This is a genomic window from Mesorhizobium sp. J8, from assembly GCF_016591715.1.
GTDB lineage: Bacteria > Pseudomonadota > Alphaproteobacteria > Rhizobiales > Rhizobiaceae > Mesorhizobium.
The window spans coordinates 2215491-2273161 of record NZ_AP024109.1 but is presented as its reverse complement, the minus strand read 5'-3'; the positions used below and the strand labels follow the sequence as shown (position 1 = coordinate 2273161).

Sequence of the window (57671 nt, the reverse complement as noted above, 5' to 3'; positions counted from 1 at the left end):
CCTCGTAGTCGTAGGGCAAAGCGGGCAACTCAAAAGCCATGGATGGTACTCCCTCGAGGAAAAAAGTCCGGTGATACTACCGAGCTAAGATAGGTCTGGAATGGATCGGGGCAACTCCGGAATGGAGCGCCGAGCGACTTTTTAGAGCAATTCCGGGAAAAGTGTGAAACGGTTTTCCGCCCGCAATTGCGCAAAACAAGGAGATGGAGCGGTTCGCCGTTCCTCCAAACGGAAAAACGCTCCGGCTGCTCAGGCGGCGGACGCCGAATGCGCCCATTCCCAATAGAGCTCGCGCGCCTTCTTGGCCACCGGACCGGGCTGCAGGTCGCGATTCTCGATGCGGGTGACCGGCACGACCTTGGAGTGGTTGCCGGTCGAGAAGATCTCGTCGGCTTCGAGGAAATCACGAACCGACAGCGTCTTCTCGATGGTCCTGAAGCCGTAGTCGCCGAGCAGGTTGATGGTGCGCGAGCGGGTGATGCCCGACAGGAACGTGCCGTTCGGCGCCGGCGTCATCACATGGCCGTCCTTGACCAGGAAGATGTTGGAGGTTCCGGTCTCGGCGACATTGCCCAGCATGTCGAGCACGAGCGCGTTGTCGAAGCCGCGGCTCTTGGCTTCCAGGATGGCGCGGCCATTGTTGGGGTAGAGGCAGCCCGCCTTGGCATTGGTGGGCATGGTCTCGATGGTCGGGCGGCGGAACGGCGAGACCGTGACCGAGAAGCCGGATGGCGGGATCATCGGCGCTTCGTAGAGGCACAGGCAGAAGCGCGTCGAGTCCGGGTCGGCCGGCACGCCCATATAGCCGCCATGCTCGGCCCAATACATCGGCCTGATATAGACCGCCGTCCTGCCGTCGAATTTCTTCAGACCATCCCAGGTCAGGCCGACGATCTCGTCCGTCGTCATCGAAGGCTTCAGGCCAAGCGCGGTCGCGGAAGCGTTGACGCGAGCGGCGTGAAGCTCGAGGTCGGGCGAGACGCCTTCGAACCAGCGGCCGCCGTCGAAGACGCTGGTGCCGAGCCACATGGCATGGCTGCGCGGCCCCAGTACCGCGACATTGCCTTCATACCAGTCGCCGTCCACATAGGTCCAAGTCGCGGTCTGCGCCGCCGCCGCCAGTGTCATGTTTGCCGTCCAAGTAAGTGATTTCGGGCCGGCATAGGACGATGCTTTGAGGGCCGGCGTCAACCGACATGGCCGAAAATCGTTGAGGCCAGCGGTACTTAACGGCAATCAGCACTTGCACGGCGCGGCTTGCCGCCGCAAAACTCCTTCCATGCATCATGCGGCCTATGTCTTCGACGCCTATGGAACGTTGTTCGACGTCCATGCCGCCGTGCGCCGCCATGCCGGCGAGATCGGCCCGGACGGCCAGCTGCTGTCGGAAATCTGGCGCGCCAAGCAGCTCGAATATTCCTGGGTCAGGACGCTGATGGGCTCATACGCCGACTTCTGGCAACTGACCGAGCAGGCGCTCGACTTTGCGTTGCGCAAGGTGCCCTCGGCCGATCCGGCGCTGCGGACGAAACTGCTCGAAGCCTATTGGCGGCTCGATTGCTACCCGGAAGTGCCGGCCGTGTTGAAGGCGCTCAAGACCTCGGGCGCGAAGCTCGCGATCCTGTCCAACGGCTCGCCGGAAATGCTCGACGCGGCGGTCAAATCCGCGGCGCTCGACCAGATCCTCGACGACGTGTTCTCGGTCGACCAGGTCAAGCGCTTCAAGACCGACCCGTCGGTCTACGACATGGTGGTCACCAACTGGCGGCTCTATCCGGGCGCGGTATCGTTCCAGTCGTCGAACCGCTGGGACGTCGCCGGCGCGGCGAAATTCGGTTTCCGCACGGTCTGGATCAACAGGACCAACCAGCCGGACGAATACCGCGACTTTCCGCCAGGTCTCATTCTGCCCTCGCTCGATGGCCTTCTGGCGGGTGTCTGATGCAATTCCGGGAAAAGTGTGAGACGGTTTCCGTCCCGAATTGCGTCGAAACAAAAGAAAGGGCGGTTCGGTGAAGCGGCGAATCGCCCTGACCTCGCTGTTGCTGCAGCGCAACAGCGGCAGCACGGTCACAGCTTCGCCTTTTTCTGTCCACCCTCAGGCCAGAATTGGAACCGCCTATCGCCGCCGACTGTTATGAATGGCCTCGGCGACCTGCCCACGGATTCATGCTTTCTTGCGAATTAAGACCTAGAAAAGGCAACCATGTCAGACGCTTCCTTCCGCATCAGCCGCCGCGGCTTCCTCAATTTCACGGCCCTTGGCGCTGCTTCGGCCGCAGTGTCCGCCTGCACCACCACCGGTCCAGCCCCTGCTCCCATCCAGCCGCCACCGCCCACCTATGTCGAGCCGCCGCTCGGGGATTACGAGACGATGTATGGCGCGATGTCGGACAATGGCTTCGAGCTGCCGGCCATCCCGGTGAACAAGATCGATCACAGATTCTTGCGCCAGATCGTTCCCGATCCGACCGGACAGCGCCCGGGCACCATCGTCGTCGATACCACCGGCCATTTCCTCTATCTGGTGCGCGAGGGCGGCCAGGCGATCCGCTACGGCGTCGGCCTCGGCCGCGCCGGCTTCGAATGGTCGGGCGACGCGGTCGTGCAGTGGAAGCAGAAATGGCCGAAATGGACGCCGCCGGACGAGATGGTCGCCCGCCAGCCGGAGCTGACGCAATACAGCGCCAAGAATGGCGGCATGCCGGGCGGCCTGAAGAACCCGCTCGGGGCGCGTGCGCTTTATCTCTTCCAGGGCAACCAGGACACACTCTACCGCCTGCACGGCTCGCCCGAATGGTGGTCGATCGGCAAGTCGGTATCGTCGGGCTGCGTGCGCCTGATCAATCAGGACATCATCGACCTTTACGACCGCGTGCCCACGAAGACCCCGGTCATAGTGACGGCCAATGTCGGGGCGCCGGAAGAGGACATGCCGGAGCGCAAGGCGATCCCGATCGACAACGGCGTGCCGACGGGCTCGATCCTGCTCGGTCCGGTGAAGCAACTCACCAACGAGATTTTCTAGCGCTCAAGACGCGATGCGCTTTGAGCCTTTGTCCTGTGCATGTCGTCCCCAGACCTCTGCAAACTTTTGGGCGACATGCATCAGCCGATCAGCGGTGCTCGGCCAAAAAATGGTGGCCAGCATCGCAGCCGGCACTGGGGCGAGAAGCGGTTATCCGGGGCGGGCCGGATTGGTTTCAACCCGCAGCCCAACTGGACCACACAAAACTTTCAGGAGCGGATGTTCCAAGCAGGCCGGACTTCAGGCATTTTATGCCGCAAGGAGTTTAGCCATGTATATACCGCCCGCCTTCCGCGACGACGACAAGGAGAGCCTGACGGCCACGATCCGCGCCGCGCGACTGGCAGTCCTGGTCACCGCCACGGCGGAAGGCCCGCTGGCGACGCCGTTGCCGCTTCTGCTGGATGAGAACGAAGGCGAGCATGGCGTGATCTACGGCCATGTGGCCAAGGCAAACCCGCACTGGCGCGTGCCGGCGGTGGGCGACGGCTTGGCGATGTTCATGGGACCGGACGCCTATGTGACGCCGGCCTGGTATCAGACCAAGCAGGAGACCGGGAAGGTCGTGCCGACCTGGAACTACGTTGCCGTCCACGCCCAGGGGCCGATCGAATTCTTCGAGGACGCCGACAGGCTGCTTGAGGTCGTGACTCGCCTGACCAACCTGCATGAGGGCGAACGCTCGGCACCCTGGGCCGTGTCGGACGCGCCAGCGGATTTCATCCAGTCGCAGCTGAAGGGCATCGTCGGCCTGCGCATGCCGATCACGCGGCTCGAAGGCAAGCGCAAGATGAGCCAGAACCGCAATGCCGCCGATCGCGCCGGCGTCTTTTCGGGGCTGTCATCGAGCGACCGTCCATCGGACCGCGAGGTCGCGCCGCTCATCCCGGTTTGAGACGCAACGCCTTACGAGCCCATCATGCCGGACCTGACCCCGTTCGTCTTGTATTTCGCCGCGGCGTTCCTGCTCGCGATAACGCCCGGCCCCGGCATTTTCTATGTTGCGGCGCGCACGCTGGCCGGAGGCCGCGCCGAGGCATCGCCTCCAGCGACGGCGGCCATGCCCCGATTGGATGATCGCCTGTTAGATCTGACGGCCTAGGACAGCGGACGGTTGCCGCCGCGGTCCTAGCGCCCGCGCGCCAAGCTCCCCAGGATGCCGCGCACGATGGCGCGGCCGACGGAGGAGCCGACCGAGCGCACCACGGATTTGATGGCGGCTTCGGCCACGGTCTGGCGATTGGAGGACCGGCGGCCCGATGTTCCCAAAACATCGTCGAACCCGGGGATGGTCCAGCGCGAGCCGCCGCTGTTCCGCTGCTGTGCCTGGGCCTCGGCGTCTTGCGCCTCCTTGGCCTTCTTCTGCAGCATCTCGAAGGCCGATTCGCGATCGACGGTCTCGTCGTATTGGCCGGCGACGGGGCTCTCGGCGATGATCTTGCGGCGCTCGTTGGGCGTGATCGGTCCGAGCCGCGAGGATGGCGGGCGGATCAGCGTGCGCTGGACCATGGCCGGCACGCCCTTGTCCTCCAGCATCGAGACCAGCGCCTCGCCGGTGGCGAGCTGGGTGATGGCGGTGGCGCAATCGAAATCGGGATTGGGCCGGAAGGTTTCGGCCGCGGTGCGCACCGCCTGCTGTTCGCGCGGCGTATAGGCGCGTAGCGCGTGCTGGACGCGGTTGCCGAGCTGGGCCAGCACCTTTTCCGGAATGTCGAGCGGGTTCTGTGTGACGAAATAGACGCCGACGCCCTTGGAGCGGATGAGACGCACCACCTGCTCGACGCGGTCGATCAGCACCTTCGGCGCGTCCTCGAACAGAAGATGCGCCTCGTCGAAGAAGAAGACCAGCTTCGGCCTGTCCAGATCGCCAACCTCGGGCAGCTCCTCGAAGAGCTCCGACATCAGCCACAGCAGAAAAGTGGCGTAGAGTCTCGGATTCATCATCAGCTTGTCGGCGGCAAGCACGCTGATCGCGCCGCGGCCGTCGCGCGTCGTGCGCATCAGATCGGCAATGCGCAGCGCCGGCTCGCCGAAGAAGTTCGCGGCGCCTTGGCTCTCGAGCACCAGGAGCGTGCGCTGGATGGCACCGACCGACGGCTTGGTGACGTTGCCGTAGCGCGCGCTGAGCTGGTCGGCGCGATCGGCCATGTTGGCGAGCAGCGCCTGCAGATCCTTGAGATCGAGCAGCAGAAGTCCCTCTTCGTCGGCGATGCGGAAGGCGATGTTCATGACGCCCTCCTGCGCTTCCGTGAGGTTCATCAGCCGCGACATCAGCAGCGGCCCCATTTCCGAGATGGTGGCGCGGATCGGGTGGCCCTGCTCGCCGAACAGGTCCCAGAAGATGACCGGGAACTCCTGAAACTGGTAGGGATCGAGCTTCACCTCGCCGGCGCGCTTGACCAGGAAATCCTTGGCCTCGCCCATCATGGATATGCCGGAAAGGTCACCCTTGATGTCGGCGCAGAAGACAGGCACGCCGGCGTTCGAAAAGCCTTCGGCCAGGATCTGCAGGCTGACCGTCTTGCCGGTGCCGGTGGCCCCGGTGACAAGGCCGTGGCGGTTGCCGTAGCGCAGCAAAAGCTCTTCGGCGCGCTGATAGGAATCGTCGGGCTTGCGGCTGGCGCCGATGAAGATGCTGGTCTCGTCAACCATTGTCAGGTCTCCGCAGTCTGTTCCGCTCAAGGGCCTCATCCGGAGGTATAGTAACGCCAGCCGCATGCGACAATGCCCAGCATCGATTTGCGGCGCGTCCGAATTTGGCCGTTGGCGCTTGCGGATTGCGCGCATGTTTGGCAATCGATTGGCTGGCCGGGAAAGAACCGGCTGGATGACGCATTGTGATATCCGGTTCCTGACCTTAGATTGGCTGGACCGGCTGATGCGGCCGAGAAGCGAGGAGAGCGATGGGCGCCGGCGCCTTGACCAAGGATGTCGACCTTCCGAACCCGGACGCCAAGCGTTGGCGGGCGCTGGCGGAAAAGGCGCTTGCCGGCGGCTCCTTCGAGGAAAAGCTCGTCTCCCATACCGATGACGGGATCCGCATCGAGCCGCTTAGCCAACGCTCGACGGCCGTTGACCCATTGCCGCGCACGAATCCGACCGCGCCCTGGATCGTCAGCCAGCGTGTCGACGACCCGGACATCGCCCGGGCCAGCGAGCAAGCCCTGGAAGACATCGCCCAAGGCGCCACCGGCCTGTCGCTTGTCTTCGAGGGCGCGCCGAACGCCTTCGGCTACGGCCTGCCGCGCACCGCGGAAGCGTTGGAAAGGGTGCTCGACGGCGTGCCCCTCAACCGCGTGCAGGTGCGCATCGACGCGCATCCCTGGAGCCGCGCCGTGGCCGATTGGCTGCTCGCTTTCCTGAGCAAACGCCGCTCCGATCCGACCAAGCTCAACCTCTCCTTCGGCATCGACCCGGCGGCGATCTTCGCCGGAACGGGGCGGCTGCGCACCTCGATCGAGGCGCTGCAGGAATCGATGCCGCAGTCGCTCGCGCATTTCTTCTCGATGGGTGTGCCGGGCGTGCTGCTGGAGGCCGACGGGCGGGTGTTCCACAATGCAGGCGCCACCGAGGCACAGGAGCTCGGCACGATGATGGCCTCGGTCGTGTCCTATCTCAAGATGTTTGAGAAGGCACGCCAGCCGCTGGTCTATGCGGCACCCCATATCGGCTTCGCGCTCAGCGTCGACCAGGACCAGTTCCTGTCGATGGCCAAGGTGCGGGCTTTGCGCAAGCTCTGGGCGCGCATCCAGGAAGCCTGCTCGATTCCGGCCTCGACCGCCAGCATCCATGCCGAGACCTCCTACCGCATGATGACTATGGCCGATCCGGAGACCAACATCCTGCGCACGGCGATCGGGGCCTTCGCGGCGGCGACCGGCGGCGCCGATTCGATCTCGATCCTGCCGCACACGATCGCGCATGGCCTGCCGGCCGGCTTTGCCCGCCGCATTGCCCGCAACGCCCAGCTCATCATGGCCGAGGAGAGCCATCTCGGCCATGTCACCGACCCCGCCTGCGGCTCCGGCGCGGTCGAAGCGCTGACCGACGATCTCTGCGCTGCTGCCTGGGAAGAATTCCAGCGCATCGAGGCGGAGGGCGGCGTGCTCGCCAGCCTGCAGCATGGCTATATCCAGAATCGCGTCCAGGCTGCCGCCGCCAAGCGCAACGGCGCCTACCGTTCGGGCGAACGCGGCATCGTCGGCACGACGCTGTATCGCGTCGGCAGCGAGCGCCCGGTCGAGACCCTGCCGCAGGAGCGGCGTCCGGCCCTGGCCGAAGGCGTTGCGACATGCGAGCCGCTTTTTCCGGTGCGCATCGATCAGTCGATCGGAGCCGGATCATGATCCCGGATTTCAGCCAAATCGGCTGGTCGGCGCCGCGTGGCGCGCCGGTCGAGATCAAGGGCCAGCGGATGACGCCGGAAGGCATCGCCGTAAAACATCTTTACACGCAAGGCGACCTCAAGGGGCTTGCCAATCTCGACACCTATCCAGGCCTGCCGCCCTTCCTGCGCGGCCCCTACCCCACCATGTATGTCCAGCAGCCCTGGACGATCCGGCAATATGCCGGCTTCTCGACAGCCGAGGAATCCAACGCCTTCTACCGTCGCAACCTCGCGGCCGGCCAGAAAGGCCTGTCGGTCGCCTTCGATCTCGCCACGCATCGCGGCTATGACAGCGACCATCCGCGCGTCGCCGGCGATGTCGGCATGGCCGGCGTGGCAATCGATTCCATCCTGGACATGCGTCAGCTCTTCGACGGCATTCCGCTGAACGAGATGACCGTGTCGATGACGATGAACGGCGCCGTGCTGCCGATCATGGCGCTCTACATCGTCGCGGCGGAGGAACAGGGCGTCGCGCAAAAGGATCTGGCCGGAACCATTCAGAACGACATTCTGAAGGAGTTCATGGTCCGCAACACCTACATCTATCCGCCGAAGCCTTCGATGCGGATCGTGTCGGACATTTTTGCCTACACCTCGCACAACATGCCGAAGTTCAACTCGATCTCGATCTCCGGCTACCACATGCAGGAGGCGGGCGCGACGGCCGACCTCGAGCTTGCCTACACGATCGCCGACGGCATCGAATATGCGCGCGCCGGCGTCGCTGCCGGCCTCGACATCGACCGCTTCGCGCCGCGTCTCTCCTTCTTCTGGGCGATCGGCATGAACTTCTTCATGGAGGTCGCCAAGCTCAGGGCCGCGCGGCTCTTGTGGTCAAGCCTGATGAAGAAGAATTTTGCGCCGAAGGACGAGCGCTCGCTGTCGCTGCGCACCCATTGCCAGACGTCCGGCTGGTCGCTGACGGCGCAGGACCCGTACAACAACATCACCCGCACGATGATCGAGGCGATGGCGGCAACGCAGGGGCACACGCAGTCGCTGCATACCAATTCCTTCGACGAGGCGATGGCGCTGCCGACCGACCATTCGGCGCGGATCGCCCGCAACACACAGCTCATCCTGCAGAAGGAATCCGGCACCACGCGCATGATCGATCCGTGGGGCGGCTCGGCCTATGTCGAGCGGCTGACGCATGATCTGGCGGCGCGCGCGCTCGCCCATATCGAGGAGGTCGAAGGCCTCGGCGGCATGGCGGCGGCGATCGAAAAGGGCATTCCGAAGCTGCGCATCGAGGAAGCGGCGGCCCGCACGCAGGCGCGCATCGATTCCGGCGAGCAAATTCTGGTCGGCGTCAACGCGCACCGGCCGCAGACCGATATCGAAGTCGATGTCTTGAAGATCGACAATGCCGAGGTGAAAGCCAGGCAATTGGCGAAGCTGCAGCGGCTCAAAGGCACGCGCGATGTCGCGGCGCTGGAGGACGCGCTGGCGGCGCTGACCCGCGCGGCCGAAGGCGACGAGAACCTGCTCGAATTCGCGATCCGCGCCGCGCGCGCCAACGCCACCGTAGGCGAGATTTCGCTGGCGCTGGAAAAAGTGTTCGGCCGCCACACGGCGGCGGTCCAGACGATCTCCGGCGTCTACCGCGACGCTCTGGGCGACAACCCGGCGCTCGACCCGCTGCAGGAGAAGATCGAGGCGTTCGAGAAGAAATCCGGCGCAAAGCCGCGCATCCTGGTCGCCAAGATGGGCCAGGACGGCCATGACCGCGGCCAGAAGGTGATCGCCAGCGCCTTCGCCGATCTCGGCTTCGACGTCACCGTCGGGCCGATGTTCCAGACCCCGGACGAGATCGCGAAGCTGGCGGTGCAGCACAAGGTCGACATCATCGGCGCGTCATCTTTGGCAGCCGGGCACCTGACGCTGATCCCCGAGCTCAAGGATGCGCTGAAGAAGCTCGGCCACGCCGACATGCTGATCGTCGCCGGCGGCGTCATCCCGCCGCAGGATTATGACGCGGTGCTGGCGGCGGGCGCTGCGGAAATCTTCCCGCCGGGAACCGTCATCCCGGAAGCGGCGAACCGGCTGATGGATCGGTTGCTGGCGCCTCAGTGAGGGCTTGCTGATTTGGCCAAAAGGTTGTTCTATGAAAATGCATGCAACCATGGCGCGATGATGTTCAAGACAACCACCCACAGGCTTGAGGACGGATCGGGCGTCTTGCTTCTGCCCCGAGAAATGCTTGACAGCTCGACCCTTCAAGTCGGCGATGAGTTCCAGATCGTCGAAACCGACGACGGCGTCATTCTAAAGCCGATCCGCCACGACAACCACCAACGGCAAATGAACGCCGCTCGCGATATCATGGACAAATACGAAGCTGAATTGCTGCAGCTGGCAAGCAGGCTTGGCTGCTAGTTCTCGGCCTTGTCCGAGAGCTTGACGATTTCCCATTCCTTGCCGTTGACGGTGACGACCTCGCCGACCTTCTTGCCGAACAGCGCCACGGCCATCGGCGAGACGTGGGAAATGCTGCCCTTGGACGGATCGGCCTCGTCCTCGCCGACGATGCGCCAATGCACCTTCTTGCCGTCGTCGCCCTCCAGCGTCACGCCCATGCCGAAGCGCACCACGTCGCTGCCCGGCTCGGGCACGGAAAGCTCCGCGCTCTCGCGTCGCGCGGTCCAATAGCGCAGGTCGCGGGACACAACCGCGATGCGTTCGCGGTCGCCCTTCCTTTCGGCCTTGGCCAATATGTCGCGCAGGTCGGCGAGATTGTCCTCGATCATCGCCAGGCCGCGCTCCGTCACCAGATTGCGGTGCGTGCTGATAGGCCGTTCGCCGACGCCGGCAATGGCGTTTTCGCTGTCTTCTTCGCGGGTAAAAGCTCTGCTCATAAAGTGAACTTAGGCTTGGCGGGGCGACGGCACAAGCGATTTGGCAAAGCGCCTGCCCTGGCACGATTCCTGCGACGTGCACGGCGAAACGCCAGGACCTGTGCCGATGTTGAACAGACGAACGCTGCTTGCCCGGACCGTTGGCCTTGCCGTCGCCGGCGTCTTCGCGGGCAAAGCATCGGCGAAGTCGCTGCCGGGCATTGAGATGGCAGCGATGCGCGGCTCGATCAATGCGACCGAGATCGGCGTGCAGCCGGGCGCAATCGACGACCAGAGCAAGGCTTTCGCCAGGATGCTGGCTGAGGCCAGCGACCGCGACCAGCCGGTGTTCCTGCCGCCCGGCACCTATCAGGTCTCCAACCTGAAGCTGCCTGGCCGCGTGCGTCTGTCGGGCGTGCCCGGCGCGACGCGCATCGTCTATGGCGGCAACGGCCATCTGATGATGGCCGAACAGGCCGAGCATATCGAGCTCAGCGGCCTGGTGTTCGACGGCGCCAACCGCTGGCTGGCAGACTACACGCAAGGGCTGCTCGACCTGCGCCGCGTCGGCCATCTGACAATCGACAATTGCCAGGTGACCGGCAGCGGCAAGAACGGGCTGGCGCTCGAGCATGCCGTCGGCCGGGTGGGCCGCTGCGATATTTCGGGCGCGGCGGACGCCGGCATCTATTCGGTCGAGGCCGGTGGGCTGGAGATTTCCGGCAACAGCGTATCCGACTGCGCCAATGGCGGCATCCTGGTGCATCGCTGGCAGGCGGCGGAGGACGGCACCATCGTCAGCGGCAACCGCGTCCAGCGGATCGGCGCGCGCAGCGGCGGTACCGGCCAGAACGGCAACGGCATCAACGCCTTCCGCGCCGGCAACGTCATCATCTCCGGCAATGTCGTCTCCGACTGCGCCTTCACCGCGATCCGCGCCAACAGCGCCAGCAATCTGCAGATCACCGGCAACACCTGCTCGCGCTCGGGCGAGACCGGGATCTATTCGGAATTCTCCTTCGAAGGCGCGGTCCTCAGCAACAATCTGGTCGACGGAGCCGCCAACGGCATCTCGATCGTCAATTTCAACGAAGGCGGCCGCATGGCGGTCTGCTCGAACAACATCGTGCGCAACCTCTCGACCACCGGTCCCTACACCGCCGATCCGCCGGGCTTCGGCGTCGGCATCAGCGCCGAGGCTGACACAACCGTCTCCGGCAACGTCGTCGAGAACGCGCCGCTCTACGGCATGCAGCTCGGCTGGGGCCCCTATCTGCGCAATGTCGTGGCGACCGGCAACATCATCCGTAAGGCAGGCACCGGCATCGTCGTTTCGGTCGTCGAAGGGTCCGGCAGCGCCGTCATCTCGGACAATGTCATCGAGGGAGCGAGCAATGGCGCCATCATCGGCCAGCGCTGGGCCGATCCGGTGACCGGGGACCTGTCCCAGTCAACCGACACCGGCTACGCGCATCTGACCGTCGAGCGGAACAAGGTGAGCTAGGCCGCAGCGACGATAATGTGGGCCTGGATCTTGGCGGCGACCTCACCGCGGCCGTGCCTGTCAGCGATCACGGATTCGGCGTAGTCGGTCGCGGATGCCAATCGTCCTGCCTCCCTGGCCTCGATCTCATTGCGGAGCACTGTTCCCTGGCAATAGGCGATGGCCGGAACCCGCGGCGAGGATGCGCGGCTCTGCTCGGCCCGGGTGTCGATCGTCACGTCGGAGAACCCAGCGGCAGCTAGATCGCTCCGGATCAGATCCTTGTCGTGATAGCCATGCGGCGTGCGCGCCAGGAAACGCGGCGGATCGTGCGGAAAGATCGTTGCCAGAGCATTCGTCACGTCGTTTGCGAATATGTTCTCCTCGATGCGATCCCATACGCTGAACAGGAAACGTCCGCCGGGCTTCAGAACCCGCTTCGCCTCGCGGTAGGCCGCCACGCGATCGGGAAAGAACATGGCGCCGAACTGACAGCAGACGAGGTCGAAGGACGCGTCGTCGAAGGGGAGGTTCAACGCATCCGCCTGGCGCCACGTGATGCGGCTGTCCGGTCCCTGCCGCGAAGCGGCATAGTCGAGCATCGGCTGGTTGAGGTCGGTTACGGCGTAGCTTGCGCCTGAAGGAAGCCGTGGCGCCAGCGCGCGGGTAACGGCTCCGGTGCCCGCGGCGGTTTCCAATACGGCTAAAGGTGAGAAGGACGCCGCCCGCCGTGCGGTCTCGGCGGCATAGGCCTCGAAGATCAACGGCACCATATGGCGGTCGTAATTTTCCGGGATCGACCCGGCAAACACCTTGTCCGCTTCCAGCATGGTCAGCACCCGGCGGCCGTTTGACAGTCACGGAAACTAGAACATTTTTTTGTCATGGGCTCACCCGCAAGGCCGATGCGGGTGAGCAAGTCCGTGCGCTAGTTGAGCGCCGCCGTCGGGCGCAGCGAGCCGACCTCGGCGCCGACGCGGCTTTCGACTGCAGGATGGGCGAGCTGGGTGAGCTTTGCCGCTACCGCTTCATCATCGCGCAGCAGCTTCGCCAGCACCGAGGCGATCATCACTTCGGCCGCTCTGGCGGCGCCGTCGTCGCATTTGAGCGCGATGCCAAGACCGAGCTCGGGCAAGGCCGCGCAATAGACACCTTCGGCGCCGGTCTTGACGAAGATGCGGCGGGGCGCGGCCTGCATCAGCGCGACGTCGGCCTTGCCGGTGCCGGCGACCAGAAACGGCTCCGCCATGCAGGCCGAAAGCAGCCGCTTCGCGGCCTTGGCGCGCTCGGGCGAAAAGCCTCTGCCCGTCGCCATGCGGGCAAAGCCCAGCGCAAAACTCTTCAACGGCACGGCATAGGTCGGGATCGAGCAACCGTCGATGCCGCTGTTGTCGACGCCGTGCGCCGCGCCAGTCACGGATTGCATGGCGTCGCGCACCATCTCCTGCTGCGCGTGGCCAGCCTTGACATAGCCAGCGTGCGCGATGCCGGCATGAACGCAGGTGCAGAGGAAGCCGGAATGCTTGCCGGAGCAGTTGTTGTGCAAAGCATTGGGCACACCGCCGGCGCGAGCCAGCGCGATTTCGGCGGCATGGCTCGATGGCCAATGCGCGCCGCATTCGAGCGCGGTCTTGTCCAGGCCGGCCCTGGCGAGCATCGCCGCAGCCAGTTCGACATGGGCCGGCTCGCCCGAATGCGAGGCGCAGGCCAGCGCCAGTTCGCGGTCGCCGAAACCATAAGCGTCGGCAGCACCCGATTCGACCAGCGGCAGCGCCTGGATCGCCTTCACCGCCGAGCGCGGAAAAACCGGACGGTCGGTGTCGCCGATCTCCCAGACGGGCTTGCCGTCGGCGTCGAAGACCGAAACCGCGCCGCGGTGCCTGCTTTCGACCACCGCGCCGCGCGTGACTTCGACCAGAACCGGATTGGACATGCTGCCTCCCGCACGCGCCCTGGGGCGCTTTTAATGCGGGCCGCTTCTACCTGATCCGGTCGAGGATGGAAACGTAGTTGGCGACCGCGGCACCACCCATGTTGAAGATGCCGCCGAGTTTGGCGCCCGGAACCTGGATGCCTCCGGCCTCACCGGTCAACTGCATGGCGGTCAGCACATGCATCGACACGCCGGTGGCGCCGATCGGGTGGCCCTTGGCCTTCAGGCCGCCGGACGGATTGACCGGCAGGCGGCCGTCCTTGGCCGTCGCGCCATCCAGCGCCAGCCTGGCGCCCTCGCCTGGCTTGGCAAGGCCCATCGCCTCGTATTCGATGAGTTCGGCGATGGTGAAGCAGTCATGCGTCTCGACGAAGGAAAGGTCGTCGAGCGTGACCCCGGCCTTCTTCAGCGCCTGCTCCCAAGCGCGCTCGCAGCCTTCGAAAGAAAGAATGTCGCGCTTCGACATCGGCAGGAAATCCTGCACATGCTCGTTGGCGCGGAAGGTCACGGCGCGGCGCATCTTCAGCGCCGTCGCCGTGTCGGTAAGCACAAGGGCCGCGGCGCCGTCCGAGACCAGCGAGCAATCGGTACGCTTCAACGGTCCGGCAACGAACGGGTTCTTCTCGCTCTCCTGGCGGCAGAATTCATAGCCGAAATCCTTGCGCATCTGCGCATAGGGGTTGTCGACGCCGTTTTTGTGGTTCTTGGCGGCGATCATGGCCAGCGCATCCGACTGATCGCCATAACGTTGGAAATAGGCCTGCGCGATCTTGCCGAAGACCCCAGCAAAGCCGGCCGGCGTGTCGCCATCTTCCGGCAGGTAGGAGGCCTTGAGCAGGTTCTTGCCGATCTCGGGACCAGGCGTCGTCGTCATCTGCTCGGCGCCGACTACCAGCACGATGCGGGCGGCGTTGGCGTCGATGGTGCGGATACCCTGCCGGACCGCGGCCGAGCCAGTGGCGCAGGCATTCTCGACGCGCGTCGCCGGCTTGAAGCGCAGCCGGTCGTCGGCCTGCAGCACGAGGCTCGCGGTGAAATCCTGCGGCGAGAAGCCGGCATTGAAATGACCAAGCACGATCTCGTCGACATCGTCGGGGCCGATGCCGGCATGGTCGAGCGCCTCGACGGCAACCTTGGTGATCAGGCCCTCCAGCGTCTCGCCTTCGAGCTTGCCGAAGCGCGAATGCGCCCAGCCGACGATGCATGCGGTCATGGCAGCCTCCATTTGCGCCGCAGCCTAGCACGATCCTTCGCGGCACGTGATTCAATATTGTTCAATGGTGAACTGTTTTCCAGCCCAAGGCATGGGCCAGAACGGCAGGATCGTTTGATCCCGGTGTCGATTTTTTATTGATTGATGAGTCAATAAAAAATAATCTCGACTCGAACCGGACCCCCAAAATGCCGAAAATCGGAATGGAGCCAGTGCGCCGCAAGGCGCTGATCGATGCGACGATTTCAGCGATCGGCGAGCGCGGATCGCTGGACGTGACAATGTCGGAGATCGCCGGCCGCGCCGGCGTGTCGTCGGCGCTGGCGCATCACTATTTCGGCGCCAAGGACGAGCTGCTGTTCGCGACGATGCGGCACATCCTCGCCGAGCTCAACACTGACACGAGGCGTGCGTTCAGCCTTGCGGCGACGCCGCGCCAGCGCGTCTCGGCGGTCGTGGCCGTCAGCTTTTCCGACGATCAATTCCAGTCTCAGATCATCGCCGCCTGGCTCGCCTTCTATGTCGAGGCGCAGAAATCGACCGAACTGCGGCGGCTGCTGCGCATTTACGCGCGCCGGCTGCATTCGAACCTGATGAGCGGGCTGACCGGCATTCTGCCGCGGAACGAGGCCGACCGCGTGGCGGAAGCGACCGCCGCGCTGATCGACGGGCTCTACATCCGTCGCGCGCTGAAGGACGGCACCCCCAACGCTCAGAGCGCCATCGCGCTTATCGAAGACTATCTCGAAACCAAGCTCAATGGACGGAGCCTGCCTTGACCACCCGGCGACCCAATTTCCTGATCGTCATGGTCGATCAGCTCAACGGCACGCTCTTCCCGGACGGCCCGGCCGAGTTCCTGCATGCGCCGCATCTGAAGGCGCTCGCTCGGCGCTCGGCGCGCTTCGCCAACACCTATACCGCCTCGCCGCTCTGCGCCCCGGGCCGCGCCTCGTTCATGAGCGGGCAACTGCCGTCGCGCACGCAGGTCTACGACAACGCCGCGGAATTCGCCTCCTCGATCCCGACCTATGCGCATCACCTGCGCAGCGCCGGCTATCACACGGTGCTCTCCGGCAAGATGCATTTCGTCGGTCCCGACCAGTTGCACGGTTTCGAGGAGCGTCTCACCACCGACATCTATCCCGCCGATTTCGGTTGGACGCCGGACTATCGCAAGCCCGGCGAGCGCATCGACTGGTGGTACCACAATCTGGGTTCGGTGACCGGCGCCGGGGTCGCCGAAATCACCAACCAGATGGAGTATGACGACGAGGTCGCCTTCCACGCGACGCAGAAGCTCTATGAATTCGCCCGCGTGTCGAATGATGCGGACCGGCGCCCCTGGTGCCTGACCGTTTCCTTCACGCATCCGCACGATCCCTATGTCGCCCGGCGCAAATACTGGGACCTTTACGAGGATTGCCCGGTGCTGGAGCCGGAGGTGGGCTTCATCCCCTATGATAGCCAGGACCCGCATTCGAAGCGGCTCTACAAGGCATCGGACTACGACAGTTTCGACATCACCCCGGAGCAGATCCGCCGCTCGCGGCGCGGCTATTTCGCCAACATCTCCTATCTCGACGACAAAGTCGGCGAGCTTCTGGACGTTCTCAAGCGCACGCGCATGCTCGACGACACGATCGTGCTGTTCTGCTCCGACCATGGCGACATGCTGGGCGAGCGCGGCCTGTGGTTCAAGATGTGCTTCTACGAGGGCGCGGCGCGGGTGCCTTTGATGATGGCCGGTAAGGGCATCGAGGCCGGGCTGATCACGGCCCCTGTCTCCAATCTCGACGTGGCGCCGACGCTCTGCGACCTCGCCGGCATCGACATGAGTGCGATTTCGCCATGGACGGACGGCCAGTCGCTGTTGCCGCTCGCCGGCGGTAAGGAGCGCTCGGCGCCGGTGCTGATGGAATATGCAGCCGAAGGCTCCTACGCGCCGATGGTGGCGATCCGTGAGGGCAAATACAAATTCGTCCATTGCGAGCTCGATCCGCCGCAGCTCTTCGACCTCGACGCCGATCCGCGCGAGCTCGACAATCTCGCCGCCAGCCCCGCTTACGCCGACCTGGTGTCAGCCTTCATGGAAAAAGTCCGCGCACGCTGGAACATGGCGAGCTTCGACGCCGCCGTGCGCGAAAGCCAGGCGCGCCGCTGGGTAATCTATCCGGCGCTGCGCAACGGCGCTTACTACCCATGGGAGTTCCAGCCGCTGCAGAAAGCGTCGGAGCGCTACATGCGCAATCACATGAACCTCGACAATCTCGAGGAGAGCAAACGGTATCCGAGAGGCGAATGATGGCAGACATTCTCGTCCCTACGCTTGATCATCTGAAGCGGGCCTATGCCGTCACCTCGGCGGCCACGCAGTTGACGCCGCTGCTGGAGTCTGCGGCTTTGGCCAGGGAAACCGGCGCCGCGCGCGTCTTCGTCAAGCCGGAGTCGCTGCAATGGGCCGGCTCCTTCAAGGTGCGCGGCGCCTATTGGCGGCTGAACCGGCTTACGCCGGATGAAGCTAAGAAGGGCGTGGTGGCCTATTCCTCCGGCAATTTCGCGCAAGGGCTGGCGGCCGCCGGCCAGGCGCTGGGCATCCCGGTCACCATCGTCATGCCGATCGACGCGCCAGCCGCCAAGCGCGACGCGACGGCCGGCTATGGCGCGCGGGTGGTGCTGACCGACCATGGCGAGCGCGCCCGCGAAGAAGTTGCGGCTGCAAAGGCGCGCGAGATCGCCGAGACCGAGCATCTCACCCTGCTGCATCCCTTCGACGATCCGGAGATCGTCGCCGGCCAGGCCGGCGCGGGGCTGGAAGCGCTCGAACAGTTGGCAGCGAAGAAGGCGCATGCCGACCTGGTGTTCTGCTCTGTCGGCGGCGGCGGGCTGATCGGCGGCGTCTCGCTCGCCTTCCATTATCTGTCGCCCAGGACCGAGATCATTGCCGTCGAGCCGGAGGGTTTCAACGGCATGGGCTCCTCGCTGGCGCATGGCGCGATCGAGACCATGCCGATCGGGCCGAAATCGATCTGCGACGGGCTGATGGCGCGCAAGCCCGGCGACGCGCCCTTCGCGGCGGTGAGTGCCGCCGGAGTGCGCGGCGTCACCGTCGACGACGCCTCGGTGCGGCGGGCGATGAAGATCGCCTTCGAGCGGATGAAGCTGGTGCTGGAACCTTCGGGTGCCGCATCGCTCGCCGCCCTTCTCGGCGGCAAGGTGGATGTGGCGGGAAAATCGGTCCTTGTGGTTGCAACCGGCGGCAATGTCTCGCTCGCCGATTTTATGGCGCATATGAACGATGCTTGAAGCGGATTTCGTCATCATCGGCTCCGGCTCCGCCGGCTCGGCCATGGCCTATCGCCTGTCGGAGGACGGCAAGCACTCGGTGATCGTCATCGAGTTCGGCGGCACCGATATGGGGCCGCTGATCCAGATGCCGTCGGCGCTGTCGATCCCGCTCAACATGAGCCTCTACGACTGGGGTTTCGCCAGCGAGCCGGAGCCGCATCTCGGCGGCCGCGTGCTTGCCACGCCGCGCGGCAAGGTGATCGGCGGCTCCTCCTCGATCAACGGCATGGTCTATGTGCGCGGACATGCGCATGACTTCGACCATTGGGCCGAACAGGGTGCGGCCGGCTGGGCCTTCGCCGACGTGCTCCCCTACTTCAAGCGCATGGAGGATTCCGAGGGCGGCGAGGATGGCTGGCGCGGCAAAGGCGGGCCACTGCATGTGCAGCGCGGGACGCGGAAAAATCCGCTCTACGGTGCCTTTGTCGAGGCCGGCCGCCAGGCCGGTTTCGAGCTCACCGACGACTACAACGGCTCGAAGCAGGAAGGCTTCGGGCCGATGGAGCAGACCATTCTGGGCGGCCGCCGCTGGTCCGCTGCGAACGCCTATCTGAAGCCGGCTCTCAAACGCAAGAATGTTAGCCTGCTCAAAGGTTTCGCGCGGCGCGTGGTGATCGAGAATCAACGCGCCGTCGGGGTCGAGATCGAAGCTAACAAAAAGATTCAGGTCGTTAAGGCGCGGCGTGAGGTGATCGTCGCGGCATCGTCGATCAACTCGCCGAAAATCCTGATGCTCTCCGGCATCGGCCCGGGCGCGCATCTCCAGGAAAACGGCATAAAGGTTATCGCCGACCGGCCGGGCGTCGGTGCCAATCTGCAGGACCATCTGGAGCTTTACATCCAACAGGAATCGACCAGGCCGATCACGCTGAACTCCGTGCTCAATCCCTTCTCCAAGGCATTGATCGGCGCGCAGTGGCTGTTCTTCAAGAGCGGGCTTGGCGCCACCAATCATTTCGAGGCCGCGGCCTTCGTGCGTTCGCAGGCCGGCGTCGACTACCCGGATATCCAGTACCACTTCATCCCCGCGGCGGTGCGCTATGACGGCAAGGCGGCGGCGAAGTCGCACGGCTTCCAGGCGCATGTCGGGCCGATGCGCTCGAAGTCGCGCGGCTCAGTGACGCTGCGCTCGCCGGATCCAAAGACGAAGCCGGTGATCCGCTTCAACTACATGTCGCATCCGGACGACTGGAGCGAGTTCCGCCACTGCATCCGGCTGACACGCGAGATTTTTGGCCAGAAGGCTTTCGACGGCTTTCGCGGCAAGGAGATTTCACCGGGCAGCCATGTGCAGACCGACGACGAGCTCGACGCCTTCATACGCGACCATGCCGAAAGCGCCTACCACCCCTGCGGCACCTGCCGGATGGGCCGCGCCGACGATCCGACCGCCGTCGTCGATCCGGAATGCCGGGTGATCGGCGTCGAGGGGCTGCGTGTCGCAGATTCCTCGATCTTCCCGCGGGTGACCAACGGCAATCTCAATGCGCCGTCGATCATGACCGGCGAGAAGGCGTCCGATCATATCCTCGGCCGCACGCCGCTGGCGCCATCCAACCAGGAACCCTGGATCAATCCGCGCTGGCAGGTGGCGGACCGATAGGGCATTGTCGAGGCGGGCGCCCTCCCCGCCCAGCGACCAATGAACGGAGATAAGCCATGCGCGCTCAGCCGACGGCATCGCATTATGTCAACGGCCGCTACATCGAGGACGAAGGCGGCGCGCCTTTGCCGGTGATTTATCCCGCGACCGGCGAAACCATCGCGACGCTGCATTCGGCGACGCCGAACGTTCTGGAGCTGGCAATCGAGGCGGCCCGCTCCGCCCAGCCGGCCTGGGCGCGGCTGAAGCCGGTCGAGCGCGGCCGCATCCTGCGCCGCGCCGCCGACATTCTGCGCGCGCGCAACGCCGATCTGGCGCGGATCGAAACGCTGGACACCGGCAAGGCGATCCAGGAAACGCTGGTGGCCGATGCGCCTTCGGCCGCCGACTGCCTGGAATATTTCGCCGGAGCGGTCGCCGCCTTCAATGGCGAGATGATCGATCTCGGCGGGCCTTTCGCCTACACGCGCCGCGAGCCGCTCGGCGTCTGTGTCGGCATTGGTGCCTGGAACTACCCGATCCAGATCGCCGGCTGGAAGTCGGCGCCGGCGCTGGCCATGGGCAATGCCATGGTATTCAAGCCTTCGGAGAACACACCGCTGTCGGCGCTGGCGCTGGCCGAGATCTACTCGGAGGCCGGCCTGCCCGACGGGTTGTTCAACGTCGTGCAAGGCTATGGCGATGTCGGCGCCGGCCTCGTCGGCCATGACGTCGTGGCAAAGGTTTCGGTGACCGGCTCGGTGCCCACGGGGCGCAAGGTGCTGTCGCTCGCCGGCTCCAAGATGAAGCACGCCACCATGGAGCTTGGCGGCAAGTCGCCGCTCATCGTCTTCGACGACGCCGATCTCGAGAACGCCATCGGTGGCGCCATGCTCGGCAATTTCTACTCCACCGGCCAGATCTGCTCCAACGGCACGCGTGTCTTCGTGCAGAAAGGCCTTCATGACCGTTTCGTCGAGCGGCTGGTCGAGCGGACGAAAAAAATACGCATCGGCGATCCGCTCGATCCCGAAACGCAGATGGGGCCGCTGGTCAACAAGGCGCAGCAGGAGAAGGTCGTCTCCTATATCGAAGCCGGCAAGCGGGAAGGTGCGAGCCTCGCCTGCGGCGGCAATGTGCCCTCGTTGCAAGGTTTCGAGGGCGGCTTCTTCATCGAGCCGACCGTGTTCACCAATGTCACCGATACGATGCGGATCGCGCGCGAAGAGATCTTCGGGCCGGTGATGAGCGTCTTGAAATTCGATAGCGAAGACGAGGTGATCGAGCGCGCCAACGACATCGAGTTCGGGCTGGCGGCCGGCGTGTTCACGCGCGACCTGCCGCGCGCCCACCGGGTGATTGCCGAACTGCAGGCCGGCACCTGCTGGATCAACGCCTATAATCTGACCCCGGTCGAAATGCCCTTCGGCGGCGTCAAGCAGTCCGGCATCGGCCGCGAGAACTCGCTGGCCGCGCTGGCGCATTATTCGCAGCTCAAGGCGGTTTATGTCGAGACGGGGGACGTGGCGGCGCCTTACTGAGAGCTGCCCGCCGTCCCGTCCAAATACTGTGTCAGCGCATAGACCAGATGGTAGAAGATGCTTGCGGGCACTTCGGTCGCCAGTGAGCGGCCGCGTTCGTCGATGCGGTCGATCCAGAGGCCGAGCGGCGCCGGGTCGATATGCCAGCGGAACAGGCGGCCGACGCGCGCCTCAATCTCGGGCTTGAGGTCCGGCCCGCCCGAGCCGTCGAGCGCGATCGCCGCCTTGATCGCCTCGGCCTGCGGCCAGCTTCGCGAGACCGTGTCGAGCGGCAGGCCCTGCCGCGAGACGGCGCCATAGGCAAGGCCGGTGGCGCGGTTGAGGCCATTGGCAACGGCCGAGGCATAGAGCTTGCGGGCGAAAGCGGTGAGTTCACCCTGACCGCTGCGGGCGGCGAAATCGACCAGCAGCGAGGCCCATTCGAAATGATGGCCAGGCTCGGTCCAGTTCCGCTTCTCGCCCGCGGCCGGTTTCCAGCCTTCGTCGAAATATTCGCCCAGCGTCCAGCTTTCGGCATCGAAGAAATGACTGCGGAAAAGGTCGATGATGCGCGCCGCGCGGCGCAGATAGGCGCGCTCGCCGGTCGCCCTGTGCCAGGCGAGGAAGGCCTCGAGCAGGTGCATATGCGGATTGGAACGCCGTTCTTCCGCACCGTCGGAGGTTTCCAGAAAGCCGGTCATGCGGGCGTCTTCCAGATGCGCATCGAGGAAGGCGAACGTCTCCTCGCCGAGCCGCAACGCGTCGGGATGGCCCGACATATGGGCATGCGCCAGCGCCAGAAGCACGCAGGAATGATCGTAAGCGTCCTCGACCGGATCGGCGACCGAGCCGTCGATGTTGAGCGTGCGCACCCAGCCGCCCCGCTTCGTGCGGCCCTGCCCCGCCATGAAGTCGATGCCATGCGCGATCAGCCGGTCGGCCGGGCCGTCCCAGCCGCGCTCCTTGGCGACCGCGAACGCGTAGACCTGGCGCGCCTGCGTGCGCATGCGCTTGAGCTTCATCAGCGGCGAAGCGTCGAAGCCCAGCGCCTCGTGGAAGCCGCCATGGCGCTCGTCGACGCCGACCGTCGACCACAGCGGCAGCGTCTCCTCGAACAGCCAGTGGCGCACGCGCCGCCGCCAGGCGCCGCTCTCGATGACGCGGTCATGCGCCGGCGTGAACCGCGTTTCCAGCCGGCCGGATTTCTCCAACTGCTCGACGATCTTCTTGACGTGCTGGCTATGACTGACAGGGGCGACGAAGGTGGCGTCGGCCGTGGAGACGATGGCGACGTCCTTCATACCGATGGCCGACAGCAGGCGACCTTCGCTGCGGATATAGGAGTTCTCGCAATCGATGGCGACGACATCTCCGACGATGACGTTGCCCTGCCCATCGGACGGGCCGACGTCCAGCAACGACTGCCAGGAGCCGAGATCGTTCCAGCGGAAGCCCGCCGGCACCATGGCGATGTCTTTCGCGCGTTCCATGATGGCGTAGTCGATCGAGGTCGACGGGATCGCGGAATAAAGCTCCAGCGGCATGTAGAGGCCGGACAGATCGCTGGTCGCAGCCTCGTAGGCGGCTTGCGTCGCCTGCCAGATTTTCGGTTCATAGGCCGCGAAGGCGTCGCGCATGGCGCCGGCGCGGAACAGGAAGATGCCGGTGTTCCAGTAGAAACTGCCGGCGTCGAGATAGGCCTGCGCGGTGGCGAGATCGGGCTTCTCGACGAAGCGCGAGACGTCGAAGACGCCGTCCCTGCCGGTCCCGACCTCGATATAGCCGTAGCCGGTCTCGGGCTGAGTCGGCTTGAGGCCGAACACCACGAGCCGCCCGGCATTTGCCGCGCCCGCGCCCGCCTCGATGCTCTGCCAGAACTGAGCGGCCGTCGAAATCTCATGATCGGACGGCACCACCAGAACCAGTTCGTCGCCATATTCGGAGAGCGTGCGCAGGCTGGCCAGCGCCACCGCGGCCGCCGTGTTGCGCCCCGTCGGCTCGAACAGCGGCCCGCCGCCGCCGAGGTCGATGCCCGCAAGGTCGGCATGGACGCGCTCGGCGTGACGCTCCGCGGCGATCAGGAAGATCGGCGTCTCGCCCTGCGGCCGCGCTGCCAAGCGCCGCAAGGTTTTCGCGAGCATCGAGCCGTCGCCGGAAAAATCGTGGAACTGCTTGGGATTGTCCTCGCGCGACAGCGGCCACAGCCGCGAGCCGACGCCGCCACTCATGACAAAACTGACGATGCGGTGGCTCATGAACGACCTTGTCAAACGTCCGGCTCCGATGCCCTGGACTTACGACAAAAGCCTTTAAGCCCACCTTTACCCGGCAGCCAAATCCTAAGCCATTCGGGCAAGCTTCGCGAAAGAAAGGAAATGCGACAGAAGTGCTGTCATTGACGCTTGCAGGATCGGAAAGCGGCAGCTATAAGCCCGCGGTCTGGTCACGGAGTGTAGCGCAGTCTGGTAGCGCACCTCGTTCGGGACGAGGGGGTCGCAGGTTCAAATCCTGCCACTCCGACCAGAAAAAACAAGCACTTGGACGCTTGCAATCCCGCGCCTCGTTGACTTTTCATCGTCGGGCCGTGAGCCGATTGGCTACTGCCGCTTATTGCGCTCGACAGCCGGCCCTTACTTTGACCTAATGGTGTATTGTCCTGGGTTTGTGGAGCGCGGAGTCCGCAGAGCGACTGAATGAGAGAATGACATTCAAGCGCATACCCATCTCGATCGCGACGCTGCTTCTGGCGGCAGGCTGCTCGTCGACCACCGCGTCGATCAATCCTACGAAATACGACAAGATGAACTGCCCCGAGCTCAACAATGCGGTCGGCGAGACCGCGACCGATATTTCACGCACCGCGATCGCCCGCGGCGAGGTCGCCAACACCAGTGTACCGAACTGGCTGCTCGGCGGCGAACGTGTGAAGACGGTGGTTGCCAATCGCGAAAGCGCTCGGATCGAACGCCTGCAGCAACAGCAGCAGGTGATTGTCGCGACGCGCAGCCAGAGGTGCCCATCCGCGCATTGAGGCGAGCGAGGCCAGGCTCGCCCCGGCTTCAGGCGCTCATTCTGAATCGTGTCGAATCGATCGCGGCGTTCATCAGCGTCTGCGTGTAGGCCTCGCGCGGATTGTCGAAGATCTCCTGGGTTGGGCCTTCCTCGACGATCTTCCCCTGCTTCATGACGATGATGTAGTCGGCCATGGCGCGCACCACCGCGAGGTCGTGGCTTATGAAGAGGTAGGACAGTTCGTGGTCGGCCTGCAGCTTGCGCAAGAGCTCGACGATCTGCTTCTGCACCGAGCGGTCGAGCGCCGAGGTCGGCTCGTCCAGCACCACCACTTTCGGCATGAGGATCATGGCGCGGGCAATGGCGATGCGTTGGCGCTGGCCGCCGGAAAATTCGTGCGGATAGCGGTTGCGGGCGTTGGGGTCGAGGCCGACCTCGCGCAGCGCCTCGACGGCGCGCTGGTCGCGCTGCTTGCCTGTCAGCGAGGGCTCATGCACCAGAAGCCCCTCGGTGATCACCTGGCCGACGGTCATGCGCGGCGACAGCGAACCGAACGGATCCTGGAAGACGAGCTGCAATTCGCGCCTGAGCGGCCGCATCGCCCGGCGGTCGGCTTCGGAAATATCGCGGTCGCCGAAGCGGATGACGCCCTCGCTGGGCAAGAGCCTCAGCAGCGCGCGGCCGAGCGTCGACTTGCCCGAACCGGATTCGCCGACGATGCCGATGGTCTGATTGCGCTTCAGCCGGATCGAGATCCTGTCGACCGCGCGCAGCATCAGGGGCTCGCCGCCGAGAAAGCCGCCGCCGATCTTGAACACGACCTCGACATTGCGTCCTTCGAGCAGCACCGGCGAATTGGCCGGCGGCGCCGCCTTGCTGCCGGTCGGCTCGGCCGCGAGCAGCATCTTGGTGTAGGCGTGCTGAGGATTGGCAAAGAGCGCTTCCGCCGCGCCCTCCTCTACTACCTCGCCCTGGCGCATGACATAGACGCGGTCGGCGAAACGGCGCACGATGCCGAGGTCGTGCGTGATGAAGACGATGGCCATGCCGAGCTTGCGCTGCAGTTCGGCCAGCAGCATCAGGATCTGCGCCTGGATGGTGACGTCGAGCGCGGTCGTCGGCTCGTCTGCGATCAGGATGTCGGGATCATTGGCCAAAGCCATGGCGATCATGACGCGCTGCCGCTGGCCGCCCGACATTTCGTGCGGATAGGATTTCATCCGCCGTTCGGGATCGGGGATGTGCACCAGCCTTAGCAGCTTCAGCGCCTCTTCGCGCGCGGCCTGGGCATTCAGGCCGCGATGCCGCCGGATCGGCTCCATCAACTGGTTGCCGATGGTGTAGAGCGGATCGAGCGAGGTCATCGGCTCCTGAAAGATCATGCTGATCTTGCGGCCGCGCACCTTGTTGAGCTCGCTCTTGGTCATCGTCAGAAGGTTCTGCCCGCGATAGTCGACCTGGCCCGTGGCCTCGCCGTTGGAGGAAAGCAGGCTCATCGCCGCCATCATCGTCTGGCTCTTGCCGGAGCCGGATTCGCCGACGACGGCGACCGTCTCGCCGGCATTGACCGTGATATTGATGCCCTTGACGGCCTCGACCGTGCCGTCGAGGGTCTGGAAGCGGACGCGCAAATCCTTGACGCTGAGGATCGTTTCGGCGGCCATGTCAGCGCTCCCCATCTTATCGATCCTTCGGGTCGAGCGCGTCGCGCAGGCCGTCGCCGACGAAATTCAGCGCGAACAACGTCGAGACGAGGAAGAAGGCCGGGAACAGGAGCAGCCAGTTGGCATAGCCGATGTTCTTGGCGCCGACCGAGATCAGCACGCCCCAGCTGGTCATCGGCTCCTGCACGCCGAGGCCAAGGAAGGAGAGGAAGCTCTCCAGGATGATCACCTGCGGCACCAAGAGCGTCATGTAGATGACGACCGGGCCGAGGAGGTTCGGAATGACATGGCGCAGCAGGATGCCGCGCTGGCCGACGCCCATGGCCTCCGCCGCCTGGACATATTCCTGCCTGCGGATCGACAGCGCCTGGCCGCGCACGATGCGCGCCATGTCGAGCCACAGCACCGCGCCCACCGCTAAAAACATCAGCACGAAGTTGCGGCCGAAGAACACCACAAGCATGATGACGAAGAAGATGAAGGGCAGCGAATAAAGTACGTCGACGATGCGCATCATCACCTCGTCGACGCGGCCGCCGGCAAAGCCTGCGGTCGCGCCGTAGATGACGCCGATGACGCCGGCCACGACGCCGGCAAGCAGACCGATAGCGAGCGAAATGCGTCCGGCCATCAGCGTGCGAGAGAGCAGGTCGCGACCGGTGTTGTCGGTGCCGAAGAAGAAATATTGCTGCTTCACGGCCGAGCTCATCGTCACTTCGAGGCCGTCGGGCGACTTGTTCTCGATCCTGGTGTCGTCGAAGGCGTCGGAGCGGTCGAGATAGCGGACGTTGCGGTCGTCGATCGGCTTGGTCGAGGTGACGGTGACGATGATGCGATTGCCGTCCTGGTGCCATTCCTTGATGTCGGCGCGCATGCGCTTGATGGCGTCGCTCAGCGCGCCCTGGATCATGTCGGGCTTCGGATAGGCCGAGAGGCTCGGCGGCATGCGCACATAGTCGCCATAGATGGTCGTGTATTCATGCGGTACGACCCAGGGACCGCAAATGCTGATGACGGCGATGAAAGCCAGGTAATAGAGGCTGAGCATGGCGGCGCGGTTGCGCTTGAGCCGCGCCCAGGCATTGCCCCAGAGCGAGCGGCCGACGATCGGCTCGGGTACGGCGACGGCGAGCTCAGTCATAGCGCACCCTCGGATCGACCACCGCGTAGAGGAGATCGACGATCAGGTTGAAGACGATGGTGAAGAGCGCGATCACCACCACGGTTCCCATGACCAACGTGTAGTCGCGGTTGAGCGCGGCATCGACGAAATAGCGACCGACGCCGGGGATGGAGAAGATCGTCTCGACGATGATCGAGCCGGTGAGCAGTGACGCGGCCGCCGGACCGGTGAAGGAGACGATCGGCAGGACAGCGCCGCGCAGCGCGTGCTTGACCACCACCGACCAGTCGGAAAGGCCGAGCGCCCGGGCGGTGCGGATGTGGTGCGAGCGCAGGCTCTCGATCATCGAGCCGCGCATCAGGCGCGCGACGATCGCGATCTGCGGCAAGGCCAGCGTCAACACCGGGCCGACCTTGTTGATGAGGGCGCCGTCGCCCCAACCGCCGATCGGCAGCAGCTTCCAGGAAAGTCCGAAGACGAGCTGGATCACCGGCGCGGTGACGAAGGTCGGGATGGTGCTGCCGGCCGTGGCTAGAGCGATCACCGAATAGTCGGCTATTTTATTCTGGTTGAGCGCCGCGATAGTGCCGAGAATCGAGCCCAACAGCAGCGCCAGCACCAGCGCCGAGGTGCCGATCTGCACCGAGATCGGCAGGCCCTTGGCGAAGAGTTCGGTGACGGTGAAATCCGGCAGATTGTAGCTCGGACCAAAACTGCCGCGCAAAAGATTGCCGAGATAGTGGAGATATTGCAGCCAGAGCGGATCGTTGAGGCCGAACTGGGCTTCGAGATTGGCCCTGATCTCAGGGCTCAGGCCCCGTTCCTGATTGAACGGGCCGCCTGGCGCGACGCGGATCAGGAAGAACGCCACCGTCACGATGACGAACAGCGTGGGAATGGCGGTCAACAACCGCCGGAAGACATAACGCAGCATCGGCGCCCCGCTTCAGCCAGGGCGACAGCTCTCCAGTCGAAGATCCGTGGCGCGCCGGCATTTCTGATCTTCGCACCGGGTAGCCTGAAAATCCAACTCGACTTTCGGCCCGGCACGACGACAGACCGCGACCGCCGCTCCCCAAAAGGGAGCGGCGGCACGGCCAAGGTTTCTTGTCAGTCCTTGGAGATGAAGCGGGACGGATGAATGTCCATGACGTTGTCGTCGAAGCCATGCAGCTTCGAGGAAACGATGTCGTGATAGCTGTAGTAGAGCAGCGGGATCTCGCCGACATCGTCGACGAGGATGCGCTCGGCCGCGGCGAGGTCCTTCATGCGCTCCTCGGGCTTGCCGCCGGCAGCGGCCGCCTTGTCCATGGCGGCTTCATAGGCAGGGCTGTTGTAGTTCGAGTAGTTGTTGCCGCTCGCCTTGCGCGAGATGCCAAGGAAGGTTTCCGGATCCTTGTAGTCGGCGATCCATGCGGCGCGGGCGACGTCGTAGTTACCCTTCTGCTCGAGGAAGCTATAGTGGGTCTTGGTGTCGGTGTTGAGAAGCGTCACCTCCACGCCGAGCGGCTTCAGCTGTTCCTGGATGGCGACCGCGGTGTTCTTATGGTTCTCCGAGGTGTTGTAGCGGATTTCCATCTTCAACGGGTGCTCGGGCGTGTAGCCGAGCTTTTCCAGGATTTTCTTGGCCTCGTCCTCGCGGTCGATCTGCGGCATGTCCGCATATTTGGCCAGTGCCGGCGTGTAGCCCTCGATGCCCGGAGGCACCATAGAATATCCGGGCAGCATGGAATTCTGCCAGACCTTCTCGGCCAGGAAGTCGCGGTCGATCGCCATCGAGATGGCGTTGCGCAGCTCGACATTGTCCCAAGGCGCCTTATCGGTCTTGATCGCATAATAATAGGTGCCGAGATATGGCCCGACACGGACCTGGTCGCCGAATTTGGTTTTGAGATCGGCGAGCTGTTCGGTCGGCAGGTCACCATAGCTGTCAAGTTCGCCAGCCTCGAAGCGCTTCATCGCCGACGAGCGATCCTCGGTCGGGATATAGTTGACCACGTCGAGCTTGACGCTGGCAGCGTCCCAGAACTTCGGGTTCTTGACCAGTTTCATGTGGTCGTTGGGAACCCACTCCGCCAGCGTGTAGGCGCCGTTGGAAACCAGCTTGCCCGGCTTGATCCAGTCGGCGCCGAGCTTGTCCATGGAAGCCTTGTTGACCGGATAGGTCGCCTGGTGGGTCAGCATCTCCAGGAAATAGGGCGTCGGAGCCTTCAGCGTGACTTCAAGCGTGTTGGCGTCGATCGCCTTCACGCCCATATCCTCGGCCTTGCCTTTCTTGGTGTTGAAGTCCTCGGCGCCCTTCACCGGATAGAGCATCGAGGCATATTCCGCAGCGGTGGCGGGATCTTCCAGCCGATGGAACGAATAGACAAAGTCGTCTGCCGTCACCGGGGTTCCGTCGGACCAGAGGCCGTCCTTGCGCAGCTTGAAGGTGTAGACGGTGCCGTCATCCGACACCGTCCAGCTCTCGGCGGCGCCCGGAATGAGGTTCGTCTTCTGATCATGCATGACGAGGCCCTGGAACAGGTCGCGTATAATATCGGCCTCGTAGACCGTCGACGTCTTGTGCGGATCGACCGTCTCCGCCTCGGCGGCGGCGCCACGGTTGTAGACCGTTTCGGCGAAGGCAGGCGTATAGAAGGCCCCGGTCGCGAGAGCCATGGTGGTGGCGAACACCGTCGCCTTCAGCATGTTTTTCAGCATGAAGTTCTCCCTGTCGGCGCAGCCCCTCAGCCGCGCCTTTTTTAAGTTTTGACACCCCGGAACCGTTGAAACGGCCCCGTTTCAGGCGTGCCGCCGGTCCCTTCCGGCGGCTGGTGGCAGGAGACTAGACAGAGGCAAATCTTATTTCAACCATTGCCTGCTTGACGCAAAGTGAGCGTCATCACGCTAAAACAGCGGAACCTAAAGCTTAGAGCTTGTCTTCAACTTGGCACACCTGCCGGTTGTTCGAGGCGTTTTCTGTTTTTGCAGGCAGGTTTTGGCATTCTCCGCATCATGCTGAAAAACCGAAAATTCCTTGTTTCGTGGTGTCGTTTCCGGGCTGACGCCACGGGCACGTCGGCAATCGAATTCGCCATGCTTGCGCCGATCTTCATCCTGCTTCTGCTCGGCATGGTTGCATACGGAATCTATTTCGGCGCCAGCCACTCCGTGCAACAGATCGCCGCCGACGCGGCGCGCACGGCGATTGCCGGCCTGAACCAGACCGAGCGGCAGGCGCTGGTCACCGATTTCATCGCGCACGACGTCTCGGGCTATCCCTTCGTCGATCCCAACAAGCTGACCGTCAACGCACAGGACAGTGTCTCCGACGGCAGCCAATTCGTGGTTTCGGTCACCTACGATGCGCGCAACCTGCCGATCTGGAACCTGTTCAAGACGCTGCCGCTGCCGGGCACGACGATCCAGCGCCAGTCGACGATCCGCGTCGGAGGGATATGATGCGGGCCAAGGGGGGATTGATTGCGGCGACGCGGAAGCTGCTCGCCGACCGTAGCGCGAATTTCGCCGTCATGACGGCGCTATGCACGCCGGTGGCGCTGGCGCTGACCGCCTTCGCGATCGACGAAGGCTCACTGTACAACGAGCGCCGGGCCGCGCAGTTGATCGTCGACCTTGCCGCCATCACCGCGGCCTCGAACATCACCAATGCCCAGCAGGCGGTGCTGGCGACGCTCGCCGACAACGGCATCACCTCGGTCGCCGTGCAGCAACAAGGCACCACCGTGGCGCCAACCGCCACCAAGGCGGTCGTCCAGATCGTGCCGGGGCGCTACACGGGCGTCAGCACCATTGCCGCCGGCAGCCGGTTCGAGGCGGGCAAGCTGCCCTACAATGCCGTGCAGGTGTCGCTGAAGAAGCAGGGCACGCTCTATTTCGCCGGCTCGATCATGGCGCCGCCCACTCTCGGCACGACGGCAATCGCCAGCGCGCAGCCGCAAGCGGCTTTTTCGGTCGGCTCGCGGCTTGCCAGCCTCAACGGCGGCATTCTCAACGCGCTTCTCGGCGGCCTTCTCGGCGGCAACGGCATCTCGCTCAGCGTGATGGATTACAATTCGCTGGTGTCGGCCGATGTCGACATTCTTTCCTTCACCGATGCGCTGGCGACGCAATTGCACCTGACGGGTGTGAGCTATTCCGACGTGCTCGCCTCCAAGGCAACGATCGGCCAGATCGCTACCGCGATGGCCAATGTGCCGGGGCTGGACCGCACCGCCAAGATCGCCCTGCAGACCATGGCCTCCAGCGCCACCAACACCGTCAAGATTCCGCTCAGCACCCTCATCGATCTCGGCTCCGTCGGCGATCTCGGCCTCGGGCAAAAGCCGGCCGGGCTCAACGTGACTTCCAGCGCGCTCAGCATGCTTACCGCGGCGGCCGCTCTGGCGAACGGCACGAACCAGGTGGCGGTCGATCTCGGCGCCACCATTCCGGGACTGGCATCGACGACGCTTGCGATCGCCATCGGCGAGCCGATGCAGAACTCGGCCTGGCTGGCTGTGGGAGAAGCCGGCACCGTCGTGCGCACGGCGCAGACCCGCATCAAGCTCAACGCCAACGTGACACTTGGCAATCCCAATCTCGGCGGCGGCACCAGTCTTGTCGCCGTCCACCTGCCGCTCAACGTCGAAGTGGCCTATGCCGAAGCGAAGCTGACCGATATCAGCTGCCCGACCGGCCCCTCCAGCATCAAGGTTTCGATCGTCGCGCAGCCGGGCGTGGTCTCAGCCCATCTGGCCAACAGCAGCGCAAGCGGCTTCGCGGATTTCACCAAGCCGCAATCATTCTCCGACGCCGATATTGCGGACCTGAAGCCGTTGCTCATCCCGGTGCTGCAGGTGACAGGCTCGTCGGCCTTCTCGGTCACCAACATGACGCCGACCAACCTGACCTACAACGCCACCGACATCGCCAACAAGGCGACCAAGACGGTGTCGACGAAGAACCTGACGCAGTCGCTGACGACATCGCTGGTCAACAACCTGACGCTTTCGATCAATGCGCTGGGCCTAGGCATCGATCTGACCGCCCTGCTCGGCACGGTGAAGCCAGCGGTGACGACGCTGCTCAACGGCGTGACCGCGCCAGTCGACAGCCTGGTCTACAATGTTCTTGGGGCGCTTGGCGTACGCGTCGGAGAGGCCGACGTCCGGGTGACCGGCGCGAGCTGCGGCCGCTCGGTGCTCGTCCAGTAAATCACCGTCAGCCAATCCTGCCGACGAAACTGCCCAGTGGCGGCAGCGCCACCGCGCTCTCCTCGACGACACCGGTTAGAACGCCGGCGACATCAACGGCAAAAGCCGTTATCTCTACATCCCCCATCTCGGCCGGCAACACCCAGTTTGCCGGCTCCGCGGCGAAGTTGAAGACGCACAGCAATCTCTCGTCCTCCTGCAGGCGGATGAAGGCCAGCACATCGCCCTCGGCCTCGAGAAAACGGATGGAGCCCGCGATCAGCGCCGGATGATGCTTGCGCAGGGCAAGGATCGATCGATAGGCCGCGAGCACGGAACCGCCCTCGCCATCCTGAATGTCGACCGCCCGGGCGCGATGCGCTTGCGGCACCGGCAGCCAGGGCTTGGCCGTCGAAAACCCGGCATTCTCGGCCTCCGCTTCCCAGACCATCGGCGTGCGGCAGCCGTCCCTGCCCTTCACGCCCGGCCAGAAGCGGATGCCGACGGGGTCGCGCAGGTCCTCATAGGCGAGATCGGCTTCCTCCAGCCCCAGTTCCTCGCCCTGGTAGAGACAGATCGACCCGCGCAGGCATGACAGCAACGCGATCGAGAATTTGGCCACTGCGTCCGGGTTCTCGCCGGGCCGCATCCAACGGCTGACATGGCGCATGACATCATGGTTGGAGAAGGCCCAGCAGACCCAGCCGTCCGGGGCGGTCGTCTCGAACGCCTCGACGCAGCCGCGCACATGGGCGGCGGAAAATTGCGGGCTGAGCAGGTCGAAGGTGTAGCACATCTGCAATTTGTCGCCGCCGGAGACATAGGCGGCGAGCGTCTGCAGCGAACGCTCCTCGTCACCCACCTCGCCGACCGCGGCGCGGCCCGGATATTCGTCGAGCAGCGCGCGGAAGCGTTTCAGGAAGTCGAGATTCTCCGGCCGTGTCTTGTCGAAGAGATGCTCCTGGAAGCCGTAGGTGCTGGTGGAACCGTTGGTGCCGGCGACGCTTGACGCCAAGGGCGGATTGTCGCGCAGCCACCGGTCGTGGACATAGTAGTTGACGGTATCCAGCCGGAAGCCGTCGACGCCGCGCTCCAGCCAGAAGCGAACGGTGTCGAGCAGCGCGTCCTGGACCTCCGGGTTGTGGAAGTTCAAATCCGGCTGCGCTGCCACGAAATTGTGCATGTAATACTGCCGGCGGGTGGCGTCCCATTCCCAGGCGGGGCCGCCGAACAGCGATTGCCAATTGTTGGGCGCGCTGCCGTCCGGCTTCGCATCGGCCCAGACATACCAGTCGGCCTTGGCGTTGTCGCGGCCGGCGCGACTTTCGATGAACCATTCGTGCCTGTCGGAGGAATGCGAGATCACCTGGTCGATGATGAGCTTCAGGCCGAGCCGATGCGCCTCGGCGATGAGCGCATCGAAATCCTCCAGCGTCCCGAACATTGGATCGACATCGCGATAGTCCGACACATCGTAGCCCATGTCGGCCATCGGCGACTTGAAGAAGGGTGACAGCCATATCGCGTCGACACCGAGTGACGCGATATGGGCGAGCCGCGCGGTGATGCCGTTGAGGTCGCCGCTGCCGTTGCCGGTCGTGTCCTGGAAGGAGCGCGGATAGACCTGGTAGATGACGCAGCCGCGCCACCATTCGGTCCCTTGCCCGGAATTGTCGCCAACCATCACGAGCCCTTCTTGTTGCGCGATCCAGCGGCACGCCGCTCGATCATGAAACCGACGCTCCGGCCGGGTAACGGCCGCGCAGGATCGACCGGGTGCGGATCGACCGCCGGGAGCCATTCGAAGCCTTCCCGCACCGGCAAGGTGAAGACGCATTGCCGGCGGTCGCCATTGATCATCACGGCAAGCCGGCGGCCCTCTTTGTCGCCGAGCAGCATGACGAGGCGATGGCGGCCGGGATCGTTCCAGTCGGCCTCGCCGAACGGCGCGCCGGTCTCGGTCAGCCAGGCCACGTCGGGGATTTCCGATCCATCGGCCGGCTCGCCGGTCAGCAAGTGCGTATCCGTCAGCGCAGGAAAGGCCCGGCGCAGCGTGGCGAGCGACGATGCGTATTGCTCGAGCGCCCGATCGCGGCCTTCCCAGTCCAGCCAGGTGATGGCGTTGTCCTGCGCATAGGCATTGTTGTTGCCTTTCTGCGTGCGGGCGAACTCGTCGCCGGCCGTCAGCATGATGGTGCCGCGCGAGGCAAAGAGCGTGGCGAGCAGCGCGCGCCGGTCGCTGGAACGGGCCACGCTGATCGTCCCGTCGCCCGTCTCGCCCTCGGCGCCGTTGTTCCAGGACAGATTGTCGTTGTGGCCGTCGCGGTTCTGCTCGCCATTGGCGTCGTTGTGCTTGCGCTCATAGGCGACGATGTCGGCCAGCGTCATGCCATCATGCGCGGCGATGAAGTTGACCGTGCGGCTGACTGGGTGGTCCTCCCTGCAGAAGATATCGGAGGACCCCGCAAGCCGAGTGGCCAAAGCGCCGATCGCGCCGGCATCGCCGCGCCAGAAGCGCCTGACATCGTCGCGGTAGCGGTCGTTCCATTCCAGATAAGGCGGGCGGAAATTGCCGAGCTGGTAGCCGTTCGGTCCGATATCCCACGGTTCGGCGATCAGCACGCGGCCGGCGAGCACAGGATCGCCGGCAATATCCCGGAGCAGCGGCGCTTCCGGATCGAAAGCGCCGTCGACACGTCCGAGCACCGGCGCCAGATCGAAGCGGAAGCCGTCGACGCCGGCGAAGCGGACGAAGTGGCGCAGCGTGTCGAGCACCATCTCGCGCACCACCGGATGGTCGCAGGCGACGGTGTTGCCGGTGCCGGTGTCGTTGACCAGCCTGCCGTCCGGCTGATGCCGGTAGTAAGACAGCGCGTCGAGGCCGCGCAGCGACAGCGTCGGCCCAAGCCGATCGCTCTCGCCGGTGTGGTTGAAGACGAGGTCGAGGATGGTGCCTATGCCGGCCTTGCGCAGCACGGCAATGGTGTCGCGCAACTCCTCGAGGCCGCCGGGCGCCAGGCGCGGGTCGAGCGCCATGAAGGTGACGGGATTGTAGCCCCAGGCGTTGCCGAGGCCCAGCGGCGGCAGATGCCGCTCGTCGATCCAAGCGGTGACCGGCATCAGTTCCACGGTCGAGACGCCGAGACGCTTCAGGTGCTCGACGATGGCCGGATGGGCGAGCGCCGCGACGGTGCCACGCTGCGCTTCCGGCACCTCCGGATGCAGCCTGGTGAAGGAGCGGACATTGAGTTCGTAGATCAGCCCGCCGGGCAGAAACAGCGGTGGCTCGGCCAGCACCGGCTTGGGCATCGAACGCGCAATCGCCTTCGGCATCAGCGGGGCCGTGTCGGCGCCTTCGTTGCGCTTGGCGGCAAGCCGCCAATGATATTGGTACGGACGGTCGATCTCGACGGCATAGGGGTCGGTAAGAAGCTTGTCCGGATCGAACCACAGGCCCCGATCCGGCGCATAATCGCCGTCGGCGCGAAAGCCGTAACGCGTGCCGCCACCAAGGCCGGGGACAAGGAGCGCATGCACGCCCTCGCCTTCCGGCTTGAGCTCCAGCCGATCGATCTCGCGCGCGCCGCTGTCGTCGAAAAGCGAAACCCAGAGGCGCCGCGCCGATGAGGACCGGGCGGCGAAGCGGATGCCTTCGGGCGTGACGGTGGCGCCGAGGGTCATGCGCGCGCCTTCCCCTCTCCCCTTGTGGGAGAAGGTGGATCGGCGCGCAGCGCCGAGACGGATGAGGGGCGTTGGAAGGAATGAGGCGCCGGTGCTTCAGGCGTCGGTTTTCGCCAAGCTGGAGCACCCCTCATCCGTCCGAGCTTCGCTCGGCCACCTTCTCCCACAAGGGGAGAAGGGGGAGCCTTCTCTTGCACCCTCAAGTAATCACGCTCGGCTTGTTGCGGCCGGTGTGGCTCTTGATGCCGGCGATGTCGTCGGCGGCGGCGATGAGGTCGGCGAGCGCTTCCTGCGTGTCGAGATCGTGCCTGGCCTTGTCCGGCTCGTAGCGCTCGATATAGACGCGCAGCGTCGCACCCGAAGTACCGGTGCCGGAGAGGCGGAGCACGACGCGCGAGCCGCCTTCGAACAGTATCCGGATGCCCTGATGCTCGCTCACCGAGCCATCGACCGGATCGTGATAGGCAAAATCGTCGGCCTTGGCGATCTTCAGGCCGCGCACGGTCGTGCCGGGCAGCGAGCCCAGCTTGGCGCGCAGCTCGTCCACCAGCGCGTTGGCGCGGTCGCTCTCGACCTCCTCATAGTCGTGGCGCGAGTAGTAGTTGCGGCCGTAAGTTTCCCAGTGCTTGGTGACGATGTCCTTGCAGCTCTCGCCGCGCGCGGCGAGGATGTTCAGCCACAGAAGCACGGCCCACAACCCGTCCTTCTCGCGCACATGATTGGACCCGGTGCCGGCGCTTTCCTCGCCGCAGATGGTCGCCATGCCGGCGTCGAGCAGGTTGCCGAAGAACTTCCAGCCGGTCGGCGTCTCATAGATGCCGATGCCGAGCTTTTCGGCGACGCGGTCGGCTGCGCCGCTGGTCGGCATCGAGCGGGCGATGCCTTTCAATCCGTCCTTGTAGCCCGGCGCGAGCTTGGCATTGGCGGCAAGCATCGCCACCGAATCCGACGGCGTGACGAAAATACCTCTACCGATGATCAAATTGCGGTCGCCGTCGCCATCCGAGGCCGCGCCGAAGTCCGGCGCGTTCGGCCCCATCATCTCGTCATAAAGATGCTTGGCGTGCACCAGATTCGGGTCCGGGTGATGGCCGCCGAAATCCGGGAGCGGCTTGAAGTTGCGGCAGGTGCCGTCCGGGGCGCCGAGCCGGCGTTCGAGAATCTCCTTGGCATAGGGTCCGGTCACCGCGTGCATGGCGTCGAAGCGCATGCGGAAGCCCGATTTGAACAGCTTACGCAGCGCCTCGAAATCGAACAGGCTTTCCATCAGCTCGGCGTAGTCCTTGACCGGGTCGAATATCTCCACGGTCATGTCGCCGGCCTTGACCGTGCCGATCGTATCGATGTCGATCTCGCCGATATCGGCGATCTTGAAGCTCGTGATCTCCTTCGACTTGGCGAAGATCGCGTCGGTGATCTTCTCCGGCGCCGGGCCGCCATTGCCGGCATTGTACTTGATGCCGAAATCCTCATGCGGGCCGCCGGGATTGTGGCTGGCCGACAGGATGATGCCGCCGAAGGTCTTGTATTTGCGGATGATGTTGGAGGCGGCGGGCGTCGACAGAATCCCACCCTGCCCGACCATCACCTTGCCGAAGCCGTTGCCGGCGGCAATCGCGATCGCCTTCTGGATGACCTCGCGGTTGTAGAAGCGGCCGTCGCCGCCGATTACCAGCGTCTTGCCCTGGAAACCGTCCAGCGCATCGAAGATCGACTGGATGAAGTTCTCGGCATAGTGCTCCTGCTGGAACACCGGCACCTTCTTGCGCAGGCCGGAGGTGCCCGGCTTCTGGTCGGTATAGGGTTTGGTGGAGACGGTTTTGATCATGCCTCAGGCAGCCCTTTTGGAAAGCAGCAAGCGATAGAGTTCGACGTATTTTTCGGCGCTCTTGTCCCAGGAGACATCGGCCTTCATGCCCTGGCGCTGGATCGAGGCCCAGGCCGCCGGCCGGGCATGCTGCTCGACCAGCCGCTGGATGGCATGCAGCATGGCGCCGCCATTGTTGGGCGCGAACTGGAAGCCGGTGGCGACACCGGCCGACAAGGCGGCCTCGTTGGCGTCGATGATGGTGTCGGCCAAGCCGCCGGTACGGGCGACGACCGGCACGCAGCCATAACGCAACCCGTAAAGCTGGGTCAGCCCGCAAGGCTCGAAGCGCGACGGGATGATGATGGCGTCGCAGCCGCCCTGCATGACGTGCGAAAGGCCTTCGTCATAGCCGACGACGACGCCGACGCGGCCGCGATGGCGCGCGGCGGCTGCAAGCAGCGTGCCTTCGAGGCCGGCGTCGCCCGAGCCCAGTATGGCGAGGCGCGCGCCAGCGGCGACGATACCGTCGACGACGGCGGCCAGGATGTCCATGCCCTTCTGCCAGGTCAGCCTGCTGACGACGCAGACGATCGGGCTGCCGTCCGCCTCCAGGCCGAACCGCTCTTCGACCGCCTTGCGGTTCTTGGCGCGCGCTGCAAGCGTTTCGGCCGAATAATTGGCGACCAGATGCTTGTCCGTCTGAGGGTTCCAGATGTCGACGTCGATGCCGTTGACGATGCCGTAGAGGTCGCTGGCGCGCATGTTGATGAGGCCGTCGAGGCCCATGCCGAATTCCGGCGATCGGATTTCCTGCGCATAGGTCGGGCTCACCGTGGTGATCGCCCAGGCAGCCTGAAGGCCGGCCTTCAGAAAGCCGACGCCGCCGTAATATTCGACACCGTCGAGCTGCATCGCCACGCCCGGCAGGCCGAGCTCGCCGAAGATGCCGGCGCCGAACTGGCCCTGGAAGGCGAGATTGTGGACGGTGATCAGCGACGGCACGCCGACCGCCTTGCCGTAGCGCATATAGGCAAGCGTCATCGCCGACTGCCAGTCATGCGCATGCACGATGTCGGGCTGGTAGCCGGAGATCGCGCCGCCCGCGATGTCGCCGCCGACCTGGCTCAAGGCCGCGAAGCGCCGCCAATTATCCGGCCAGTCGGCGCCGGAAGCGGTTCCGTAAGGGCCGCCCTGGCGATCGAAGAGATGCGGCGCGTCGAGCACGAAGAGATCGAGGTCGCCGACCTTGACGGCATGGATCGCAGCCTTGCCGCCCTGCAGCAGCGGGTACTGGTAGACGGGTTTCTTCTTGGCGAAGGCCGACATGACCACAGGATATCCGGGAACCAGCGTGCGCATCGCCACGCCCTTGCCGGCCAGCGCGATCGGCAGGGCACCGGTCACGTCGGCAAGCCCGCCGGTCTTGATCAGCGGGAAGATTTCGGGCGTGACCGACAGAACCTGCATGCGCTCCACATTCCGATCTCAACGTGACAGGTCAAAGTGACAATCTGTTGATCAAGTCGTCAGCTTGCCGGTCGACCCGATCAGGTCGACAGCTTGCTGATCGACCCAACTAGGTCGACAGCTTGTTGATCATGTCCTGCGTGATCAGGCAGATGCCCTTTTCCGATACACGAAAACGCTTGGCGTCGAGCGCCGGATCCTCGCCGACCACCAGCCCCTCGGGAATCTGCACGCCATGATCGATGACGACGCGCTTGAGGCGCGCGTTGCGGCCGACAGTCACGTCGGGCAGCATCACCACTTCCTCGAGCTTGGAGTAGGAATTGATGCGGGCGCCGGTGAAGATCAGGCTGCGGCGCAGCGAGGCGCCGGAGACGATGCAGTCGCCGGACACCAGCGAGGAGATCGCCTCGCCGCGGCGGCCGTCCTCGTCATGGACGAACTTTGCCGGCGGCTTCAATTCGGCATAGGTCCAGATCGGCCAATCGCGGTCGTAAAGGTCGAGCTCGGGCGTGACGTCGGTCAGGTCGATATTGGCTTCCCAATAGGCGTCAACGGTTCCGACATCGCGCCAGTAGGGTTCGGCCTCGTGCGAGGAGCGTACGCAGGACTTGGCGAAGCGGTGGGCGATCGCCTTGCCGTGCTGGACGATGTAGGGGATGATGTCCTTGCCGAAGTCGCGGCTGGAACCGGGCTCGGCGGCGTCGCGGCGCAGTTGTTCCATCAGGAACTTGGTCTTGAAGACATAGATGCCCATCGAGGCGAGCGCGAATTCCGGCTTATCCGGGATGCCAGGTGGGTCGGCCGGCTTTTCGACGAAGGCGATGATGTTGTCCTTGGCATCGACATGCATGACGCCAAAGCCCGTCGCCTCCATGCGCGGCACCTCCAGGCAGCCGACGGTGACGTCGGCGCCGGCGTCGACATGCTGGCGCAGCATCAGCTCGTAATCCATTTTGTAGATGTGGTCACCGGCAAGGATCACCATGTATTCCGGGCCATAGGCCTCGATGATGTCGATGTTCTGGTAGACGGCGTCGGCCGTGCCTTCGTACCACTGCGTTTCCGAGACGCGCTGCGATGCGGGCAGGATATCGAAGCTTTCGTTTCGCTCGGGCCGCAGGAAGTTCCAGCCGCGCTGCAGGTGACGGATCAGCGAGTGCGCCTTGTACTGGGTGGCCACGCCGAGGCGGCGGATGCCGGAGTTCAGCGCATTGGAGAGGGCAAAGTCGATGATGCGCGTCTTGCCGCCGAAATAGACGGCGGGCTTGGCGCGCCGGTCGGTCAGTTCCTTGAGGCGGCTGCCGCGGCCGCCGGCCAGCACATAGGCCATGGCATCGCGTGCCAGCGGCTGGGTTCGTTTGATCTCTGCCATTTGTTACCCTCCCAAACAAGCTGCCCGGACCGTTGCAAGGGCAGGATGAGACATCATCTGCTTCAGTCCGTGACGAGTTCCAGCATGATCGTCGACAGCGGCGGCAGAAGCATCGTTGCCGATATACCGCCCCCTTCCCCGCTCGCCTCGACCATGCCGCCATTGCCCATGCCGGAGCCGCCATAGTCGGCGGCATCCGTGTTGATGATTTCGCGCCATTTTCCCGCCCTCGGCAGCGGCACGCGATAGTTCTCGCGCGGCACCGGCGTGAAATTGGCGATGACGGCGATCGGGTTGCCGTCCGGCGCGCTGCGCAGCCAGGCGAAGACCGAATTGTCGCGGTCGTCGACGATCAGCCAGGAGAAGCCCTCCGGCTCGCAGTCGCGCGCATGCAGCGCCGGGCGCGAGCGGTAGAGATAGTTCAGGTCGCGCACCGTCTGCCAGACGCCGCGATGCGGCGCGCATTCGAGAAGGTTCCAGTCGAGCGCGCGCGCCTCGCTCCACTCGCGACGCTGGGCGAATTCCTGGCCCATGAACAAGAGCTTCTTACCTGGATAGCCCCACATGAAGCCGTAATAGGCGCGCAGCGTCGCGAACTTCTGCCAGTCGTCGCCGGCCATCTTGTGCAGCAGCGTGCCTTTGCCGTGCACGACCTCGTCATGCGAGAGCGGCAGCACGAAGTTCTCAGAGAAGGCGTAGACCAGGCCGAAGGTGATGTCGTTGTGGTGGTGCTTGCGGTAGATCGGCTCCTTGGACAGATACTCCAGCGTGTCATGCATGAAGCCCATGTTCCACTTGAAGCCGAAACCAAGCCCGCCCTCATGCACGGGACGCGACACTTTCGGCCATGAGGTCGATTCCTCGGCGATCGTCATCACGCCGGGGTGGTGGCCGTAAAGTTCCTTATTCATCTTCTGCAGGAAGCTGACGGCCTGCAGGTTTTCGCGCCCGCCCTTCTCGTTGGGAATCCATTCGCCCGCCTTGCGCGAGTAATCGAGGTAGAGCATCGAGGCGACCGCGTCGACGCGCAGACCGTCGACATGGTATTTCTCGGCCCAGAACAACGCGTTGTTGACGAGGAACGACACCACCTCGCGGCGGCCGAAATTGTAGATGGCGGTGTTCCAGTCCGGGTGGAAACCCTGGCGCGGGTCGGCATGCTCGTAAAGCGCGGTGCCGTCGAACTTCACCAGCCCGTGCTCGTCGACAGGGAAATGCGCCGGCACCCAGTCGAGGATGACGCCAATGCCGGCGCGATGCGCGCCGTCGACGAAACGGGCGAAGCCGTCGGGATCGCCGAAACGGGCCGTGGGCGCATAAAGACCGGTGGTCTGGTAACCCCAGGACGGATCGTAGGGATGCTCCGAGATCGGCAGGAACTCGATATGGGTGAAGCCGGTGTCGACGACATAGGGGATCAGCCGCGCTGCGAGCTCGTCCCAGGACAGGAAGGTACCGTCGTCGCGGCGCTGCCAGGAGCCGGCATGGACCTCGTATATCGAGATCGCCTCGCGCCTGGGATCGGCTTTCTGCCAGTAATTGCGATGCGCCTCGTCGCCCCATTGATGCGCCATCGGCGGCGCGGTCACCGAAGCCGTCGCCGGGCGCAGCTCCGATTCGAAGGCGAACGGGTCGGCCTTCAGCGGCAGGCGCACGCTGTCGGGCCCGATGATCTCGAACTTGTAGGGCTGGCCGGCGACGAGATCGGGGATGAACAGCTCCCAGATGCCGGTGTCCTTGCGGTCGCGCATGGTGTGGCGGCGGCCGTCCCAGTCATTGAAGGCGCCGACCACGGAGACCCGCCTGGCATTGGGCGCCCAGACGGCGAAATGCACGCCGGTCGCGCCCTCATGATCGATGATGTGGGCACCGAGCTTGTCGAAGAGCCGCAAATGCGAGCCCTCGGCCATATAGTAATCGTCCATCGGGCCAAGCACCGGGCCGAAGGAATAGGGATCGGTGAGCCACCAGTCGCCGCCGGCATTCCTGGCGTGATAGCGCAGCGGCTGGCGCTTGCGGATCGAGATCTTGCCCTCGAAGAAGCCGGCGTCGTCGCGTCGGGAGAGCTCGCCGATCTCCTTGCCGGTCAGCGTGTAGGCGGTGACGAACTCGGCATTGGGCACGAAGCAGCGGGCGACGAAACCCTTGCCGGCCTCCTGCACGCCCAGAACCGCGAATGGATCGCCATGCGTTCCGGCGACAATCGCCGCGACATCGCCGGCTGGCGCCAGTCCGTCCGGCCCGCTTGTCGCAGCGGTCGCGCGCGGCTTCCTCATCAGGCGGTGTTCCCTCCCCGGGCACTATGTTGTTTTCTGCGAGACCACATTGCTCGTGGCCTCATGCAATCATATCAGACGGGCACGTTCCAGATGTCTTTCGCATATTGGCGGATCGTGCGATCGGACGAGAACCAGCCGACGCGGGCGACGTTGCGGATGGCGCGCGCGTACCAGTCGGGGCTGTTGCGCCAGACGGCGTCGACCTCGCGCTGGCAGCTGGCGTAGGAATCGAAGTCGCCCGCCACCATGAACCAGTCGCTCTGGTAGAGGCCGTTCATCAGGTCGCGATAGCGGCCGGGATCGTCGGGCGAGAAGACCCCGGAGGAAATGGCCGACACCGCCTGCGACAGCTCGGGCGAGGCCTCGATCACACCGCGCGGATTGTAGCCGTTGTTGCGCCGCTCGGCGACTTCGGCCGTGGTGAGGCCGAAGATGAAGATGTTGTCGTCGCCGACATGTTCCTTGATCTCGACATTCGCGCCATCGAGCGTGCCGATGGTGAGCGCGCCGTTCAGCGCGAATTTCATGTTGCCGGTGCCCGATGCCTCCATGCCGGCGGTCGAGATCTGCTCGGAGAGGTCGGCGGCCGGCATCATCACCTCGGCCAGGCTGACATTGTAATTCGGCACGAACACGACCTTCAGCAGGCCGCGCACCGAGGGATCGCCGTTGATGACTTTCGCGACGTCGTTGGCCAGTTTGATGATCAGCTTGGCATTGTGATAGCTCGGCGCCGCCTTGCCGCCGAAGAATTTCACGCGCGGCATCCAATCCCGCTCGGGATGCGAGCGGATCTGATCGTAGAGCGCGATCGCCTCCAGGATGTTGAGCAACTGGCGCTTGTATTCGTGGATGCGCTTGACCTGGATGTCGAACAGCGCCGACGGGTCGAGCCTGATGCCTAGCCGATCGGCGACGAGGTTCGCGAGCCGCGCCTTATTCTGACGCTTCACGCCGGCGAACTTTTCGCGGAAGGCCGCGTCGTCGGCGAGCGGATCGAGATCCTTGATCTTCTCGATATCGTCCATGAAGCGGTCACCGATCGCCTCGCGCGCAAGCGCGGTCAGGCCGGGATTGCACTGGATCAGCCAGCGCCGCGGCGTGATGCCGTTGGTCTTGTTGTTGATGCGGTCGGGATAGAGCTTGTGGAGGTCGGCGAACACCGTCTCCTTCATCAGCTCGGTGTGGAGCGCCGAGACGCCATTGATCGAATGCGAGCCGACGAAGGCCAGATTGCCCATGCGCACGCGCCGGTCGCCATTTTCCTGGATCAGCGATATGCGGGCGATCTGATCGCCGGAGAACTGGTTGGTGGCGCGGGCCTCGAGCAGCACCTGCGCGTTGATGGCGTAGACGATCTGCATGTGGCGCGGCAACAGCCGTTCGAAGAGCGGCACCGGCCAGCTTTCCAGTGCCTCGGGCAATAGCGTGTGGTTGGTGTAGCCGAAGGTGCGCTTGGTGATGTCCCAGGCAAGGTCGAAATCCATGCCATGGACGTCCATCAGGAGGCGCATCAGCTCCGGCACGGCGACCGCGGGGTGGGTGTCGTTGAGATGGATCGCGGCCTTGTCGGGCAGCGACTTCAGGTCGCCATACTGGCTCAAATGCCGCTGGACGATGTCCTGCAGCGAGGCCGTGGAGAAGAAATATTCCTGCCTGAGCCTCAGTTCCTGCCCGGCCATGTGGGAATCGGCGGGATAGAGCACGCGCGACAGCGCGTCGGCCTTGTTGCTCTCAGCCAGCGCGCCGATGTGGTCGCCGGCATTGAACTTGTCGAGCAGGATCGGGTCGATCGGCATGCCCGACCAAAGCCGCAGCGTATTGACGCGCCTGGCGCGCCAGCCGGCCACCGGCGTGTCGTAGGCGACGGCCAGCACATGCTCGGTGGGTTTCCAGACATGGCGTTCGAGCCGGCCGTCCTTGGAGGTAATGGACTCCACCGAACCGCCGAAGCCGACCTCGAAGGAGCGCTCGCGCCGCTCGAACTCCCAGGGATTGCCGTGGTCGAGCCAGGTCTCGGGCAGCTCGACCTGCCAGCCGCCCTGGATTTCCTGGCGGAACATGCCGTTGGCGTAGCGGATGCCATAGCCGTGCGCGGGGATGTCGACGGTCGCCATGCTTTCCATGAAGCAGGCGGCGAGGCGACCGAGGCCGCCATTGCCAAGTGCCGCATCCGGTTCGAGGCCGGCGATGAGATCGAGGTCGACGCCGAGCGAGGACAGGGCCTCGCGCATGTTCTCCATCAGGCCGAGATTGGAGAAGGCGTCCCGCATCAGGCGGCCGATGAGGAATTCGAGCGAAAGGTAATAGACGCGCTTTTCCTGCTGGTCGTAGGCTTCCTTGGTCGCCTGGATCCAATGGTCGACGATGCGGTCGCGCACCACCTTGATCGAGGCCGTCAGCCAGTCATAGGGTGTGGCGACGGTGGTGTCCTTGCCGACCCGGTATTTGAGCGACATCAAGACCTCTTCGGCGAGGGTCTTGGGATCGGGATTGTCGAGGACAGGGACTTCGATCGTCATGGCGGATGTCATTTCGCCTCTCGTTCAGTTGGCCTGATCATACCGGCTTTCGCCGTTTCTCCCAGTCCATCCTATCGCATTGCAGCATGGGTTCAATCGATTTAGCGTCGGGTCGCCGGCCCGCCTGCTGCAATTGATCCATCCTGGAGATCAGGCCGCCAGCGCATCCTCCGGCGGCTTCTTGGCGCCGGTCATGAGCGCGACGGCGTCCGACATCGAAACCTGCTTGGGGTCGACGACGCAGAGCCGGCGCCCAAGCCGATGGATGTGGATACGATCGGCCACCTCAAAGACATGCGGCATGTTGTGCGAGATGAGCACGATCGGCAGGCCGCGTTTCTTGACGTCGAGGATCAGCTCCAGCACGCGGCGGCTCTCCTTGACCCCGAGCGCCGCCGTCGGCTCGTCCATGATCACCACCTTCGAGCCGAAGGCGGCCGCGCGCGCCACCGCCACGCCCTGGCGCTGGCCGCCGGACAGCGTCTCCACCGCCTGGCTGATGTTCTGGATGGTCATCAGGCCGAGTTCGGTGAGCTTGTCGCGGGCGCGCTTCTCCATCGCCGGACGGTCGAGCATCCGGAACCAGCTGCCGAGCGGGCCCGGCTTGCGGATCTCGCGGCCAAGAAACATGTTGTCGGCGATCGACAGCGCCGGCGACAAAGCGAGGTTCTGATAGACCGTCTCGATGCCGGCCTCGCGCGCCTCGATGGGCGAGCGGAACAGCACCTGCTTGCCGTCGAGCTCGATCGTCCCCTCGTCGGGGATCACCGCGCCGGAGATCGCCTTGATCAGCGTCGACTTGCCGGCGCCGTTGTCGCCGATCACCGCCAGGATCTCGCCCGGATAGAGATCGAAGTCACAGTTGTTGAGCGCCGTCACGCGGCCGTAGCGCTTGGTGAGACCGCGCGCGGTAAGAACGGGCACTTGGCTCATGATTACACCGAAACCTTTCTGATCCACTGGTCGACCGCCACGGCGCCGATGATCAGCACACCGGTGAGCAGGACTTTCCATTGCGGATCGGCGCCCAGCATGTTGAGACCCATCGAGACGACGCCGACGATCATGGCGCCAAACAGCGTGCCGAGGATCGAGCCGCGGCCGCCAAAGAGCGAGATGCCCCCGATCACCGTCGCGGTGATCGCCTGCAGATTGTAGTCGGTGACGGCGGCGGACGGCGAGATCGAGCCGTTGCGGCCGATCGAGACCCAGGCCGCGAAGGCGGCGATCAGGCCGGCAAGCGTGTAGACCGCCATCAGCACCGACTTGGTCTGGATGCCGGAAAGCTTGGCCGCCTCGGGATCGTCTCCGACGGCATAGACATGGCGCCCCCAGGCGGTGTGGTTGAGCACATACCAGAGCAGCATCACCAGCAGGACCATGGCGATGACGCCGGCCGTCAGCACCGCCGAACCGACCCTGAAGCTCAGCGCGAACAGATGCAGCAACGGCGCCTGGGCGTCGACATCGGCGTCGCGGATCGTCTCATTGGCCGAATAGATGAAATTCGTCGCCATGACGATGTTCCAGGTGCCGAGCGTGACGATGAAAGGCGGCAGCTTCATGTAGGCGACGAGCAGGCCGTTGAGCAGACCGCAGGCCGCGCCGGCGGCAAGCCCGAGCAGCACGGCCAGGATGGTCGGCATGCCGTAGGTGATGGCGCAATTGCCCATGATCACGGCCGAGATCACCATGATCACGCCGATCGAAAGGTCGATGCCGGCGGTCAGGATGACCAACGTCTGGGCGGCGCCCAGGATACCGACGATGGCGATCTGCTGCAGGATCAGCGTCAGCGTGTAGGACGAAAAGAAGCGTCCGCCGATGGCGATGCCGAAGATGATGATCGACAGCACCAGCACGATCAGCGGCACCGCCGCCGGCGTGGAGTGCAGGAAATGCTGGGCCCGCTTGACAAACGATTTGCCATGCTCCTCGAAGGCGGCGACGCTGGTGTCGCTGCCCGAGAGAACCTTCTCGAATTCCTGGATTTGAGACATATCTCCTCCCGTCTCACGGAACTTGTCATGGCTCCGTGCCGCGTTTGCGCACTCCGGTCTGTCGCCGAGCTTATCAGCGCTCACGAAAATGCATCGTCCACCCGATGCGGCCGGGGATCAAGCCCCCGGCCGCAAGGTTTGTGCGCTCAGGCGGGCATCAGCCCCAGCACTTGGCGAGGCCTTCCTTGGTGTCGATGGACTTCACGCCGTTGGCCGGCTTGTCGGTCACCAGATTGACGCCGGTGTCGAAGAAGTTCTTGCCTTCGGTCGGCTTCGGCTTGGTGCCGTCCTTGGCGTATTTGGCGATGGCCTCGATGCCGAGCGCCGCCATCTGCAGCGGATATTGCTGCGAGGTGGCGCCGATCACGCCTTCAGCGACCGACTTCACGCCCGGGCAGCCGCCGTCGACCGAGACGATCAGCACCTGCTTTTCGAGGCCGACGGCCTTGAGCGCCTGATAGGCGCCGACGGCGGCGGGCTCGTTGATGGTGTGGATGACGTTGATGGTGTTGTCCTTCTGAAGAAGGTTCTCCATCGCCTTGCGGCCGCCCTCCTCGTTGCCGTTGGTCACATCGTGGCCAACGATGCGCGGATCGACCTCGTCGCCGATCTTGTTGGGATCCTTCACGTCGATGCCGTAGCCCATCATGAAACCCTGGTCTCGGAGCACGTCGACCGTCGGCTGCGAGGGGGTGAGATCGAGGAAGCCGATCTTGGCGTCCTTGGCCTTGTCGCCGAGCGTGGCGGCGGCCCAGGCGCCGATCAGCTTGCCGGCTTCGAGATTGTCGGTGGCGAAGGTGGCGTCGGCGGCATCGATGGGATCGAGGGGCGTATCGAGCGCGATCACCAGCAGGCCGGCGTCACGCGCCTTCTTCACCGTCGGCACGATGCCCTTGGTGTCGGACGCGGTGATCAGGATACCCTTGGCGCCGTCGGCGATGCAGCTTTCGATCGCCGCGACCTGGCTTTCGCTGTCGCCGTCGATCTTGCCGGCATAGGTCTTGAGATCGACGCCAAGCTCCTTGGCCTTGGCCGTCGCGCCCTCCTTCATCTTGACGAAGAAGGGATTGGTGTCGGTCTTGGTGATCAGGCAGGCGCCGACGCCGGCGGCCGATGCCGACGAAGCGTACGCCATCAGCCCCAAGCCCGCGGCCGCAAACACGGTAGACTTCAGCAGTGATTTCTTGGTCACGATTTCCTCCCAATGGAACTGTTGCGGACGCCGGCCACCCGGCGTCTCGAGCGCATCCACCTTTTTCTCCCAGCGTGGACACACCTCAAAAAACACCAGGAGAGAACGGCTGTCAATAATTAAATCACTCTTATTTATTATTGACACTCTTGCGCTGTTCACTCATTCTGAACGAAAAGCATCGCGGGGAAACAGACGGGAGGAACAGGGTGGAGACCGGCATTGCGAGGCACGGTTCGCCCGAGGCTTTTGAAAGCCGGCTGCATCGGGGCACGAACCAGAGCGGCATGCGCGACCACAATGAGCGGCTCGTGCTGTCCCTGGTGCGCCAGCATGGCAGCCTGGCCAAATCCGACATCGCGCGCGTGACCGGCCTGTCGGCCCAGACGGTGTCGGTGATCATGCGCGAGCTCGAGGAAGACAAGCTGCTCGTGCGCCAGGCGCCGCTGCGCGGCAAGATCGGCCAGCCTTCGATCCCGATGGCGCTCAACCCGGAAGGCGCCTTCTTCATCGGCCTCAAGATCGGCCGCCGCTCGGCCGAGCTCGTGCTGATCGACTTCCTCGGCAATGTGCGCGGCATGCTGCAGCATTCCTACCGCTACCCGGCGCCGCGCGAGACCGTCGAATTCGTCACTGCCGGCATCAAGGCGATGCGAAGCGAGCTGACGCCGGCGCAGGACAAGCGCATTGCCGGGCTCGGCATCGCCATGCCGTTCGAGCTGTGGAACTGGGCCGATACGGCCGGCGCGCCGCGCGAAATCATGGACGAATGGCGCCATCGCGACATCCGAGCCGACATCCAGGCGCAGTGCGAGTTTCCGGTCTACCTGCAGAACGACGCAACGTCGGCCTGCGGCGCGGAACTCGTCTTCGGGCGGGCAGGCGGAGCGCGCGATTTCGTCTATTTCTACATCGGCGCCTTTGCCGGCGGCGGCATCGTGCTCAATGGCCGCCTCTATAGCGGGCCCAACGGCAATGCCGGGGCGCTGGGCTCGATGCCGGTGCCAGGGCCGGACGGCAAGCCGACGCAACTCATCGACGTCGCGTCGATCGCGATGCTGGAACGGGCGCTTTCCGCCAAGGGCATCGACGGCTCGTACCTTTGGACCTCGCCGCAGGAATGGGGAGAGATCGGCGCCGAACTCGACGAGTGGATCGCCAGCGCCTCGCGCGCGCTCGCCTATGCCATCGTCGCGGCCTCGTCCGTCATCGATTTCGAGGCGGCGGTGATCGACGGCTGGATGCCGCTGGATGTGCGGCGCCGTCTTGTCGATGCCGTGACGGAAGCGATTGCCACCATCGACGCCGAAGGGCTGAAGCTGCCTGTCGTTCGCGAGGGGACGGTCGGCATACACGCACGCGCCATGGGTGGCGCCAGCTTGCCGCTCTCCGAGCGCTTCCTCATCGGACCGAACACGTCCGGGGGCGCCTGACATGCTGATCGGCATCCCCTCGCTGCTCGGGCCCCAGTTCCTGGCGACGCTCAGGGCCATGGGTCATGGCGACGAGATCGCGATCGTCGACGGCAACTATCCGGCCGAGGAACAGGCGCGGCGGCTGATCCGCGCGGACGGCCACCAGTTGATTCCCGTCCTCGACGCCGTGCTCAGCGTGCTGCCGGTAGACGAGGCGGTACCGGAGGCGCTGTTCCGTGCTTCGGTGAAGGGCGATCCGGCGCTGGCCGACCCCGTGCATCGCGAGATGGAAGCGGTTTGCGCCAGGCGCGCGCCTGGGCACAAGGTGGTTGCGCTGGCCGGGCCTGACTTCTATGCACGCGTCAAGGCCGCGCACGCGATCGTGGCGACCAGCGAACCCAGGCTCTTTGCCAACATCATCATCCGCAAGGGCGTTATCCATCCGCCGGAGACCGAGACGACATGATCCTCTGCTGTGGCGAAGCCCTGATCGACATGCTGCCGCGCACGACCACGGAAGGCGAAGCGGCCTTCGCGCCTTATGTCGGCGGGGCGGTGTTCAACACGGCGATCGCGCTCGGCCGGCTCGGCGCTCCGGCCGGCTTCTTCTCCGGCCTCTCCTCCGATCTGTTCGGCGGCCAGCTCCGCGAGGCGCTCGGCGCGAGCAAGGTTAGCTCCACCTATGCGCACACGTCGCCAAAGCCCACGACTCTCGCCTTCGTGCGGCTCACCGACGGCCAGGCGACCTACACATTCTATGACGAGAACACCGCCGGGCGCATGCTGACCATCGAGGACCTGCCGAAGCTCGGCGCCGAGATCGAGGCGATGCTGTTCGGCGCGATCAGCCTGATCTCCGAGCCTGCCGGATCGGCCTATGAGGAGTTCATGCGGCGCGAGCACGAAAGCCGCGTGATGATGCTCGATCCCAACATCCGGCCGAATTTCATCCCGGACAAGGCCAAGCATCTCAGGCGCATTCGCGAGATGATGGCAATGGCCGAGATCGTGAAACTCTCGGACGAGGACCTGAAATGGTTCGACGAGGCGGGCTCGCATGAGGACGTGGTGCGCAACTGGCTGGATCGCGGACCGAAACTGATCGTCGTCACCCATGGCGGCGAAGGCGCCGTCGGCTACAGCAAGGCGCACAAGGTCACGGTTATGCCGCAGAAGGTGAAGGTGGTCGATACGGTCGGTGCCGGCGACACCTTCAACGCCGGCATCCTTGCCTCGCTGCATGAACAGGGCTTGCTGACCAAGGCAGCGATCGGCAGCCTCTCCGAGGACGCTATCCGCAAGGCGCTGGAGCTCGGCGCCAAGGCGGCGGCGGTGACGGTGTCGCGGGCCGGCGCCAACCCGCCATGGCGGCACGAAATCGCCTGAACGTTGTCCGGATTGGCCGAAAGGGCTCTTCCAAGCGATCACTTTATGTTTCCAAAAAAGGGAACGGCGCGATAAAAGGCGTTGAAAACGCTCGTCTTAGCCCGATTTTCCGGCTTCTTCGGGCAGTGCGCCGGCAAAAGGCGGTAACAGGCTGCGACACTTGCGCAATTGGCCTTGCCACTGGCCGGCTTTCTCGTGCCGGCCAAGTCTGATACCAGCGGGCCGGATTATTGGCATTTTGAGGCCGACATGCAGTTCATCGATCTTGGCGCGCAGCGCGAACGCATCCGCGACCGGCTGAAGGCCGCGATCGACAAGGTGGTCGAGGATGGCCGCTATATCCTCGGCCCCCAGGTCACCGAATTCGAGAACAAGCTCGCCGCCTATATCGGCGTCAAGCATGTGGTCGCCTGCGCCAACGGTACCGATGCGCTGCTCCTGCCGCTGTTCGCCGCCGGCATCGGCCCGGGCGACGCTGTGTTCGTGCCGAGCTTCACCTTCGCCGCGACGGCCGAAGTGGTGGCGCTGGCCAAGGCCGAGCCGGTCTTCGTCGACGTCGACCGCGATACCTACAACATCGACATCGCCAGCCTCGAGGCGGCGATCGCGATGATCAAGAAGGAAGGAAGGCTGAAGCCGAAGGCGATCATCCCGGTGGACCTGTTCGGCCTTGCCGCCGACTACGACGCGATCATGACGATCGCCAAGCGCGAGAACCTCCTGGTGATCGAGGATGCCGCGCAGTCGATGGGCGGTTCCGCCGACGGCACCATGTGCGGTGCTTTCGGCCATGTCGGCTCGACCAGTTTCTACCCCGCCAAGCCGCTTGGCTGCTATGGCGACGGCGGCGCCATGTTCACCAATGACGGCGCGCTGGCCGACAAGCTCCGTTCCTTCGCCTTCCACGGCAAGGGCGAAACGCAATACGACAATGTCCGCGTCGGCATCAATTCGCGCCTCGACACGCTGCAGGCGGCGATCCTGATCGAGAAGCTCGCGATCCTCGAAGACGAGATGGTGGCGCGCCAGGTGGTCGCCGACCGCTATGCCAAGGGCCTCGGCGACGTCGTCAAGGCGTCGCGCAATCTGGGTCACGGCCGCTCAGCCTGGGCGCAGTACGCGATCGAGACCCCGAAGCGCGACGGGCTCAAGGCCCATCTCGGCGAAAAGGGCATTCCATCGGTGATCTATTACGTGAAGCCGCTGCACGAGCAGGTCGCCTACAAGCATTTTCCACGCACGCCGACCGGACTTGCCGTCTCGGAAGAACTGCCGAAGCAGATCCTCTGCCTGCCGATGCACGCCTATCTTAGCGAAGCCGACCAGGACCGCATCATCGAGACCATCCGCAATTACATCGGATCGAACTCGGCGCATGTCGCGGCGGCTTAAATAATATCTTCGTGATCCTCGGACTTGACCCGAGGATTCATGCCGTGACCTGCATCCGAAAGCGCTGCGGAGTAGAATTCTGTAACCGTTGCAATGCGTTAGCGTAACGGCATGGACCTAAACTAGGGTCTGCGCGCGTCGCTTCGCTCCTAGCTCCGCCTAGGATGACGAAGCATGGTTAGCGGCCAATCACCAAACCCTAAGGCGCGCTCTTCCCCGTGGCGATGAAATGCGGGTTGGCGAAATCGCTGTCACTTACCTGGTTGCGCTTGCCGTAGGTAAGCGGTTCGCCGTCCAGCGTGCGGGTCATGCCGCCGGCGGCGCGCAGCACCGCGTCGCCTGCCGCCGTGTCCCATTCCATGGTGCGGCCGAAGCGCGGATAGACGTCCGCCTCCGCCGCGGCGAGCAGGCAGAATTTCAGCGATGAGCCGATCGAGACGATCTCGGCAGCGCCGAGATCGCGGATGAACTCCTCGGTTTGCGGCGTGTTGTGCGAGCGGCTGGCCACGACCGCGAGCGGTGTGCCGCCTTCGCGCGCGTTGATCGGCCGGCGTTCGGTGATGCGATAATCGGCATCGACCTCCAGCGCCTCAGCCTTGCCCGGCCGCCCACTGAAGAAGCGCCCGGTGCACGGCGCGAACACGACGCCGACTTCCGGCACGCCGTGGCGGACCAGCGCGATGTTGACGGTGAAATCGGTGCGGCGGTTGACGAATTCCTTGGTGCCGTCGAGCGGATCGACCAGAAAGAAGGCGCCGTCAAGGTCGGGCGTGGCGATGCCCGCCGCCACCTCTTCCTCGGCCACGCATGGGATGTCCGGATAGGCGGCGCGCAAGCCGGCCAGGATGATCTTCTCGCTTTCGCGGTCGGCTTCCGTGACGGGCGAAGAGTCCGCCTTGCTGTCGACGGCGCCGCCTTCGTGGAAGACGCGCATCACCTCGCGCCCCGCCTCCAATGCCAGACGCTCGAAGACGCCCAGCATCGCCTCGTCGTCAGATGCCGCCGCCATTGTCATACTGCTCCTCGGCAATGTCGCGCTCGGTCAGCCAGTGTTCCAGCGCTTCCGCCATCTCCTGCGGGCTCCTGCCGAGAGTCTTCAGATGGATTTCCGGGTTCTCCGGTGCCTCATAGGGCGAATCGACGCCGGTGAAATTCTTGATCTCGCCGCTCAGGGCGCGCGCATAAAGACCCTTCGGATCGCGGCGAGCGCATTCCTCGAACGGCGTATCGACGAACACCTCGACGAACTCGCCCTCGGCCATCAGCTCGCGCGCCATGCGCCGTTCGGCGCTGAATGGCGAGATGAAGGAGACGATGACGATCAGCCCGGCATCGGCCATAAGCTTCGCCACCTCGGCGACCCGGCGGATGTTTTCCACGCGGTCGGCGTCCGTGAAGCCAAGATCGCGGTTCAGGCCGTGACGGACATTGTCGCCGTCGAGGATATAAGTGTGGCGCCCGGAGGCGAACAGCTTCTTCTCGAAAAGGTTGGCGATGGTCGACTTGCCGGAGCCGGACAGCCCAGTGAACCAGAACACCGCCGGGCGCTGATTCTTCAGGTCGGAGCGGCCGCGCTTGCCGACATCGAGCGACTGCCAATGGATGTTTTCGGCGCGGCGCAGCGAATGCAGGATCATGCCGGCGCCGACGGTGGCGTTGGTGATGCGGTCGATCAGGATGAAGGCGCCGGTCGTACGGTTCTCGGCGAAAGGATCGAAAGCGATCGGCGCGCGGGTCGAGAGGTTGCAGACGCCGACCTCGTTGAGGTCGAGCGACTTCGCCGCCTCATGGGCGAAATCATTGACGTTGACCCGGTATTTGAGCTCGGTGACGGTGGCGCTCACCTGATCGGTTTCGGTTCGCAGGATATAGGAACGGCCGGGCAGCAGCGCCTGCTCGTCGAACCAGACGATGTTGGCGGCGAACTGGTCGGCGACCTGCGGTCTGGCTGCCGGCGACACCAGCATGTTGCCGCGCGACACCTCCACCTCGTCCTCGAGGACGAGCGTGATCGCCTGGCCGGCCACCGCCTGCTCAAGGTCGCCGCCCTGCGCGACGATGCGCTTGACCCGCGACGCCTTGCCGGACTTCGCGACGACGACCTCGTCGCCTTGCGAAACGATGCCCGAGGCGATGGTGCCGGCGAAGCCGCGGAAATCGAGATTCGGCCGGTTCACGTATTGGACAGGGAAGCGGAACGGCAACTCGACGGCCGCTTCGTCGACCGACACGGTTTCCAGATGCTCGATCAGCGACGGTCCGGAATACCACGGCGTGCGCTCCGAGCCGCTGGTGACATTATCGCCGAAACGCGCCGACATCGGGATCGGCACGACGCTCACGAAGCCCAGTTCCCGCGCGAACTCGTCATAGTCCGCGACGATCCGGTCGAACACTTCCTTGTCGAAGCCGACGAGGTCGATCTTGTTGACCGCAAGCACGATGTGGCGGATGCCGAGCAGCGAAGCGATGATCGAATGGCGCCTGGTCTGACGCAGCACGCCCTGACGCGCGTCGATCAACACGATGGCCAGATCGGCGGTCGAGGCGCCCGTCGCCATGTTGCGCGTGTACTGCTCATGGCCGGGCGTGTCGGCGACGATGAACTTGCGCTTGGGCGTGGCGAAGAAACGATAGGCAACGTCGATGGTGATGCCCTGCTCGCGCTCAGCTTCCAGCCCGTCGACCAAGAGCGCGAAGTCGATGTCGTCGCCGGTGGTGCCGTGCTTGCGCGAATCCTTTTCGAGCGCGGCAAGCTGGTCCTCGAATATCTGTTTGGTGTCGGAGAGCAGCCGGCCGATCAGCGTCGACTTGCCGTCGTCGACCGAGCCGCAGGTCAGGAAACGCAGCAGCGACTTCTTTTCCTGCGCGGCCATGTAGTCGCGGATCTGATCGGTCGGGGCGAGGCTCTTGGCCATGATGTGGCGCATTATCAGAAATAACCCTCGCGCTTCTTCTTTTCCATCGAGCCGGCCTCGTCGCGGTCGATGAGGCGGCCCTGGCGCTCGGAGGTGCGGGCGGTCAGCATCTCGCCGACGATCGCCTCCAGCGTATCGGCTTCCGATTCGATGGCGCCGGTCAGCGGGTAGCAGCCCAACGTGCGGAAGCGCACGAGGCGGTTCTCGATGGTCTCGCCAGGCCGCAACTGCATGCGGTCGTCATCCTTCAGGATCAGCATGCCGTCGCGCTCCACCACCGGCCGCTCCTTGGCGAAGTAGAGCGGGACGATCGGGATGTTCTCCTGCAGGATGTACTGCCAGATGTCGAGCTCGGTCCAATTGGACAGCGGAAAGACCCGGATCGACTCGCCCGGCGCGATGCGGGTGTTGAAGATCTTCCACATTTCCGGCCGCTGGTTCTTCGGGTCCCAGGCATGCTGGGCGTTGCGGAAGGAAAAGATGCGCTCCTTGGCGCGTGACTTCTCCTCGTCGCGACGGGCGCCGCCGAAAGCTGCGTCGAAGCCGTATTTGTCGAGCGCCTGGCGTAGCGCCACGGTCTTCATCACATGGGTGTGGGTGTTGGAGCCGTGGTCGAAGGGATTGATGCCCTCGCGCACGCCATCCTCGTTGACATGGACCAAAAGGTCGAAGCCGAGCTTCTGCGCCATCTGATCGCGAAAGGCGATCATCTCGCGGAACTTCCAGGTGGTGTCGACATGCAGGAAGGGAAAAGGCGGCTTGGCAGGATAAAAAGCCTTCATCGCCAGATGCATCAGCACGGAAGAATCCTTGCCGACCGAATAGAGCATCACCGGCTTGGAGAAAGACGCAGCGACCTCGCGAAAGATATGGATGGATTCGGCCTCGAGCCGCTGCAGATGCGTGAGCGCGATATTCATGGAGCGTCGAGCGTTCTCTCGTGCCGTCGAGCGGAAACCTTGCATTGCAGGCGCAATTCCATGCCGCCCGGGCGCAAATTTCACTTCGGACAAACTGTTTCGTGCGGGCGTTCTAACAGATCGGCGCCGCCGATAACAATGCAAGACCCGCGCGGCACGAGGCCATTATAGAACGAATTTTCCAAGCATTGCCGGCAAAGCGGAAAAATCCTGCCAGAGTCGTCGAAATGCGGAAGCGGGGAAAGGCCGTGGCCTTCGGAAAATTCCAAGCTCCCGATCTTCGCCAGATCGACGGTTTTTCTGCCGGACAGCGTCGACCGCACTATCGCAGGACGGCGCCAGCCGCTATACGGGCTCGGGGAACGGGCAAGGCGCGGCAAACGGAGATCGGCGAAGCGGCCTTTGGCTGGCTCGATGGAGATCCGGACGCAACCTGGAAATTGCGAAGCAAGCATTTGAACCCGTTTACAAAGCTCCGGCGCCACCTCACGCCCGCCCAGATCAATTTCTATTTCTCGATCGTCTGCTTTTTTTCGCCGCCGGTGCTCGGATCGCTGGTCAGCATCGCCTTCAATGCCGGCGGCGTGTGGTCCGTGCTGCTGCTCGCCATAAAGCGGCGGCGCTTCAACATCGACGGGCCGATGCTCGCCTTGACCGCGGCGATCTACGCCTATTGCGCGGCCATGGTTCTCGCTTCGATCGTCAACGGCACGCTGGCCGCCGATCTGCGGTTTTTCCTGCCGCTGATCACCTTCCTGCTTTTCCCGATCTCCTATTCGACCTGGAGCATTACCGAGAAGGTCGCGCTGGCACGCATCGCCATCCTGGCAAGCGCCGCAGCCTGCTTTGGCGCGCTGGCGATCGCCGTATTCCAGTATCACTGGCTCGGCATGAGGGCCGAGGGCGGCGCCGGAAACGCGATCGTCTTTGCAACCACGACCTGCCTTGCCGTCATGTTATGCCTTGCCGGCGCGCTGTCGGGCATCGAGAAACATTGGAAGCTG

46 protein-coding genes, 1 tRNA gene and 1 pseudogene (2 of these 48 cut by a window edge) are annotated in these 57671 nt (G+C 64.4%); 22 read left to right on the top strand and 26 right to left on the bottom strand.

The window, feature by feature from the left end:
* Nucleotides 1-40 carry the 5' portion of a superoxide dismutase gene (locus MJ8_RS10410; RefSeq protein ID WP_040991319.1) on the bottom strand. Its footprint begins 563 nt before the window's first position, so 40 of the gene's 603 nt are visible here — the first part of the coding sequence; its start codon is at nt 38-40; its stop codon lies off the left edge, out of view.
* A gap of 209 nt (nt 41-249) precedes the next feature.
* On the bottom strand, nt 250-1128 hold the full coding sequence (locus MJ8_RS10405) for a branched-chain amino acid aminotransferase (protein ID WP_201414291.1): 879 nt from the start codon (nt 1126-1128) through the stop codon (nt 250-252).
* A 151-nt stretch (nt 1129-1279) separates the two neighbouring features.
* Between MJ8_RS10405 and MJ8_RS10400 the strand changes: the two genes are divergently transcribed.
* The 4 genes and pseudogenes from MJ8_RS10400 to MJ8_RS10385 all read left to right on the top strand — a co-directional run.
* Nucleotides 1280-1942, top strand: a complete 663-nt coding sequence (locus MJ8_RS10400) for a haloacid dehalogenase type II (protein WP_201414290.1) — start codon at nt 1280-1282, stop codon at nt 1940-1942.
* A gap of 264 nt (nt 1943-2206) precedes the next feature.
* Entirely contained in the window at nt 2207-3028 is an 822-nt protein-coding gene (locus tag MJ8_RS10395) for a L,D-transpeptidase (protein ID WP_201414289.1), read from the top strand.
* 271 nt (nt 3029-3299) lie between these two features.
* Nucleotides 3300-3923: an FMN-binding negative transcriptional regulator gene (locus MJ8_RS10390; protein WP_201414288.1), complete on the top strand. Its 624-nt coding sequence runs from the start codon at nt 3300-3302 to the stop codon at nt 3921-3923.
* A 24-nt stretch (nt 3924-3947) separates the two neighbouring features.
* Nucleotides 3948-4064, top strand: a pseudogene (locus MJ8_RS10385) (LysE family translocator); the annotation flags it as partial.
* 92 nt (nt 4065-4156) lie between these two features.
* On the opposite strand, the gene MJ8_RS10380 reads toward MJ8_RS10385, so the two are convergent.
* Complete coding sequence (locus MJ8_RS10380; protein ID WP_201414287.1) at nt 4157-5680, bottom strand: helicase HerA-like C-terminal domain-containing protein; 1524 nt, start codon at nt 5678-5680, stop codon at nt 4157-4159.
* A gap of 251 nt (nt 5681-5931) precedes the next feature.
* On the opposite strand from MJ8_RS10380, the gene MJ8_RS10375 reads away from it, so the two are divergent.
* The 3 genes from MJ8_RS10375 to MJ8_RS10365 are packed head-to-tail and all read left to right on the top strand — an operon-like array spanning nt 5932 to nt 9797.
* Complete coding sequence (locus MJ8_RS10375; RefSeq protein ID WP_201414286.1) at nt 5932-7374, top strand: methylmalonyl-CoA mutase subunit beta; 1443 nt, start codon at nt 5932-5934, stop codon at nt 7372-7374.
* The gene (gene scpA, locus MJ8_RS10370; protein WP_201414285.1) at nt 7371-9494 is read left to right on the top strand and encodes a methylmalonyl-CoA mutase; all 2124 of its coding nucleotides are present in this window, start codon (nt 7371-7373) and stop codon (nt 9492-9494) included. The genes MJ8_RS10375 and scpA overlap by 4 nt, the downstream gene beginning before the upstream one ends.
* Nucleotides 9495-9518: 24 nt before the next feature.
* Nucleotides 9519-9797: an AbrB/MazE/SpoVT family DNA-binding domain-containing protein gene (locus MJ8_RS10365; protein ID WP_225248218.1), complete on the top strand. Its 279-nt coding sequence runs from the start codon at nt 9519-9521 to the stop codon at nt 9795-9797.
* Here the strand turns inward: MJ8_RS10365 and greA are convergent.
* Nucleotides 9794-10276 (bottom strand): transcription elongation factor GreA, encoded by a 483-nt coding sequence (gene greA, locus MJ8_RS10360; protein ID WP_201414284.1) that lies wholly within the window; start codon nt 10274-10276, stop codon nt 9794-9796. The genes MJ8_RS10365 and greA overlap by 4 nt on opposite strands.
* Nucleotides 10277-10382: 106 nt before the next feature.
* Between greA and MJ8_RS10355 the strand changes: the two genes are divergently transcribed.
* Complete coding sequence (locus tag MJ8_RS10355) at nt 10383-11759, top strand: TIGR03808 family TAT-translocated repetitive protein (RefSeq protein ID WP_201414283.1); 1377 nt, start codon at nt 10383-10385, stop codon at nt 11757-11759.
* On the opposite strand, the gene MJ8_RS10350 is transcribed toward MJ8_RS10355, so the two are convergent.
* The 3 genes from MJ8_RS10350 to MJ8_RS10340 form a co-directional block, all read right to left on the bottom strand.
* The gene (locus MJ8_RS10350; RefSeq protein WP_201414282.1) at nt 11756-12568 is read right to left on the bottom strand and encodes a class I SAM-dependent methyltransferase; all 813 of its coding nucleotides are present in this window, start codon (nt 12566-12568) and stop codon (nt 11756-11758) included. The two genes, MJ8_RS10355 and MJ8_RS10350, sit on opposite strands and share 4 nt — an antisense overlap.
* Nucleotides 12569-12666: 98 nt before the next feature.
* Complete coding sequence (locus MJ8_RS10345; RefSeq protein ID WP_201414281.1) at nt 12667-13671, bottom strand: asparaginase; 1005 nt, start codon at nt 13669-13671, stop codon at nt 12667-12669.
* A gap of 46 nt (nt 13672-13717) precedes the next feature.
* Nucleotides 13718-14884, bottom strand: coding sequence for an acetyl-CoA acetyltransferase (locus MJ8_RS10340; RefSeq protein WP_201414280.1), 1167 nt, complete (start codon nt 14882-14884; stop codon nt 13718-13720).
* Nucleotides 14885-15072: 188 nt separating this feature from the next.
* Between MJ8_RS10340 and betI the strand changes: the two genes are divergently transcribed.
* From betI to betB, 5 genes are read left to right on the top strand one after another with little or no spacing between them, the layout of a single operon-like run.
* Entirely contained in the window at nt 15073-15663 is a 591-nt protein-coding gene (gene betI, locus MJ8_RS10335; protein WP_201414279.1) for a transcriptional regulator BetI, read from the top strand.
* Nucleotides 15660-17189, top strand: coding sequence for a choline-sulfatase (gene betC / locus MJ8_RS10330; protein ID WP_201414278.1), 1530 nt, complete (start codon nt 15660-15662; stop codon nt 17187-17189). Before betI ends, betC begins: the two co-directional genes overlap by 4 nt.
* On the top strand, nt 17186-18190 hold the full coding sequence (locus MJ8_RS10325; protein ID WP_201414277.1) for a threonine/serine dehydratase: 1005 nt from the start codon (nt 17186-17188) through the stop codon (nt 18188-18190). Before betC ends, MJ8_RS10325 begins: the two co-directional genes overlap by 4 nt.
* Nucleotides 18183-19835 carry a choline dehydrogenase gene (betA, locus tag MJ8_RS10320; RefSeq protein WP_201414276.1) on the top strand — a complete coding sequence of 551 codons (1653 nt, stop codon included), beginning with the start codon at nt 18183-18185 and terminating at the stop codon, nt 19833-19835. The genes MJ8_RS10325 and betA overlap by 8 nt, the downstream gene beginning before the upstream one ends.
* 56 nt (nt 19836-19891) lie before the next feature.
* A complete protein-coding gene (gene betB / locus MJ8_RS10315) occupies nt 19892-21355 on the top strand; it encodes a betaine-aldehyde dehydrogenase (protein ID WP_201414275.1) in 1464 nt (487 codons plus the stop codon).
* Here the strand turns inward: betB and MJ8_RS10310 are convergent.
* Nucleotides 21349-23589: an AGE family epimerase/isomerase gene (locus MJ8_RS10310; RefSeq protein ID WP_201414274.1), complete on the bottom strand. Its 2241-nt coding sequence runs from the start codon at nt 23587-23589 to the stop codon at nt 21349-21351. The genes betB and MJ8_RS10310 overlap by 7 nt on opposite strands.
* Nucleotides 23590-23780: 191 nt before the next feature.
* Here MJ8_RS10310 and MJ8_RS10305 point away from each other — a divergent pair.
* Nucleotides 23781-23857 (top strand) — tRNA-Pro (locus tag MJ8_RS10305).
* Nucleotides 23858-24035: 178 nt separating this feature from the next.
* Nucleotides 24036-24365: a hypothetical protein gene (locus MJ8_RS10300; RefSeq protein WP_201414273.1), complete on the top strand. Its 330-nt coding sequence runs from the start codon at nt 24036-24038 to the stop codon at nt 24363-24365.
* 28 nt (nt 24366-24393) lie between these two features.
* On the opposite strand, the gene MJ8_RS10295 is transcribed toward MJ8_RS10300, so the two are convergent.
* The 4 genes from MJ8_RS10295 to MJ8_RS10280 all read right to left on the bottom strand — a co-directional run bounded on the left by MJ8_RS10295 (nt 24394) and on the right by MJ8_RS10280 (nt 29836).
* Nucleotides 24394-26010, bottom strand: a complete 1617-nt coding sequence (locus MJ8_RS10295) for an ABC transporter ATP-binding protein (protein ID WP_201414272.1) — start codon at nt 26008-26010, stop codon at nt 24394-24396.
* A gap of 16 nt (nt 26011-26026) precedes the next feature.
* Entirely contained in the window at nt 26027-27151 is a 1125-nt protein-coding gene (locus MJ8_RS10290; protein ID WP_201414271.1) for an ABC transporter permease, read from the bottom strand.
* Nucleotides 27144-28067 carry an ABC transporter permease subunit gene (locus MJ8_RS10285; protein WP_201414270.1) on the bottom strand — a complete coding sequence of 308 codons (924 nt, stop codon included), beginning with the start codon at nt 28065-28067 and terminating at the stop codon, nt 27144-27146. Before MJ8_RS10285 ends, MJ8_RS10290 begins: the two co-directional genes overlap by 8 nt.
* A 176-nt stretch (nt 28068-28243) precedes the next feature.
* On the bottom strand, nt 28244-29836 hold the full coding sequence (locus tag MJ8_RS10280; protein ID WP_201414269.1) for a peptide ABC transporter substrate-binding protein: 1593 nt from the start codon (nt 29834-29836) through the stop codon (nt 28244-28246).
* Nucleotides 29837-30007: 171 nt separating this feature from the next.
* Here MJ8_RS10280 and MJ8_RS10275 point away from each other — a divergent pair, with 171 nt between their 5' ends.
* Nucleotides 30008-30577, top strand: a complete 570-nt coding sequence (locus MJ8_RS10275) for a TadE/TadG family type IV pilus assembly protein (RefSeq protein WP_225248217.1) — start codon at nt 30008-30010, stop codon at nt 30575-30577.
* Nucleotides 30574-32331, top strand: coding sequence for a TadG family pilus assembly protein (locus MJ8_RS10270; protein WP_201414268.1), 1758 nt, complete (start codon nt 30574-30576; stop codon nt 32329-32331). The genes MJ8_RS10275 and MJ8_RS10270 overlap by 4 nt, the downstream gene beginning before the upstream one ends.
* Before the next feature lie 7 nt (nt 32332-32338).
* Here the strand turns inward: MJ8_RS10270 and MJ8_RS10265 are convergent, their stop codons facing one another.
* The 10 genes from MJ8_RS10265 to MJ8_RS10220 form a co-directional block, all read right to left on the bottom strand.
* The gene (locus MJ8_RS10265) at nt 32339-33994 is read right to left on the bottom strand and encodes an alpha-glucosidase family protein (protein ID WP_201414267.1); all 1656 of its coding nucleotides are present in this window, start codon (nt 33992-33994) and stop codon (nt 32339-32341) included.
* Nucleotides 33994-35991, bottom strand: coding sequence for a glycogen debranching protein GlgX (gene glgX / locus MJ8_RS10260; RefSeq protein WP_201414266.1), 1998 nt, complete (start codon nt 35989-35991; stop codon nt 33994-33996). Before glgX ends, MJ8_RS10265 begins: the two co-directional genes overlap by 1 nt.
* A gap of 199 nt (nt 35992-36190) precedes the next feature.
* Nucleotides 36191-37819 (bottom strand): alpha-D-glucose phosphate-specific phosphoglucomutase, encoded by a 1629-nt coding sequence (locus MJ8_RS10255; RefSeq protein WP_201414265.1) that lies wholly within the window; start codon nt 37817-37819, stop codon nt 36191-36193.
* 3 nt (nt 37820-37822) lie between these two features.
* Nucleotides 37823-39268, bottom strand: coding sequence for a glycogen synthase GlgA (glgA, locus tag MJ8_RS10250; RefSeq protein ID WP_201414264.1), 1446 nt, complete (start codon nt 39266-39268; stop codon nt 37823-37825).
* A 109-nt stretch (nt 39269-39377) separates the two neighbouring features.
* Nucleotides 39378-40643 (bottom strand): glucose-1-phosphate adenylyltransferase, encoded by a 1266-nt coding sequence (gene glgC, locus MJ8_RS10245; protein WP_041002296.1) that lies wholly within the window; start codon nt 40641-40643, stop codon nt 39378-39380.
* A 62-nt stretch (nt 40644-40705) separates the two neighbouring features.
* The gene (glgB, locus tag MJ8_RS10240) at nt 40706-42919 is read right to left on the bottom strand and encodes a 1,4-alpha-glucan branching protein GlgB (RefSeq protein WP_201414263.1); all 2214 of its coding nucleotides are present in this window, start codon (nt 42917-42919) and stop codon (nt 40706-40708) included.
* Between the two features lie 74 nt (nt 42920-42993).
* Nucleotides 42994-45456, bottom strand: coding sequence for a glycogen/starch/alpha-glucan phosphorylase (locus tag MJ8_RS10235; protein WP_201414262.1), 2463 nt, complete (start codon nt 45454-45456; stop codon nt 42994-42996).
* Between the two features lie 138 nt (nt 45457-45594).
* Nucleotides 45595-46377 (bottom strand): ATP-binding cassette domain-containing protein, encoded by a 783-nt coding sequence (locus MJ8_RS10230; RefSeq protein WP_201414261.1) that lies wholly within the window; start codon nt 46375-46377, stop codon nt 45595-45597.
* Between the two features lie 2 nt (nt 46378-46379).
* Nucleotides 46380-47444, bottom strand: a complete 1065-nt coding sequence (locus MJ8_RS10225; RefSeq protein WP_201414260.1) for an ABC transporter permease — start codon at nt 47442-47444, stop codon at nt 46380-46382.
* 157 nt (nt 47445-47601) lie between these two features.
* The gene (locus MJ8_RS10220; protein WP_201415384.1) at nt 47602-48579 is read right to left on the bottom strand and encodes a sugar ABC transporter substrate-binding protein; all 978 of its coding nucleotides are present in this window, start codon (nt 48577-48579) and stop codon (nt 47602-47604) included.
* 266 nt (nt 48580-48845) lie between these two features.
* On the opposite strand from MJ8_RS10220, the gene MJ8_RS10215 reads away from it, so the two are divergent.
* The 4 genes from MJ8_RS10215 (at nt 48846) to MJ8_RS10200 (ending at nt 52829) form a co-directional block, all read left to right on the top strand.
* Entirely contained in the window at nt 48846-50069 is a 1224-nt protein-coding gene (locus MJ8_RS10215) for an ROK family transcriptional regulator (protein WP_201414259.1), read from the top strand.
* Nucleotide 50070: 1 nt separating this feature from the next.
* Nucleotides 50071-50517 (top strand): RbsD/FucU family protein, encoded by a 447-nt coding sequence (locus tag MJ8_RS10210; protein ID WP_201414258.1) that lies wholly within the window; start codon nt 50071-50073, stop codon nt 50515-50517.
* Nucleotides 50514-51437, top strand: a complete 924-nt coding sequence (locus MJ8_RS10205; RefSeq protein WP_201414257.1) for a carbohydrate kinase family protein — start codon at nt 50514-50516, stop codon at nt 51435-51437. Before MJ8_RS10210 ends, MJ8_RS10205 begins: the two co-directional genes overlap by 4 nt.
* Nucleotides 51438-51686: 249 nt before the next feature.
* Nucleotides 51687-52829, top strand: a complete 1143-nt coding sequence (locus tag MJ8_RS10200) for a DegT/DnrJ/EryC1/StrS family aminotransferase (RefSeq protein WP_201414256.1) — start codon at nt 51687-51689, stop codon at nt 52827-52829.
* A 199-nt stretch (nt 52830-53028) separates the two neighbouring features.
* Here the strand turns inward: MJ8_RS10200 and cysQ are convergent, their stop codons facing one another.
* The 4 genes from cysQ to MJ8_RS32275 all read right to left on the bottom strand — a co-directional run bounded on the left by cysQ (nt 53029) and on the right by MJ8_RS32275 (nt 57122).
* A complete protein-coding gene (gene cysQ / locus MJ8_RS10195; protein ID WP_201415383.1) occupies nt 53029-53811 on the bottom strand; it encodes a 3'(2'),5'-bisphosphate nucleotidase CysQ in 783 nt (260 codons plus the stop codon).
* Between the two features lie 10 nt (nt 53812-53821).
* Nucleotides 53822-55759 carry a sulfate adenylyltransferase subunit CysN gene (gene cysN, locus MJ8_RS10190; RefSeq protein ID WP_201414255.1) on the bottom strand — a complete coding sequence of 646 codons (1938 nt, stop codon included), beginning with the start codon at nt 55757-55759 and terminating at the stop codon, nt 53822-53824.
* Between the two features lie 2 nt (nt 55760-55761).
* Nucleotides 55762-56667, bottom strand: a complete 906-nt coding sequence (gene cysD, locus MJ8_RS10185) for a sulfate adenylyltransferase subunit CysD (RefSeq protein WP_263649654.1) — start codon at nt 56665-56667, stop codon at nt 55762-55764.
* 80 nt (nt 56668-56747) lie between these two features.
* A complete protein-coding gene (locus MJ8_RS32275; RefSeq protein ID WP_225248216.1) occupies nt 56748-57122 on the bottom strand; it encodes a hypothetical protein in 375 nt (124 codons plus the stop codon).
* Here MJ8_RS32275 and MJ8_RS10180 point away from each other — a divergent pair, their 5' ends adjacent.
* Nucleotides 57123-57671: the beginning of an O-antigen ligase family protein gene (locus MJ8_RS10180; protein ID WP_225248215.1), read on the top strand. 744 nt of this gene lie beyond the right edge of the window; 549 of the gene's 1293 nt are visible here — the first part of the coding sequence; its start codon is at nt 57123-57125; the stop codon falls past the right edge of the window.

Bases quoted from the DNA above. Each gene is read 5' to 3' on its own strand.
- MJ8_RS10280 (WP_201414269.1), bottom strand. From the start codon at position 29,836: ATGCTGAAAAACATGCTGAAGGCGACGGTGTTCGCCACCACCATGGCT.
- MJ8_RS10345 (WP_201414281.1), bottom strand. From the start codon at position 13,671: ATGTCCAATCCGGTTCTGGTCGAAGTCACGCGCGGCGCGGTGGTCGAA.
- MJ8_RS10225 (WP_201414260.1), bottom strand. From the start codon at position 47,444: ATGTCTCAAATCCAGGAATTCGAGAAGGTTCTCTCGGGCAGCGACACC.
- glgB (WP_201414263.1), bottom strand. From the start codon at position 42,919: ATGAGGAAGCCGCGCGCGACCGCTGCGACAAGCGGGCCGGACGGACTG.
- MJ8_RS10270 (WP_201414268.1), top strand. From the start codon at position 30,574: ATGATGCGGGCCAAGGGGGGATTGATTGCGGCGACGCGGAAGCTGCTC.
- MJ8_RS10290 (WP_201414271.1), bottom strand. From the start codon at position 27,151: ATGACTGAGCTCGCCGTCGCCGTACCCGAGCCGATCGTCGGCCGCTCG.
- MJ8_RS10310 (WP_201414274.1), bottom strand. From the start codon at position 23,589: ATGAGCCACCGCATCGTCAGTTTTGTCATGAGTGGCGGCGTCGGCTCG.
- glgA (WP_201414264.1), bottom strand. From the start codon at position 39,268: ATGCAGGTTCTGTCGGTCACGCCCGAAATCTTCCCGCTGATCAAGACC.
- scpA (WP_201414285.1), top strand. From the start codon at position 7,371: ATGATCCCGGATTTCAGCCAAATCGGCTGGTCGGCGCCGCGTGGCGCG.
- MJ8_RS32275 (WP_225248216.1), bottom strand. From the start codon at position 57,122: ATGCTTGCTTCGCAATTTCCAGGTTGCGTCCGGATCTCCATCGAGCCA.
- MJ8_RS10220 (WP_201415384.1), bottom strand. From the start codon at position 48,579: ATGGCGTACGCTTCGTCGGCATCGGCCGCCGGCGTCGGCGCCTGCCTG.
- betA (WP_201414276.1), top strand. From the start codon at position 18,183: ATGCTTGAAGCGGATTTCGTCATCATCGGCTCCGGCTCCGCCGGCTCG.
- MJ8_RS10390 (WP_201414288.1), top strand. From the start codon at position 3,300: ATGTATATACCGCCCGCCTTCCGCGACGACGACAAGGAGAGCCTGACG.
- MJ8_RS10285 (WP_201414270.1), bottom strand. From the start codon at position 28,067: ATGCTGCGTTATGTCTTCCGGCGGTTGTTGACCGCCATTCCCACGCTG.
- greA (WP_201414284.1), bottom strand. From the start codon at position 10,276: ATGAGCAGAGCTTTTACCCGCGAAGAAGACAGCGAAAACGCCATTGCC.
- cysN (WP_201414255.1), bottom strand. From the start codon at position 55,759: ATGCGCCACATCATGGCCAAGAGCCTCGCCCCGACCGATCAGATCCGC.
- MJ8_RS10265 (WP_201414267.1), bottom strand. From the start codon at position 33,994: ATGGTTGGCGACAATTCCGGGCAAGGGACCGAATGGTGGCGCGGCTGC.
- MJ8_RS10300 (WP_201414273.1), top strand. From the start codon at position 24,036: ATGACATTCAAGCGCATACCCATCTCGATCGCGACGCTGCTTCTGGCG.
- glgC (WP_041002296.1), bottom strand. From the start codon at position 40,643: ATGGCAGAGATCAAACGAACCCAGCCGCTGGCACGCGATGCCATGGCC.
- cysD (WP_263649654.1), bottom strand. From the start codon at position 56,667: ATGAATATCGCGCTCACGCATCTGCAGCGGCTCGAGGCCGAATCCATC.
- MJ8_RS10255 (WP_201414265.1), bottom strand. From the start codon at position 37,819: ATGATCAAAACCGTCTCCACCAAACCCTATACCGACCAGAAGCCGGGC.
- MJ8_RS10375 (WP_201414286.1), top strand. From the start codon at position 5,932: ATGGGCGCCGGCGCCTTGACCAAGGATGTCGACCTTCCGAACCCGGAC.
- betB (WP_201414275.1), top strand. From the start codon at position 19,892: ATGCGCGCTCAGCCGACGGCATCGCATTATGTCAACGGCCGCTACATC.
- MJ8_RS10210 (WP_201414258.1), top strand. From the start codon at position 50,071: ATGCTGATCGGCATCCCCTCGCTGCTCGGGCCCCAGTTCCTGGCGACG.
- MJ8_RS10380 (WP_201414287.1), bottom strand. From the start codon at position 5,680: ATGGTTGACGAGACCAGCATCTTCATCGGCGCCAGCCGCAAGCCCGAC.
- MJ8_RS10200 (WP_201414256.1), top strand. From the start codon at position 51,687: ATGCAGTTCATCGATCTTGGCGCGCAGCGCGAACGCATCCGCGACCGG.
- MJ8_RS10230 (WP_201414261.1), bottom strand. From the start codon at position 46,377: ATGAGCCAAGTGCCCGTTCTTACCGCGCGCGGTCTCACCAAGCGCTAC.
- MJ8_RS10355 (WP_201414283.1), top strand. From the start codon at position 10,383: ATGTTGAACAGACGAACGCTGCTTGCCCGGACCGTTGGCCTTGCCGTC.
- betI (WP_201414279.1), top strand. From the start codon at position 15,073: ATGCCGAAAATCGGAATGGAGCCAGTGCGCCGCAAGGCGCTGATCGAT.
- MJ8_RS10350 (WP_201414282.1), bottom strand. From the start codon at position 12,568: ATGCTGGAAGCGGACAAGGTGTTTGCCGGGTCGATCCCGGAAAATTAC.
- MJ8_RS10400 (WP_201414290.1), top strand. From the start codon at position 1,280: ATGCATCATGCGGCCTATGTCTTCGACGCCTATGGAACGTTGTTCGAC.
- MJ8_RS10395 (WP_201414289.1), top strand. From the start codon at position 2,207: ATGTCAGACGCTTCCTTCCGCATCAGCCGCCGCGGCTTCCTCAATTTC.
- MJ8_RS10205 (WP_201414257.1), top strand. From the start codon at position 50,514: ATGATCCTCTGCTGTGGCGAAGCCCTGATCGACATGCTGCCGCGCACG.
- MJ8_RS10295 (WP_201414272.1), bottom strand. From the start codon at position 26,010: ATGGCCGCCGAAACGATCCTCAGCGTCAAGGATTTGCGCGTCCGCTTC.
- MJ8_RS10405 (WP_201414291.1), bottom strand. From the start codon at position 1,128: ATGACACTGGCGGCGGCGGCGCAGACCGCGACTTGGACCTATGTGGAC.
- cysQ (WP_201415383.1), bottom strand. From the start codon at position 53,811: ATGCTGGGCGTCTTCGAGCGTCTGGCATTGGAGGCGGGGCGCGAGGTG.
- MJ8_RS10340 (WP_201414280.1), bottom strand. From the start codon at position 14,884: ATGACCGCATGCATCGTCGGCTGGGCGCATTCGCGCTTCGGCAAGCTC.
- glgX (WP_201414266.1), bottom strand. From the start codon at position 35,991: ATGACCCTCGGCGCCACCGTCACGCCCGAAGGCATCCGCTTCGCCGCC.
- MJ8_RS10325 (WP_201414277.1), top strand. From the start codon at position 17,186: ATGATGGCAGACATTCTCGTCCCTACGCTTGATCATCTGAAGCGGGCC.
- MJ8_RS10235 (WP_201414262.1), bottom strand. From the start codon at position 45,456: ATGACATCCGCCATGACGATCGAAGTCCCTGTCCTCGACAATCCCGAT.